General features: G+C 67.2%; 50 protein-coding genes, 1 tRNA gene and 2 riboswitches. Of the genes, 20 read left to right on the top strand and 31 right to left on the bottom strand.

Translation table 11 applies throughout. The annotated features are described in order from the left end of the window. Positions 1-84: 84 nt before the first annotated feature. Together ASF72_RS01840 and ASF72_RS01835 are read right to left on the bottom strand one after the other, a co-directional pair. Positions 85-906 (bottom strand): M23 family metallopeptidase, encoded by an 822-nt coding sequence (locus tag ASF72_RS01840; RefSeq protein WP_050686650.1) that lies wholly within the window; start codon positions 904-906, stop codon positions 85-87. Between the two features lie 10 nt (positions 907-916). Further along, a riboswitch (cyclic di-AMP (ydaO/yuaA leader) is annotated at positions 917-1,125 on the bottom strand. A gap of 146 nt (positions 1,126-1,271) precedes the next feature. Next, positions 1,272-1,967, bottom strand: a complete 696-nt coding sequence (locus ASF72_RS01835) for a metal-dependent transcriptional regulator (protein ID WP_050686625.1) — start codon at positions 1,965-1,967, stop codon at positions 1,272-1,274. Between the two features lie 277 nt (positions 1,968-2,244). On the opposite strand from ASF72_RS01835, the gene serC reads away from it, so the two are divergent. Continuing rightward, the gene (gene serC, locus ASF72_RS01830) at positions 2,245-3,375 is read left to right on the top strand and encodes a phosphoserine transaminase (RefSeq protein ID WP_050686624.1); all 1,131 of its coding nucleotides are present in this window, start codon (positions 2,245-2,247) and stop codon (positions 3,373-3,375) included. A 176-nt stretch (positions 3,376-3,551) separates the two neighbouring features. Here the strand turns inward: serC and ASF72_RS01825 are convergent, their stop codons facing one another. Further along, entirely contained in the window at positions 3,552-4,244 is a 693-nt protein-coding gene (locus ASF72_RS01825; RefSeq protein ID WP_050686623.1) for a DUF3027 domain-containing protein, read from the bottom strand. 6 nt (positions 4,245-4,250) lie between these two features. Beyond that, positions 4,251-4,634 carry a cold-shock protein gene (locus ASF72_RS01820; RefSeq protein WP_050686622.1) on the bottom strand — a complete coding sequence of 128 codons (384 nt, stop codon included), beginning with the start codon at positions 4,632-4,634 and terminating at the stop codon, positions 4,251-4,253. A 205-nt stretch (positions 4,635-4,839) separates the two neighbouring features. On the opposite strand from ASF72_RS01820, the gene ASF72_RS01815 reads away from it, so the two are divergent. Genes ASF72_RS01815 through ASF72_RS01805 form a run of 3 tightly spaced genes read left to right on the top strand, consistent with a single transcriptional unit; the run spans position 4,840 to position 9,232 of the window. Next, positions 4,840-5,073 carry a hypothetical protein gene (locus ASF72_RS01815; RefSeq protein WP_050686621.1) on the top strand — a complete coding sequence of 78 codons (234 nt, stop codon included), beginning with the start codon at positions 4,840-4,842 and terminating at the stop codon, positions 5,071-5,073. Between the two features lie 10 nt (positions 5,074-5,083). Then, a complete protein-coding gene (locus ASF72_RS01810; protein ID WP_056596067.1) occupies positions 5,084-7,576 on the top strand; it encodes a helicase-associated domain-containing protein in 2,493 nt (830 codons plus the stop codon). 9 nt (positions 7,577-7,585) lie between these two features. Next, positions 7,586-9,232, top strand: coding sequence for a DNA repair helicase XPB (locus ASF72_RS01805; protein ID WP_056596064.1), 1,647 nt, complete (start codon positions 7,586-7,588; stop codon positions 9,230-9,232). Positions 9,233-9,235: 3 nt separating this feature from the next. Here the strand turns inward: ASF72_RS01805 and ASF72_RS01800 are convergent, their stop codons facing one another. Further along, positions 9,236-10,105, bottom strand: coding sequence for a hypothetical protein (locus tag ASF72_RS01800; RefSeq protein ID WP_056596062.1), 870 nt, complete (start codon positions 10,103-10,105; stop codon positions 9,236-9,238). Positions 10,106-10,110: 5 nt separating this feature from the next. Continuing rightward, complete coding sequence (locus ASF72_RS01795) at positions 10,111-10,368, bottom strand: hypothetical protein (RefSeq protein ID WP_050686617.1); 258 nt, start codon at positions 10,366-10,368, stop codon at positions 10,111-10,113. A 334-nt stretch (positions 10,369-10,702) separates the two neighbouring features. On the opposite strand from ASF72_RS01795, the gene ASF72_RS01790 reads away from it, so the two are divergent. Then, positions 10,703-11,203 carry a DUF427 domain-containing protein gene (locus ASF72_RS01790; RefSeq protein ID WP_050686615.1) on the top strand — a complete coding sequence of 167 codons (501 nt, stop codon included), beginning with the start codon at positions 10,703-10,705 and terminating at the stop codon, positions 11,201-11,203. Between the two features lie 30 nt (positions 11,204-11,233). Here the strand turns inward: ASF72_RS01790 and ASF72_RS01785 are convergent, their stop codons facing one another. Continuing rightward, positions 11,234-12,418, bottom strand: a complete 1,185-nt coding sequence (locus ASF72_RS01785; protein ID WP_162242785.1) for a phosphotransferase — start codon at positions 12,416-12,418, stop codon at positions 11,234-11,236. A 141-nt stretch (positions 12,419-12,559) separates the two neighbouring features. Here ASF72_RS01785 and ASF72_RS01780 point away from each other — a divergent pair, with 141 nt between their 5' ends. From ASF72_RS01780 to ASF72_RS01770, 3 genes are all read left to right on the top strand, one after another. Then, positions 12,560-13,273: a response regulator transcription factor gene (locus ASF72_RS01780; protein ID WP_050686611.1), complete on the top strand. Its 714-nt coding sequence runs from the start codon at positions 12,560-12,562 to the stop codon at positions 13,271-13,273. A 2-nt stretch (positions 13,274-13,275) separates the two neighbouring features. Then, positions 13,276-14,796 carry a sensor histidine kinase gene (locus ASF72_RS01775; RefSeq protein ID WP_050686609.1) on the top strand — a complete coding sequence of 507 codons (1,521 nt, stop codon included), beginning with the start codon at positions 13,276-13,278 and terminating at the stop codon, positions 14,794-14,796. A 96-nt stretch (positions 14,797-14,892) separates the two neighbouring features. Then, positions 14,893-15,180 (top strand): WXG100 family type VII secretion target, encoded by a 288-nt coding sequence (locus ASF72_RS01770; RefSeq protein WP_050686607.1) that lies wholly within the window; start codon positions 14,893-14,895, stop codon positions 15,178-15,180. Between the two features lie 150 nt (positions 15,181-15,330). Here the strand turns inward: ASF72_RS01770 and ASF72_RS01765 are convergent, their stop codons facing one another. Further along, complete coding sequence (locus ASF72_RS01765; RefSeq protein ID WP_056596322.1) at positions 15,331-16,344, bottom strand: ribonuclease HI family protein; 1,014 nt, start codon at positions 16,342-16,344, stop codon at positions 15,331-15,333. A gap of 266 nt (positions 16,345-16,610) precedes the next feature. Here ASF72_RS01765 and ASF72_RS01760 point away from each other — a divergent pair, with 266 nt between their 5' ends. After that, on the top strand, positions 16,611-17,918 hold the full coding sequence (locus tag ASF72_RS01760; protein ID WP_056596056.1) for an ABC transporter substrate-binding protein: 1,308 nt from the start codon (positions 16,611-16,613) through the stop codon (positions 17,916-17,918). Between the two features lie 80 nt (positions 17,919-17,998). Here ASF72_RS01760 and groL read toward each other — a convergent pair whose 3' ends face one another. The 5 genes from groL to ASF72_RS01735 form a co-directional block, all read right to left on the bottom strand. After that, a complete protein-coding gene (groL, locus tag ASF72_RS01755) occupies positions 17,999-19,627 on the bottom strand; it encodes a chaperonin GroEL (RefSeq protein ID WP_050686603.1) in 1,629 nt (542 codons plus the stop codon). A 288-nt stretch (positions 19,628-19,915) separates the two neighbouring features. Further along, the gene (locus tag ASF72_RS01750; protein ID WP_056596053.1) at positions 19,916-21,196 is read right to left on the bottom strand and encodes an ABC transporter substrate-binding protein; all 1,281 of its coding nucleotides are present in this window, start codon (positions 21,194-21,196) and stop codon (positions 19,916-19,918) included. Then, positions 21,196-21,402, bottom strand: coding sequence for a cold-shock protein (locus ASF72_RS01745; protein WP_056596050.1), 207 nt, complete (start codon positions 21,400-21,402; stop codon positions 21,196-21,198). The genes ASF72_RS01750 and ASF72_RS01745 overlap by 1 nt, the downstream gene beginning before the upstream one ends. A 159-nt stretch (positions 21,403-21,561) precedes the next feature. Continuing rightward, positions 21,562-22,197, bottom strand: a complete 636-nt coding sequence (locus tag ASF72_RS01740; RefSeq protein WP_050686597.1) for a LytR C-terminal domain-containing protein — start codon at positions 22,195-22,197, stop codon at positions 21,562-21,564. A gap of 48 nt (positions 22,198-22,245) precedes the next feature. After that, positions 22,246-22,575, bottom strand: coding sequence for a DUF3263 domain-containing protein (locus ASF72_RS01735; RefSeq protein ID WP_050686595.1), 330 nt, complete (start codon positions 22,573-22,575; stop codon positions 22,246-22,248). A 147-nt stretch (positions 22,576-22,722) separates the two neighbouring features. Between ASF72_RS01735 and ASF72_RS01730 the strand changes: the two genes are divergently transcribed. Both ASF72_RS01730 and ASF72_RS01725 read left to right on the top strand, forming a co-directional pair. Further along, a complete protein-coding gene (locus ASF72_RS01730) occupies positions 22,723-23,493 on the top strand; it encodes a uracil-DNA glycosylase (protein WP_050686594.1) in 771 nt (256 codons plus the stop codon). Positions 23,494-23,507: 14 nt separating this feature from the next. Next, the gene (locus ASF72_RS01725; protein WP_056596047.1) at positions 23,508-24,347 is read left to right on the top strand and encodes a siderophore-interacting protein; all 840 of its coding nucleotides are present in this window, start codon (positions 23,508-23,510) and stop codon (positions 24,345-24,347) included. Between the two features lie 25 nt (positions 24,348-24,372). Here the strand turns inward: ASF72_RS01725 and ASF72_RS01720 are convergent, their stop codons facing one another. The 3 genes from ASF72_RS01720 to ASF72_RS01710 all read right to left on the bottom strand — a co-directional run bounded on the left by ASF72_RS01720 (position 24,373) and on the right by ASF72_RS01710 (position 28,437). Next, on the bottom strand, positions 24,373-25,860 hold the full coding sequence (locus ASF72_RS01720) for a threonine/serine ThrE exporter family protein (protein ID WP_050686590.1): 1,488 nt from the start codon (positions 25,858-25,860) through the stop codon (positions 24,373-24,375). Positions 25,861-25,907: 47 nt separating this feature from the next. Continuing rightward, positions 25,908-27,260, bottom strand: coding sequence for a peptidoglycan bridge formation glycyltransferase FemA/FemB family protein (locus tag ASF72_RS01715; RefSeq protein WP_056596043.1), 1,353 nt, complete (start codon positions 27,258-27,260; stop codon positions 25,908-25,910). 103 nt (positions 27,261-27,363) lie between these two features. Then, positions 27,364-28,437: a lipid II:glycine glycyltransferase FemX gene (locus ASF72_RS01710; protein ID WP_056596040.1), complete on the bottom strand. Its 1,074-nt coding sequence runs from the start codon at positions 28,435-28,437 to the stop codon at positions 27,364-27,366. A 167-nt stretch (positions 28,438-28,604) separates the two neighbouring features. Here ASF72_RS01710 and ASF72_RS01705 point away from each other — a divergent pair, with 167 nt between their 5' ends. Next, positions 28,605-29,150: a TspO/MBR family protein gene (locus ASF72_RS01705; protein WP_050686583.1), complete on the top strand. Its 546-nt coding sequence runs from the start codon at positions 28,605-28,607 to the stop codon at positions 29,148-29,150. A gap of 6 nt (positions 29,151-29,156) precedes the next feature. Here the strand turns inward: ASF72_RS01705 and ASF72_RS01700 are convergent, their stop codons facing one another. From ASF72_RS01700 to ASF72_RS01680, 5 genes are all read right to left on the bottom strand, one after another. Continuing rightward, entirely contained in the window at positions 29,157-30,554 is a 1,398-nt protein-coding gene (locus tag ASF72_RS01700; RefSeq protein WP_056596037.1) for an L-serine ammonia-lyase, read from the bottom strand. A 116-nt stretch (positions 30,555-30,670) separates the two neighbouring features. Continuing rightward, positions 30,671-31,081 carry a glycine cleavage system protein GcvH gene (gcvH, locus tag ASF72_RS01695; protein ID WP_050686579.1) on the bottom strand — a complete coding sequence of 137 codons (411 nt, stop codon included), beginning with the start codon at positions 31,079-31,081 and terminating at the stop codon, positions 30,671-30,673. Between the two features lie 102 nt (positions 31,082-31,183). Then, complete coding sequence (gcvT, locus tag ASF72_RS01690) at positions 31,184-32,332, bottom strand: glycine cleavage system aminomethyltransferase GcvT (RefSeq protein ID WP_056596033.1); 1,149 nt, start codon at positions 32,330-32,332, stop codon at positions 31,184-31,186. Between the two features lie 10 nt (positions 32,333-32,342). Then, positions 32,343-35,201 (bottom strand): aminomethyl-transferring glycine dehydrogenase, encoded by a 2,859-nt coding sequence (gcvP, locus tag ASF72_RS01685; RefSeq protein ID WP_442854145.1) that lies wholly within the window; start codon positions 35,199-35,201, stop codon positions 32,343-32,345. A 177-nt stretch (positions 35,202-35,378) separates the two neighbouring features. Beyond that, positions 35,379-35,478: riboswitch (glycine riboswitch) on the bottom strand. A gap of 133 nt (positions 35,479-35,611) precedes the next feature. Further along, positions 35,612-36,151, bottom strand: coding sequence for a TetR/AcrR family transcriptional regulator (locus tag ASF72_RS01680; RefSeq protein ID WP_050686573.1), 540 nt, complete (start codon positions 36,149-36,151; stop codon positions 35,612-35,614). Positions 36,152-36,236: 85 nt separating this feature from the next. Here ASF72_RS01680 and ASF72_RS01675 point away from each other — a divergent pair, with 85 nt between their 5' ends. Further along, positions 36,237-37,805, top strand: a complete 1,569-nt coding sequence (locus ASF72_RS01675) for an MFS transporter (protein ID WP_056596027.1) — start codon at positions 36,237-36,239, stop codon at positions 37,803-37,805. 174 nt (positions 37,806-37,979) lie between these two features. Here the strand turns inward: ASF72_RS01675 and ASF72_RS01670 are convergent, their stop codons facing one another. Further along, positions 37,980-38,459, bottom strand: a complete 480-nt coding sequence (locus tag ASF72_RS01670; RefSeq protein WP_050686569.1) for a Dps family protein — start codon at positions 38,457-38,459, stop codon at positions 37,980-37,982. Between the two features lie 232 nt (positions 38,460-38,691). On the opposite strand from ASF72_RS01670, the gene ASF72_RS01665 reads away from it, so the two are divergent. Then, a complete protein-coding gene (locus ASF72_RS01665) occupies positions 38,692-40,245 on the top strand; it encodes an APC family permease (protein WP_050686567.1) in 1,554 nt (517 codons plus the stop codon). Between the two features lie 241 nt (positions 40,246-40,486). Here ASF72_RS01665 and ASF72_RS01660 read toward each other — a convergent pair whose 3' ends face one another. The 7 genes from ASF72_RS01660 to ASF72_RS01630 form a co-directional block, all read right to left on the bottom strand. After that, on the bottom strand, positions 40,487-41,035 hold the full coding sequence (locus ASF72_RS01660) for an AMIN-like domain-containing (lipo)protein (protein ID WP_056596024.1): 549 nt from the start codon (positions 41,033-41,035) through the stop codon (positions 40,487-40,489). Positions 41,036-41,336: 301 nt separating this feature from the next. Then, the gene (locus tag ASF72_RS01655; RefSeq protein WP_056596022.1) at positions 41,337-41,543 is read right to left on the bottom strand and encodes a hypothetical protein; all 207 of its coding nucleotides are present in this window, start codon (positions 41,541-41,543) and stop codon (positions 41,337-41,339) included. Positions 41,544-41,644: 101 nt separating this feature from the next. After that, a complete protein-coding gene (locus ASF72_RS01650; protein WP_056596319.1) occupies positions 41,645-42,940 on the bottom strand; it encodes an MFS transporter in 1,296 nt (431 codons plus the stop codon). A 137-nt stretch (positions 42,941-43,077) separates the two neighbouring features. Next, the gene (locus ASF72_RS01645) at positions 43,078-43,500 is read right to left on the bottom strand and encodes a ChaB family protein (protein ID WP_056596019.1); all 423 of its coding nucleotides are present in this window, start codon (positions 43,498-43,500) and stop codon (positions 43,078-43,080) included. 110 nt (positions 43,501-43,610) lie between these two features. Then, entirely contained in the window at positions 43,611-44,933 is a 1,323-nt protein-coding gene (locus tag ASF72_RS01640; RefSeq protein ID WP_082483941.1) for an LssY C-terminal domain-containing protein, read from the bottom strand. A 143-nt stretch (positions 44,934-45,076) separates the two neighbouring features. Continuing rightward, a tRNA-Thr gene (locus tag ASF72_RS01635) sits at positions 45,077-45,153 on the bottom strand. A gap of 148 nt (positions 45,154-45,301) precedes the next feature. Then, the gene (locus ASF72_RS01630) at positions 45,302-46,177 is read right to left on the bottom strand and encodes a DsbA family protein (RefSeq protein ID WP_056596015.1); all 876 of its coding nucleotides are present in this window, start codon (positions 46,175-46,177) and stop codon (positions 45,302-45,304) included. A gap of 179 nt (positions 46,178-46,356) precedes the next feature. Between ASF72_RS01630 and ASF72_RS01625 the strand changes: the two genes are divergently transcribed. From ASF72_RS01625 to ASF72_RS01610, 4 genes are all read left to right on the top strand, one after another. Further along, positions 46,357-47,859 (top strand): alpha,alpha-trehalose-phosphate synthase (UDP-forming), encoded by a 1,503-nt coding sequence (locus tag ASF72_RS01625; RefSeq protein ID WP_050686557.1) that lies wholly within the window; start codon positions 46,357-46,359, stop codon positions 47,857-47,859. Next, positions 47,849-48,685, top strand: coding sequence for a trehalose-phosphatase (otsB, locus tag ASF72_RS01620; protein ID WP_056596012.1), 837 nt, complete (start codon positions 47,849-47,851; stop codon positions 48,683-48,685). The genes ASF72_RS01625 and otsB overlap by 11 nt, the downstream gene beginning before the upstream one ends. A 221-nt stretch (positions 48,686-48,906) precedes the next feature. Beyond that, the gene (locus tag ASF72_RS01615; protein ID WP_050686555.1) at positions 48,907-49,989 is read left to right on the top strand and encodes an ABC transporter ATP-binding protein; all 1,083 of its coding nucleotides are present in this window, start codon (positions 48,907-48,909) and stop codon (positions 49,987-49,989) included. 101 nt (positions 49,990-50,090) lie between these two features. Then, positions 50,091-51,500, top strand: a complete 1,410-nt coding sequence (locus tag ASF72_RS01610; RefSeq protein ID WP_050686554.1) for a DUF4032 domain-containing protein — start codon at positions 50,091-50,093, stop codon at positions 51,498-51,500. Positions 51,501-51,619: 119 nt separating this feature from the next. Here the strand turns inward: ASF72_RS01610 and ASF72_RS01605 are convergent, their stop codons facing one another. Beyond that, on the bottom strand, positions 51,620-52,990 hold the full coding sequence (locus tag ASF72_RS01605) for an FAD-binding oxidoreductase (RefSeq protein ID WP_056596009.1): 1,371 nt from the start codon (positions 52,988-52,990) through the stop codon (positions 51,620-51,622). 184 nt (positions 52,991-53,174) lie between these two features. On the opposite strand from ASF72_RS01605, the gene ASF72_RS01600 reads away from it, so the two are divergent. Both ASF72_RS01600 and ASF72_RS01595 read left to right on the top strand, forming a co-directional pair. Next, entirely contained in the window at positions 53,175-54,908 is a 1,734-nt protein-coding gene (locus ASF72_RS01600) for a glycoside hydrolase family 13 protein (protein WP_056596005.1), read from the top strand. 1 nt (position 54,909) lies between these two features. Next, positions 54,910-55,950 (top strand): LacI family DNA-binding transcriptional regulator, encoded by a 1,041-nt coding sequence (locus ASF72_RS01595; RefSeq protein ID WP_056596002.1) that lies wholly within the window; start codon positions 54,910-54,912, stop codon positions 55,948-55,950. A 10-nt stretch (positions 55,951-55,960) separates the two neighbouring features. On the opposite strand, the gene ASF72_RS01590 is transcribed toward ASF72_RS01595, so the two are convergent. Next, positions 55,961-56,473, bottom strand: coding sequence for a hypothetical protein (locus tag ASF72_RS01590; RefSeq protein WP_050686550.1), 513 nt, complete (start codon positions 56,471-56,473; stop codon positions 55,961-55,963). Positions 56,474-56,530 lie beyond the last annotated feature (57 nt).

Here is a 56,530-nt window from a genome sequence, read left to right as displayed (position 1 = left end):
AGTTAGACGGTACAGCAGTTTCGTTTCAATGTCACATTCAGGTCACGGCGGATCTCGGCGATCCGGTAGTGAACCATCATTTGACTAGAGCCAGCCGGTAGGATCGACGACTTCGCCGTTGACCTGGACCTCGAAGTGGAGGTGGCAGCCGGTGGAAGCGCCCGTGGTGCCGCTCAGGGCCACCACATCGCCGCGGGACACCGTCTGGCCTTCCTTCACAGTGAAGGAGGAGAGGTGGTTATAGGTGGTCTCCAGGCCATTGCCGTGGTCGATCACCACGCGGTTTCCACCGCCGTACTGGTGCCAGCCGACGAATGTCACGGTTCCGGTTGCAGCAGCAAGCACGGATGTGCCGCACTGGGCCACGTAGTCCTGGCCACGGTGGAAGTCGCCGTTGCCGCCGGTGATGGGGCTGACGCGGTAGCCGAAGGGAGAGGCGGTGGTGAGCGTGGCCAGCGGCGCAGCAAGGCTGCCTGCCGAGGCCGCCCGGGAGACGGCGCTGGCGGACTGGGCACTGAGCAGCTGCTTGAGCTTGCCGTCCGGATCGGCCTGGGTCACCACAGCCGAGCGGCTGAAGTCCAGCTGGGCGCCGGCTTCTGCGGAGATCCGGGGCTGCGGGGTTACTGCGGCGGCAGCCACGGGGGTGGCTCCGGGTGCGTCGGTTGCAAGCACGGGGCTGGTGGCCGGGACGGTCACGGTAAGGACCAGGCCCGTGGCAGCCAGGGCGATGCCGGCTTTCTGGCCCATGCCGCTGGCCGACGCGAAGTCGGTGATCTGCCGGAAGGGACCCCTGCGGCGGCGCGCGTCGCGGTGGAAATCGCGCGGGCGCTCCGTGCTGGTGGCTTCAGCTGCCCGTGGCGCCGAAGCGGGGACGGCCGCACGGCGGCGTCCCCTGGAGGTCTGCATGGTCAAGAACGGTTCCTCTCTGGGAAAGCCTGCGGAGTTAGCTGTCGGATTCGGGTCAGAGAGTTCGTTCGACCCGGTCCGCGCGGGCAAGCTTTGGCACAGGGGTATCCCGTAGGATCCTTCACTGGAGAGGCTTGCTGCTGACGGACTTCACCCCAAGGCAGCCCCCGCTGCCGGTTGTGGTTCCCCCGCCTCTGCCAGAAATGACTTGTGCGCCTGATCCGCTGGCAGAGCTCGGCTCCGGATCAAGTAACGCTTATGTATCAACGCTTAGGTTCAACTATATCCGTTACCCCCGCAAAGTAACAATTCCGTTATCTTTGCGTAACCCGCTCGGGATTGGGTAAGTGCGGCGTCGGGCAGCGTCAGTTGACCGCGACGAAGACGTGCGCTGCCACTTCAGGGGGCAGTTCCAGGGCACCTTCGATGCCGGCCACGCGGACGGAGATGTAGTCGCCAACGCGCTCCAGCGAAACGGCCGCGCCGGGCCGGATGCCGCCTTCGTCGAGCTGGACCAGAAGCTCCGGTTCAACCTGGATGGGCTCCGCCAGCCGGCTCACCGTCACCGAGGAGGCGGGGCCGTAGGACTTCATGGCTTCGAGCAGGCTGACGGCTCCGTCCCGGAAGCCGTTGCCGGGCTGGCCACCCAACGCCGCGAGGCCCGGGATGGGGTTGCCGTAGGGCGACTCCGTGGGGTGGTTCAGCATCTCGTAGATGCGCTTCTCCACGCGTTCGCTCATCACGTGTTCCCAGCGGCAGGCCTCGTCGTGGACGTACGCCCAGTCCAGGCCGATAACGTCCGCCAGGAGGCGCTCGGCGAGCCGGTGTTTGCGCATGACTTCGGTGGCGCGCTTACGGCCGGTCTCGGTCAGTTCCAGGTGCCGGTCCCCGGACACCACCACCAGGCCGTCACGCTCCATCCGGCCGATGGTCTGCGAAACCGTGGGCCCCGAGTGCCTCAGCCGTTCCGCGATGCGGGCCCGGAGGGCAACGATGTTTTCTTCCTCAAGCTCCAAAATGGTGCGAAGGTACATCTCCGTAGTGTCGATAAGATCCGTCATCCAGCTCAGCTCCTCGAGCGCAGTACCTTGCGTTGTCCCACCGTACCGCCCAGACGGCGGCGTAGTCCGTGGAAAAGCTTAGCCTATTTTGAGTTTGTCCGAATAGATTCGGCTCTTCTGCCGGACTGTCTCAATGACTGGACTATGACGGGTGCGGTTCCCGCCGAAACACCACTTCAGGCACAATTGGAGGGTCCGGGCCGAGGGCCGCTGACCACTGGCGGCCGGCACCCAGCCGTCCCGGCGCAACAACTTCCACGCCGAAATTGGAGCACCTGTGAGCGAAACCAGCATCACGATCCCCGCCAACCTGCTGCCCCGGGACGGACGGTTCGGCGCCGGACCCTCCAAGGTCCGGCAGGAGCAGATCGATGCTCTTTCCGCCGCGTCCAAGGCCATTCTGGGGACCTCCCACCGCCAGGCTCCGGTCAAAAACCTGGTGGGCTCCGTCCGCTCCGGCCTGAGCCAGTTCTTCCGCGCCCCCGAAGGCTACGAAGTAGTCCTCGGGGTCGGTGGCTCCACCGCATTCTGGGATGTTGCCAGCTTTGGCCTGGTTGAGGAGAAGGCGCAGCACCTGTCCTTCGGTGAGTTCGGTTCCAAGTTCGCAGCCGCCACCAACAAGGCCCCGTTCCTGGCGGCTTCCTCCATCATCAAGGCGGAGCCGGGCACCCGTCCCACGGCACAGGCAGAGGCCGGTGTGGACGTCTACGCCTGGCCCCAGAACGAAACCTCCACTGGCGTCTCCGCCCCGGTGCGCCGCGTCGCGGGGGCCGATGAAGGCTCGCTGGTCCTGGTGGATGCCACCTCGGCTGCCGGCGGGCTGGACGTGGACGTTGCCGAAAGCGATGTCTACTACTTCGCACCGCAGAAGAACTTTGCCTCGGACGGCGGGCTGTGGCTGGGCCTGTTCTCGCCGGCCGCACTGGAGCGTGCCGCGCGGATCAAGGCCGGCAACCGCTGGATCCCGGATTTCCTGGACCTGCAGACGGCCATCGACAACTCCCGGCTGAACCAGACCTACAACACCCCGGCGCTCTCCACCCTGGTGACCCTGGACGCCCAGGTGCAGTGGCTGAACAGCAACGGCGGCCTGGACTTTGCTGCCGGGCGCACCGCCGATTCGGCAGGCCGGATCTACAGCTGGGCCGAGGCTTCGGAGTACGCAACACCGTTCGTAGCCAACCCGGACGAACGGTCCAATGTCATCGCCACCATTGATTTCGATGATTCCGTGGACGCCGCCCAGGTGGCAAAGGTCCTGCGAGCCAACGGCGTGGTGGACACCGAACCCTACCGCAAGCTGGGCCGCAACCAGTTGCGCATTGCCACGTTTGTTGCCATCGATCCGGACGACGTGACCGCCCTGCTGGCCAGCATCGACTACGTGGTGGGCGAACTGCGCAAATAGCGCGCAGCGACATGTCCTGAACGCACGACGGCGCCGCCCGGCTAAACAGCCGGGCGGCGCCTTTTTGTTGTGGTGCGGAGTGCCGTGGTGCGGAGTGCTTGGTGCGGAGTACTTTGGTCAGAAAATGCCGTGCGGAGTGCTGGGGCTTCGGCGGGAAAAACCGGGCCCGCGGGGCCTTAGTCTCCCCGGCCGCCGAAACCGGCACTGTCCGGCGAGTCTTCATCCTCGTCCGTTTCGGCGTCGTCCGCGTCATCGTCGTCATTGTCGTTAGCTGCATCAGCTGACACAACTGCGTCGTGTTCCTGGCCTTCCGGCACCTGGTCCGCAACGTCGTCGTCCGTTTCTGCGGCATCCGCATCAGCAGAGCTGTGGGCCGGCGCGTCCCGGTGCCGGCGTTCCTGCTCCTGGGCAGCCTGTTCCTGCTCATCCTCAGGCCGGACGCGTTCGGCCCACGGCACCCATTCAGGGGCGAGGATGGATTCCCCGGACGGTAGCATGCCGAGCTCGTTGACGGTGACCGTCTTGGAGCGGGAGTTGCGGGTCAGCACGGCGTACCACTGCCAGCCCTGGTAGCCGGCGAGCCTGGACTCGAACAGGTGCGTCACCAGGCGGTCGCCTTCGCTTTTGGCGGCCAGGTGCCGGCCAACGGCGCCAGGTTCGGTGATGCCCTCGACGGCGGCGCGGGCCGAATCCACGGCTGCGGCCAGGAAGGCATCCGGCTTTCCAACCCGCCAGACGGGCACACCGGCGCCCCGCTTGGGCGCGGCCGGTGCGGGGGCTGCCGCAGCAGGGGTGGCCTGGTCAGCGGCCGGGGCGTCAGCGGCCTGGTCCTGCAGCACCGCTTCCGGCTGTTCAGCTTGGGGGTTCATGGTTGCCTAAACGTCCAGCTCGTCGGCGACCTTGCGGAGGGCAGCGGCGATGGCCTTGCCCTTGTTGCCTTCCGGGTACTTACCGGCCGACAGGGTGCCGGACAGGTTATCCAGCACACTCACGAGGTCCTGGACCAGGGGCGCCAGGTCCTTGGCGCTGGGCCGCTTGGCCTTGGCCAGGGACGGCGTTTTGTCCAGTACCCGCAGGCCCAGCGCCTGGGCACCCTTCCGGCCGTCAGCGACGCCGAACTCCACACGGGTGCCGGCCTTGAGTTCCGTCACACCCTCGGGCAGCGACGATTTGGGCAGGAATACTTCCTGCCCGTCCTCGCCGGCGAGGAAGCCGAACCCTTTGTCCTTGTCATACCACTTGACCTTGCCGGTAGGCACGTAATCAACCTTCTTCGTCTTAATGTCTGGGGACCCGGCCGGCCACCACCGCGTCCGCACTGTGGTGCGGGTTCAGGGTATGGCAGCTGCGGACCGTCTTGGTCTGTATCCTTCAAGGTTATCCTGCCCGGTGCCACATTCCCGCTTTACCGGGCCCCACGGGAGCCGTTCACCCCCGCCGCCGCGGGCCTGTAGCGTTACTTCCATGACACCCCCGCGCTACCGCAGGCCCCTGATGATTGCGGCCGCAGCCATTGCCCTGCTGTCCCTGGCCGCCGTTGCAGCCGTTATGGCGCTGGCCTTCGCCGGCGCCGTGGCTCCGCCCTGGGTGACCTACTCCGCCCTTTACGGGCTGCCGCTGGCATTCATCCTGATGCTCTTCCTGGTTCTGGACAGTGTTGCCGGGCGTCGCCGGGCAACAAAGCCTGACCGGCGGTAACGTTGGACTGATGTCCCTCATTCGCGCGCTCAGCAAGGACTTGGCCGCCCGCACCGATGACTCGCTGCGGGCGCTGTTTGCGGCGCGGCCGGACCTTATCTCCCCGGGCGTCCCGGATTTCGCCGCGCTGGCGGCCCGGGCCAGTGCGCGGGTCAGCGTCCAGCGGGCGCTGGAACGGCTTAACCGGCCGCAGATGCAGGTCCTGGAAACCCTCCACCTGTGCACCAACACGGACACCGGCCACAGCGCGTCCGCCGCGGGGCTCCGCAAACTCATCACCGGGTCCACCGCCGCCACCGTCGACGGCATCCTGGCCACCCTGCAGGAAATGGCGCTGGTCCACCGGGCAGCCCCACCGTCCGGAACCGCCGCCGGGCCGGCAAAACACCGGTTTTACCTGCCTGTGGGCTCCTTGAAGGACGTGGTGGGGATTTACCCGGCCGGGCTCGGCCGCAGCTACACGGAACTGGTCCGGCTCCAGCCCGCGTTTGCGCAGCGCGCCGTTCAGCTGGTTTCCGAACTGCACCGCAGCGGTGCGGACATCCACGATGCCACCACCCCCATGGAAGCAGCTCTGGCCCTGCAACATTGGACGTCATCGCCGGAGGGACTGCACCATATCCTCGCAGGGGCACCGGCAAGGACCACGGCGTTGCTCGCCAGGTTCCGGAACTGGGCCATGGGCGCCGTCCCCCAGGCGCAACGCAAGGCGTCGATCACCACCGAGGGTGCCGACGTCGGGCCCGTGGACTGGCTGCTGGCCCGCGGCCTGCTGGTGCCCCTGGACGCGGCGCATGTGGAACTGCCGCACAGCGTGGGCACGTCGCTGCGCGGCGGTGTGGTTATCGACGACTTCAGCCTTACCCCGCCCCGCCCCGAGCTTGGCCGGACCACCGCCGCGTTGCGCAGGAACGCTGCCCTCAGCGCCATCTCGGAGACCCTGCGCCTGGTGGGCGAGCTGCTGCACGCCGTTGGCGAACAGCCGTTGGCAACCCTGCGCAGCGGCGGCGTGGGCGTCCGCGAAACCCGCAGGCTGAGCGAGGTGCTGCGCCTTGACCAGACCCGGGCGGGGGTGCTGCTGGAACTGTGCGCCCTGGCGGGCCTGATCCGGCTGGACGTGGACACCAGTTCCTGGGTGCGCCCGGCGGACCTCGAATGGCTCCTTGTGCCCCGGCAGGAGCAATGGTTGTGGCTGGTCAACGCCTGGCTGGCCAGCGAGCGGGTGCCCTCCCTGGTGGGCCAGCCCGGCGCCGGGCCCGCAACGGGCCACCGCGCCCCGGGCGGCGGTGCCATCGTGGCGCTCTCCGCCGAGGCGCAGCGCCCCGACGCCCCGGTGGTGCGCAAACGGATCCTGGAAATCCTGAAGGAGCTCACCGACGAGGCAGGGGCGCCGGACGGAACGGCGCCCGTGCTGGACGCAGTCGCGGTCCTCCAGCGCGCCGAATGGTCGCAGCCCAGGATGGCCCGGCGCTTCAGCTCCCTGATCCGCGGCGTCCTCGCCGAAGCCGAGCTCCTGGGCCTGGTGGGATCCGGCGCGTTGACCCAGCTGGGCAGTGCCGTGGCGGCGGACCAGCAGGACGATGCGCTGGACATCCTGGGCGAGCACCTGCCCGCGGCACTGAACCACGTGCTGCTCCAGGCCGACCTGACCGCCGTTGCCCCCGGCTACCTGGCACCGGCCCTGACGGAGCAGCTCCTGCTGATGGCCGACGCCGAGGGCCAAGGACCTGCAGGGATCTACCGCTTTTCGGCCGGGTCCATCCGCCGGGCCCTGGACAACGGTTTTGATGCCGCCGGGCTGCTCGCCTTCCTCCGCGAGCACTCGGCCACTGCCGTGCCCCAGCCGTTGGAGTACCTCGTGGCGGACACGGCATCCCGGCATGGCAGGCTCCAAGTGGGGCCCGCCGCCAGCTTCATCCAAAGCGACGACGAGGCCGCCCTGCAGGAGCTCCTCTCCGGCCCCCGCGCGGTCGCCCTGGGCCTGGCCCGGATCGCTCCCACGGTGCTGGTGGCCTCCGTGGCTCCCCGGGAAGCCGCGCAGGCCCTCCGCAGCCTGGGCCTCTCCCCCGCGGTGGATAACGGGGACGGGCCAGCGTTGCGGCTCCGGCGGACCACCGCGCCGCAGGAGAACGGCCGCCCGGTCTATTCCGCGCCGCGGACCGCGCCCCCGGCTGAGGACGTGGAGGCGCAACTGGCCGTGCTGCGGCAGGTGGGGGCCGCCGTCGGCAACGGAACATCCGGTGCCGGCGCATCCGGCAACGGGCACTCCGGCGAGGTGGCCACCCAGCTGGGGCTTGAGGCGCTGCAGCGGGCCATCCGGCTCAAGCAGAAAATCAGCATGAACGTGGTGGACAGCCTGGGGAATGCCAACCTGGAAATTGTTGTTCCGCTATCCGTAAGCGGCGGCCGGGTCCGGGTGTTTGACCCTGCCAGGGAAACAGAACGGGTCCTGTCCGTCCACCGCATCATCGATATCGAGGCCGCAGGGGAACTGCGCCAGTAAAGGACCCCCGTGAACGACGGACCCCTGATCGTCCAGAGTGATAAAACCATCCTCCTGGAGGTGGACCACGAGCTCGCCACCGAAGCCCGGCACGCGATCGCGCCCTTCGCGGAACTGGAACGCGCCCCGGAACACGTCCACAGCTACCGGCTCACCCCGCTGGGCCTGTGGAATGCGCGGGCCGCGGGCCTGGACGCCGAACGGGTCCTGGATACGCTGCTGAAGTACTCCCGGTTCCCGGTACCGCATTCGTTGCTGGTGGATGTGGCCGAAACCATGTCCCGGTACGGCCGGTTGCGGCTGGAAAAGGACCCCCAGCACGGCCTGGTGATGCGCACCGACGACTATCCGGTCCTGGAGGAAGTGATCAGGGCCAAAAAGATCCAGCCCCTGCTGGGCCCCCGGATCGACGGCGAAACCGTTGTGGTGCACGCCTCCCAGCGGGGCCAGCTGAAGCAGCTGCTGCTGAAGATCGGCTGGCCTGCGGAAGACCTGGCCGGCTACGTGGACGGCACCCCGCACCTGATTGCGCTCAAGGAAGAGGGTTGGCAGCTGCGGCCCTACCAGCAGCAGGCCAGCGAAAACTTCTGGTCCGGCGGCAGTGGAGTGGTGGTGCTGCCTTGCGGCGCCGGGAAAACCATTGTGGGCGCAGCGGCGATGGCCACCGGCTGCACCACCACCTTGATCCTCGTGACCAACACGGTGGCTGCCCGGCAGTGGAAGGACGAACTGCTCAAACGCACCACCCTGACTGAGGATGAGATCGGCGAATATTCCGGTGCCGTCAAGGAGGTCCGGCCGGTCACCATCGCCACCTACCAGGTCCTCACGCTCAAGCGCGGCGGCCTGTACCCGCACCTTGAGCTGGTGGACGGCCACGACTGGGGCCTGATCATCTACGACGAGGTCCACCTGCTGCCCGCCCCGATCTTCCGGATGACGGCGGACCTGCAGGCCAGGCGCCGGCTGGGCCTGACCGCCACGCTGGTCCGTGAGGACGGCCGCGAGGGTGAGGTTTTCAGCCTGATCGGCCCCAAACGCTACGACGCGCCGTGGAAGGACATCGAGTCGCAGGGCTACATCGCGCCGGCGGACTGCGTGGAGGTCCGCGTGGACCTGCCCCACGACGAACGGGTGGCCTACGCCATGGCCGAGGACGCGGACAAGTACCGGCTGTGCTCCACGTCAGAGTCCAAGACCCTGGTGGTGGAGCGCCTGGTGGAAAAGCACCGCGACGAACAGCTCCTGGTAATCGGACAGTACATCGACCAGCTGGACGAGATCGGCGAGCGCCTGGCCGCCCCGGTGATCAAGGGCGACACGACCGTGAAGGAACGCCAGAAGCTGTTCGACGCGTTCCGGGCCGGGGAGGTCAGGACCCTGGTGGTGTCCAAGGTGGCCAACTTCTCCATCGACCTTCCGGAGGCCTCCGTGGCCATCCAGGTGTCCGGCTCCTTCGGCTCGCGCCAGGAGGAAGCGCAGCGGCTGGGCCGGTTGCTGCGGCCCAAGAAGGATGGCCGGGCCGCCCGCTTCTACTCCCTGGTGGCCAGGGACACCCTGGACCAGGAGTTCGCCGCCAAACGGCAGCGGTTCCTGGCCGAGCAGGGGTACGCCTACCGCATCCTCGATGCCAAGGATGCGGACCGGCCGGGCTGATCCCTAGGTGACACTTTCGTTGCTGTCCCGCTCCATGGTGCCGGTCCGCGGATCGAACTGCGGACGTTCGTAGGCCAGTTCGCCGCCGCTCCGGCCGCCGTGCGGGCGCCCATGGTCCGCGAATTCCTCCCGGAAAAACGCCAGGCACCATTGCCCCATCTGGATCCGCGCGCCGGTGCGGAGCACTGACGGGCCGGTTCCGGACACGCTGCCGCTGACGCTGCCGTGCGGCACCAGGATGTACTCGTCCCGGCCGTCATGGACCACCTCGGCGTGCAGCCCGTCGAGCCCTTCGAGCAGGAGCCCGGAACCGGGGTCGCTGCCGATGCTCAGCGATTCCTGGTCCAGGGTCACCTCGCGGGGGACCTGGCCGGTCCAGCTGGCCGCGTCCTGGACAAAGATCAGCCGGGGCCGGCCACTGCCCCGGGTGTAGTGGGTGGTGGTGATCCGGCGGGTGATGTTCCGCCGGACCGTGGGGAGCAACGGCAGCGGGGTGGCAGGTGGCAGCAGGGGCACACCCGCGGCCTTGCGCCGGCCCTGCCGGGCCAGCGGCATCAACGCGCCCAGCTTTCCCAGCTTGATGTTGGCGCTGCGGGTGACGAGCCGCTGTGTCGCGGGGCTGTTCACCGCCCCCAGGCTCAGGATGGTCCCGTCCGGACCGGCCAGCGTCACACTCACGCCTTTGCCGGCCAGCATGTCGGCGAACGGCCGGACGTCATCCAAGGACGGCAGCCCGCCGCCGCCCACCGGCGCCAGGCTGTCCAGGGATACCGTCACTTCCGTGCCGGCCGCACGGGCAGTCCCGTTGGTGACGGTGCCTGCCCCGTCCGTGTAGGAAAAGTCCACGTCGATATCCAGGCGGTACTCGGCCATAACCGTCAGCTGCGGTTCAGATCGGACCCGGCGGCGTCCTTGTCGCTGGTGGTGACTCTGAGGCTGCCGTTGAGTTTCCACGTTGCCCGGGGCGCGTCCGGTCCGATGTCGCGGGGTACCTCCACGGTCATGTCCACAAACTGGTAGTTGATCGCGGCGCCCTTGCCGGTCAGGTAGGACCACATTTCCTCGGCCAGGTCAGCCCAGTCGCGGATGCTGCGGTCAGTGGCGCCGTTGCTTTCGGTGGCACTTCCATCGGTCATGGTGTTTCGTCCCCTTCGGTTGGGCAGGAAATCTATCTGATGTTGCCTCAAAGAATGCTGGGACGTGCCGGCAGCCGGATTCACCGGCCCCTGACCGGACGGGCCCAACACCCCTCACTGTATTCCTGACCCGGGGCAGGGGGAATACGTCCGGCGGTGAACGTTCCGGGGCGGATTTGCGTTCCCGGCCGGCGCTTCAGCCCGCCTCTTTCCGGGGTTCCCGACGGCGGAACCCGCCCGGGTGCCGCAGGCCGCCTGTCCGCCCTGCCGCGCAGGCCCGGCGTGGGTCCGCCCCGCCGGCGCACCCACGGGATGGATCGTGCACACTGGAGGCATGACGACTGCAAAGACCCCACTGGTCCCCCTGCCCGGGCAGGAGTCCGTCTGGGACTACCCCCGGCCGCCACGGGTGGAACCCAGCAGCGAAAGGATCCGCATCTTCCTGGGCGGGGCCCTGATCCTGGACACGTCGGACTCCCTCCGGGTCCTGGAGACAAGCCACCCGCCCGTCTACTACTTCCCGGCGTCGGCGTTTGTGCCGGGTGCGCTGGAACCGGCCCCAGGCAGCAGCTTCTGCGAATTCAAGGGCGCTGCCCGGTACCTGACCGTCCGCGGCGGGGATGCCGCCGCGGAGGGCGCCGCCTGGTTTTATCCGGAGCCCGTGGCCGGCTACGCGGCGCTGGCCGGCCATGTGGCGCTCTACCCTGGCCGGATGGACAGCTGCGAAGTCGACGGCGAGCGCGTCAGGCCGCAGGCCGGCGGCTTCTACGGCGGCTGGATCACGGACCGGGTGGTGGGCCCGTTCAAAGGTGAGCCGGGGACCATGGGCTGGTAAATACGCCGGCCCGCGGCGCCGCAAGGCCGGCTACCAGCCGGCGTCCAGTGCGCCCAGGATAAAGCGGGCCATCTCCAACCGGCCTGCCACGAGGTCATCCAGCCCGGGCGTGGGCGGCCCGCCCAGGCGGTCAAACGGCAGCACCCCCAACCCGCTGAACAGGGCCAGCGCCGCCACCATCCCGTGCCGGACCTCCGACGGTACCGGCTCCGCACCGGCGTCGGACATTCCTTCGCAGTAGGCCTCCCCGCACAGCGGGGCGAGGCGGTGCAGCTGGTCGCCGGACAGGTCCCCGGAGTTCACACGGCCGGCCAGCAGCTGGGCGAGGTCGAAGCCTGCGGGGCCGCGGCCGAAGTTTCCCCAGTCCACCACGGCGAACCCGGTCCGGCTGCCGTTCGCTGCGGGACGGCGCAGCATCAGGTTCTGCGGGCTCGCATCACCGTGGACGGGGAGCTGCGGCAGTGCCACCAGCCCGTCCATCAGGTCCCAGCAGTCGTCCGCGAGCCGGCGCAGGCCGGTGATGACCGCTTCGTCAGCGGCCCCGGTAACCGCCGGATGCTGCCAGATGTCATTGCCCTGGATCATCGGGATCAGCAGTTGGGACCCCACGCCTTCCAGGTAGAACCGGAGGCGGAGGATCGTGGTGGCGTCCGCCACCTGCGCCACGCACGCGGCTACTTCCGGGCTGCCGGAGATCCTGCCGAGGGCGTACGCTGCGTCAGCGTACGCCGCATCGGACCAGTTGGCAGCGGCACCGGCGGCGTCCGCCATCCAGATCAAGGTCCGCTGTGGGTCGATTTCGGTGATGAGATACGCGTCGGGCATCCAGGCGACGTCCGGCAAGGCCGCTGCCAGGCCGGAGGCGTAGGCCTGCGCTTCCGTGCGCCACGGGTAGCGCAGGCCGAGCTGTTCGCGGAGGTCCGGGGGCACCACGTCGATGCCTGACCACAGCAGCGGCGACTGCGTGAGCTTGACGACGACGCTGAAGGGCTGGTCGCCGGGACGACCGTCGCCCGCGTGTGCCCGTGCCGTGCCGGTGATCCGCCACAGCCCGCCCGTGGTCATGTTGGCGCCGGGCGGGGTGATGCTTTCCGCCTGCACTTCCGCCAGGTCCGTGACGCTGCGCCGGAGGGACGTTGCGGCGACGGCGGGAAGGTCGGCTTCCAGCAATGCGGGTATCCGGTGGTCCGGGCCGGCCGGCTTTATGCCATCCATCGACGTCCCCTTGCATAGTGGGGCGCCAGTGTATCGCCGCCGGCTCCTTGGTGGAAGAGTGGAAGACCAACGGGTCCGGCTCCCACCTGCCTTCCACCGTGCATCCAGACAACTCCCAGTGTCTGGGAGCATGATGGGAACATGAACAAGACCGGCCCGGAGGCTAAGCTCCTCGTTGTGGATGACGAACCCAACATCCGTGAACTGCTGTCCACGTCCCTGCGGTTCGCCGGGTTCGAGGTGGTCTCGGCTGCCAACGGCCGCGATGCCCTGGCAGCAGCCGAAGCGCACGCGCCGGACCTCGCCGTCCTGGACGTTATGCTGCCCGACATGGACGGCTTCACCGTCACCCGGCGGCTCCGGGCCTCCGGAAAGCACTTCCCCGTGCTGTTCCTCACGGCCAAGGACGATACGGAAGACAAGGTCACGGGCCTTACGGTGGGCGGGGACGACTACGTCACCAAGCCTTTCAGCCTGGATGAAGTGGTGGCGCGGATCCGCGCTGTCCTGCGCCGGACTCAGCCCACCCTCGATGACGACGACGCCGTCATCCGCGTGGACGACCTGGAGCTCGACGACGACGCCCACGAGGTGCGGCGCGGCGGCACCGTGATCGAACTGTCCCCCACCGAATTCAAGCTCCTGCGCTACCTCATGCTGAACCCCAACCGGGTGCTGTCGAAGTCCCAGATCCTGGACCACGTCTGGGAGTACAACTTCAACGGCGACGCCTCGATTGTTGAGTCCTACATCTCCTACCTGCGCCGCAAGGTGGACCTCGACCCGGAGGCGCCGGCACTGATCCAGACCAAACGCGGCGTGGGCTACGTGCTCCGGACGGCCGAAAAGCGCTGACCTTGGTACAGCGATGGAAATCGGCGTCCCTGCGGTCCCAGCTGGTGGCCATCATCATGGGCCTGCTGGTGGTGGCGCTGACCGTCACCGGCGCCGTGACGCTGACCCTGATGCACAGCTACCTGCAGGGCCAGGTGGACGACAAACTGAATGCCGCTGTCGCCCTCGCCGGCAAGCAGCAGTCGTTCAGCCAGCTGCAGGCCCCCACCAATCCCAGCGTCCCCACTGACTATTCGCTCATCCTCTACCGGGACCAGCAGGATCCTTATCCGCTCGGCGGGGATAAGCAGAACCATCCTGACATCCAGGACATCTCCGCAGCCCAGGCCGAAGCCCGGAACCGGGTTCCGTTCCAGGTGCGCGGCACCGACGGGGAAAACTGGCGCGTGGTCGCCGTCAACGTTGTCCTGAACAACAGCGAGAAAGGCGTCGTTGTCATCGGGCTGCCGCTGCAGAGCGTCGACGATGTCCTCAGCCACGTGACCCTGGTGGTGACAGGCGTGGGCCTGCTGACCCTGCTGCTGGCATCGCTGATCGGCAGCTGGACGGTGAGCCGGTCCTTCCGGCCGCTGGCCCGGGTGGAGAAGACGGCAGCCGCCATCGCCGCCGGTGACCTGGCCCGGCGCGTGGAAGTGGACAACCCCCACACGGAGTTGGGCAGGCTGGGCAGTTCCCTGAATGCCATGCTGGCCCACATCGAGACTGCCTTCGCTGCGCGGACGGCATCGGAAGCGAAAATGCGCCGGTTCGCCGCCGACGCCTCCCACGAGCTCCGCACCCCGCTGGTGACCATCCGCGGCTTCTCCGAGCTGTACCGGCACGGCGCCCTGACCACACCCGAGGACGTCTCCACAGCCATGGGCCGGATCGAAAGTGAAGCCAAGCGGATGGGCTCCATGGTGGAGGACCTGCTGCTGCTGGCCCGGCTGGACGAGCAACGCCCGCTGCAGGAAAAGCCCGTGGATCTCCAGCTGATAGCCCACGACGCCGTGGTGGACACCCAGGCCAGCGACCGGTCGAGGGTGGTTTCGCTCACCGGGATCGACGGCGGCCCTGCGGCCCCGGCCCCGGCGCTGGGGGACGAAGCCAAACTCCGCCAGGTGGTGGGGAACCTCGTAGGCAACGCCATGCGCTACACGCCCGATGGCAGTCCTATTGAACTCGCCGTGGGCGTCCGCACCGTTGATGGCCGGCCGGCCTCCGTCATTGAGGTGCGGGACCATGGTCCGGGCATCTCCGCCGAGGACGCCGGCAAAGTTTTCCAGCGGTTCTACCGCGCGGATACCTCCCGCACCCGCGAAACCGGCGGGAGCGGCTTGGGCCTGGCCATCGTGGCAGCGATCGTGGGCTCCCACGGCGGTTCGGTGCGGGTGACGGATACCGACGGCGGCGGGGCAACCCTGGTGGTCAGCCTCCCCTTCCGCGAGGACACTCCGGCAGCGGACCCCGACGCGTCAGGCGACGGGGCAGCGGACGCCCGCGCAGCGGGCAGCGACGACGGGGTTATCCACATACAGCGCTAGTCCCGTGGCGGTGCCCCGGTGGTGTCCATAGGCTCGATTGCAGCAGCCCGGACCTTCCGGGCAGGGCACGTGCCCGCTGGAGCGAAAGGCCCCGCCATGAGCATCATCTCCGTCGATACCGAACTTCTCCAGGTGAAATCCGCTTCCGTCCAGGCCACCGTTGAACGGATCAGTGCAGACGTCCACGCCATGAAGAGCGGACTGGACGAGCTGCAGGGTTCGTGGCGGGGGGCCGCCGCCACCAGTTTCCAGGCACTGATCACCGAGTGGACCCTGACGCAGGGCCGGGTGGAAGCTTCGCTGGCGTCCATCAACAGTGCCCTGGCGTCCGCCGCCGCCACGTATGCCCAGGCCGAGCAAGGCAACACGCAGCGGTTCGGCTGAGCCCGCGGTTCGGCGGAGCTTTCGGTTGGGCGGAGCTTTCGATTCGGCTACGCTTTCGGCTCGGCGAAGCTTTCGGCTCGACTGGGCGAAGCTTTCGGTTCGGTGCAGCCCTGTGGCGCCGGGGTCCGGTGACGGAGGTGCGCTGCGCGCTCAGGCCTCAGGGGTGCCTTGGTGGAACCGCAGCCGCCAGCGGGCGCCGTCCAGCACCCAGAGTGAGCTCCGGAGGGTAGTGCCTGCGCGGCCGAAGCTCCGGTAGGTCAGCAGGACCGAGGTGTCTTCGATCCGGTCGGCTGACAGGATTTCAATGTCGGTCCGCTCCCCCGGATCCTCCTCCAGCGCCATCGTCATGGCATCCCGGGTCCACATCCGCCCCGAGCTGCCGATCTCCACAAAGTCGGGGTGCAGCAGCACAGCCGTCCGGCCTATGTCGCCGCGGACCAGCGGGCCCAGAAGCTCGCGCTCCAGTTCCTCCACGATCGCCTCAGGGGCACCGGCGCCGCCGGCGGCCTGCGCGGGCTCTGCAGTGTCAAAGGCCTCGGCGGCCAGTTCGCTGAACAGGTCCGGCGCATCGTAGCCGGGTTCCAGCCGCGGCCGGGCACCCGGTCGGGCGGACCCGGCAGCTGGTGCCGCGCTGTGTGGATCCACCGATACACGTGGTTCCACCCCGGCGCCAACCACTGCCGTTCCTGGGTAGCCCGAGTCCGGAAAACCGGGTCCGCTGCGGGGCGCCACACCTTGCTGGAACGCCGTCGCAGCTGCTCGGGCACGATCGTCGGCGGCCTCGTTGAGGTCGTGGCCGGCGTGCCCCTTGACCCATTCAAACCTGTATTTCCGGCCTGCGAGTTCCCGGTCCAGGTCCTTCAGGAGGTCCACATTCAGCACTGGCTTGCCGTCGGCCTTGCGCCAGCCTTTGCGCTTCCAGCCCGGCATCCACTTGGTGATTGAGTTGATGACGTACTGGCTGTCGCAGAGGATGTGCAGGTCCTCGCCAGGCAGGTGCGCCGTGGCGCGGAACAGGTCCAGCACCGCCATCAGTTCGCCCTGGTTGTTGGTGCCATGCGGCCAGCCACCAGCCCGCCAGCAGTCGTCATCCACGTACCAGGCCCATCCGGCGGGGCCGGGATTTCCCAAAGCCGAACCGTCAGCCGCTGCAGTAATCGTCACCGGTCCATCCTGCCAGAGAGCCAGGACATTCCCGATTCCGGGCGGCATGGTGCCGTTCCGGCACCGGGCACACCGCACCCTGCTGACCCCTGATGCACACACGTTCTTCGCAATTTTCGGAAAGCGGTTACCGAAAAAGTCTTGACGAGGCCCCTGCGGTGGGAAACAATCACTTCTACAACCTGAGAAAACGTTTTCTCATGCGGAGTGAAATGGATGTCCCACTCCCAGGGAAACGTGCAGACCATCACCAGGAAGGTTCATCAATGACGATCCCTACCAGCCTCGGCAGGCGCTTCCGGCTCGGCGCAGCCGCCGTAGCCTTCTCCATCCTTGCAACCGGCTGCGGTGCCGCCGGAAGCTCCAACAGCGACGAAGTGACCTTGCGCTTTGCCTGGTGGGGCAACGAGTACCTGAACGCCCAGACCGAAAAGGTCATCGCCGCTTTCGAAGCCGAACACCCGAACATCAACATCGAATCCGAACCCGGCGAATGGGGCGGCTACTGGGACAAGCTGGCTACCAAGACGGCCGCCAACGATGCCCCTGACGTCATCCAGATGGACCAGAAGTACATCGCAGAGTACGGCGGCCGCGGCGCCCTCCTGGACCTCGCCAAGCAGGACGGCATCGACACCGGAAAACTGGACAAGGAAGCCCTGGCCTCCGGCCAGTACGACGGGTCGCAATACGGGCTCAGCACCGGCCAGAACGCCTACGTGATCATGGCCAACACCAAGGTCTTCGAAGCCGCCAACGTCCCGATCCCCGATGACGCCACCTGGACCTGGGACGACTTTATGGACACGGCAGCGAAAATCAGCGCGTCCGGCGACGGCAAGACCTATGGCGCCGCCTACGGCAGCAACGAGGCGGACCTGATCATTTGGCTCCGGCAGCACGGCGAAGCCCTATATTCCGCTGATGGAAAGCTGGACTTCGACACCGCAACCGCCGCCTCCTTCTGGGAACGGCTGAAGGAACAGCGCGATTCGAAGGCCAGCCCACCGGCCACGGTGGCGACGGAGGACTCAGGGGCCGGCCTGGAGGAAAGCCTCTTCGGCACCAACCGCGTAGGCATGGCCTGGTGGTGGACCAACCAGCTGGGTTCCCTTGAAGCCACTACCGGGGGCAGCATCAAGATGCTCCGGGCCCCCAGCACGGACGGCTCCTCGGCGGACAATGGCATGTACTACAAGCCCACCATGTTCTGGTCCGCGTCGTCCCGATCCAAGCACCCGGCCGAGGCCGCGACGTTCATCAATTACCTGACCAACAACCCTGAAGCCGGCAAGATCCTGATGACGGACCGCGGCGTGCCCACCAACACGGACATCGTCCAGGCCATCACCCCGGACCTGAAGCCGGCCGATACCACGGTGGTGTCCTTCCTGAAGGACATCTCCCCGGACATCAAAGCCGCGCCCGCCGTTCCGCCCGTCGGCGCCGGCAGCGTCCAGAACGTCATCAAGCGCTTCACTGACGAGGTGCTGTATGACCGGCTTAGCCCGTCAGCTGCAGCCGAAGGCTTCCGGAAGGAAGTTGACGAAATGCTTTCCAGCGCACGTAAGTAAAAGTCCACACACCAAAGCGGCCCCCTCCGAGGAGGGGGCCGCTTTGGTGTACGGCGGGACTGGTCCCGGCGAAGGGGTGGCTAGAAGCCGCCCATGCCGCCCATGTCGTCGCCGCCGCCTGCGGGGGCGGGGTTCTTCTCGGGCTTGTCAGCAACAACTGCCTCGGTGGTGAGGAAGAGACCGGCAATGGAGGCCGCGTTCTGCAGGGCAGAGCGGGTCACCTTGACGGGGTCGTTGATGCCGGCTGCCAGCAGGTCGACGTATTCGCCGGTGGCTGCGTTCAGGCCGTGGCCTGCGGGCAGGCCACGGACCTTGTCAACCACAACGCCCGGCTCCAGGCCGGCGTTGTAGGCGATCTGCTTCAGCGGAGCGTCGATGGCAACGCGGACGATGTTGGCGCCCGTTGCTTCGTCGCCGGAGAGCTGCAGGTTGGCGAACGCCTTGGCGCCGGCCTGGATGAGGGCGACGCCGCCACCGGCGACGATGCCTTCTTCAACGGCTGCCTTGGCGTTACGCACGGCATCTTCGATGCGGTGCTTGCGCTCCTTGAGCTCAACTTCGGTAGCGGCACCGGCCTTGATGACTGCAACGCCGCCGGCCAGCTTGGCCAGGCGTTCCTGCAGCTTCTCGCGGTCGTAGTCCGAATCGGAGTTTTCGATCTCGGAACGGATCTGGGCAACGCGGCCGGCAATCTGGTCGGCGTCGCCTGCACCCTCAACGATGGTGGTCTCGTCCTTGGTGACAACAACCTTGCGTGCCTGGCCCAGGAGTTCAAGGCCTGCAGTTTCGAGCTTCAGGCCAACCTCTTCGGAGATGACCTGGCCGCCGGTGAGGACGGCGATGTCGGCCAGCTGGGCCTTGCGGCGGTCGCCGAAGCCCGGAGCCTTGACGGCGACTGACTTGAAGGTGCCGCGGATCTTGTTCACGATCAGCGTGGCCAGGGCCTCGCCTTCGATGTCCTCGGCGATGATCAGCAGCGACTTGTTGGACTGCATGACCTTTTCGAGGACAGCAACCAGTTCCTTGACGTTGGAGATCTTGGAGTTGACGATCAGGATGTACGGGTCCTCGAGGACCGTTTCCTGGCGCTCTGCGTCAGTGACGAAGTACGCGGAAATGTAGCCCTTGTCGAAGCGCATGCCTTCGGTGAGCTCGAGTTCCAGGCCGAAGGTGTTGGATTCCTCGACCGTGATGACGCCTTCCTTGCCCACCTTGTCCAGGGCTTCGGCAATCAGCGCACCGATTTCGTCGTCACCGGCAGAGATCGATGCCGTGGCAGCGATTTCTTCCTTGGTTTCGATTTCCTTGGCGGAGTTCAGCAGCTCGGCAGTAACTGCCTCGACTGCCTTCTCGATGCCGCGCTTGAGGGAGAGCGGGTCGGCGCCGGCGGCAACGTTGCGCAGGCCTTCCTTGACCAGTGCCTGTGCCAGCACGGTGGCGGTGGTGGTACCGTCGCCAGCGACGTCGTCCGTCTTCTTGGCAACTTCCTTGACCAGCTCTGCGCCGATCTTCTCGTAAGGATCGTCCAGCTCGATCTCCTTGGCGATGGAAACACCATCGTTGGTGATCGTGGGGGCGCCCCACTTCTTTTCGAGGACGACGTTGCGTCCACGCGGGCCGAGGGTGACCTTAACGGCGTCGGCGAGGATGTTCAGGCCCCGCTCAAGGCCGCGGCGTGCCTCTTCATCAAATGCAATGATCTTGGCCATAACGGCAGTAGTCCTTTCGGGGACAGACGTTAAGAATGAACCTTCGCTGCGGTGCCCGCGACGGACGACCTTTCGCCGGTGGCCTCTGTATGCCCCCGGGTCCGGGTCTCACTTCAGGAAGGTGTTTCTCTCGCTCCGAATCCGGCGCCAGGCGCTGCCGGCCGGAACCGGACATCGCTTAGCAGTCGATACGTCAGAGTGCTAACTCAATAATTAGCACTCTCCACGTGTGAGTGCAAGCGAATGAAGCCCTGTTCCGCTCTGCGCAAAGAGGCGTGGGACGGTGCCTTAGCTCCCGGCCCGGCCCGCCGTCTCGGTGCCTGAGGCTGCCGGCACGTTGTCGTCGCCGTACCTGAACACGCTGTAGGTGGCAGCGGTGATGTCCCCGTTGGCGTCGAAGGCAACCGGCCCTGACTCGCCGTCGTAATTGATCCCCGGGCCCGAACCCGCTGCCGGAAGGCAATCCGCGTAGGAAAGGCAAGGCGTCACCGCCGGAGCCGTCGCGGTTGCCTCGGTTGTTCCGCCGGAGACGGCGATCAGGTTGGCGGCGATGGATGCGCCGGAGTCGTCGTCCGCCTTGGCTGCAGCCAGCACGGCCAGGGTGACGGCGTCGAAGGTTTCGGCGGCGAAGGAGACGTCTTTGAGGTCCGGCGCCACTGCCAGCAGCCTGGCCTGGAAGGCGGGCGTGGGCAGCTTGCCGGGGACCAGGGCGCGGGCCCCGGTCAGTGCTTTGGGGGCCAGCGCGGAACCGTACCTGGCGAAGGCGCCGTCGCTGAGGATGAGGCGCGTGCCGGGAACCCCCGCCTTGGCCAGTTCCTGCAGGGCCCCTTCCGCGCCGTCACGTGCGATGAGGATTACGGCTCCCGGGGCCGCGGCACCGGCTGCTGCCGCCGCACTGCGTGCCTCTCCGGGTTTGAACGCGGTGTTGGCCACCACGTCCAGGCCGGCCTGGCGGGCCGCTTCCGCAGCGGCAGTGGCCACGTCCTTGCCGTAGGCGCTGTCCTGGTACAGCACCGAAACTGTGGTGGCGCCGCCGTCCCCGGCGAGTTTGGCGAGCAGCGGGCCCTGGGCAACGTCCGCGGCCGCGGTGCGGAAGTAATAACCGCCGCTGTCGATTGCGGTGAGGCCTGCAGCCGTGTTGGCGGGCGAGATGAGTGGCGTGCGTGCACGGGAGAGCACATCGATGGCTTCGGCGGCATGGCTCGAATCGGTAGGCCCGATGACCACGTCCGCTTCGGATTCCACCAGCCGGTGGGCCTGGGCTGCCGTGTCCTGCCCCGCCGTGGCAGGCAGGAGTTCCACCTGCCTGCCCTTGAGCCCGCCGTCGGCGTTGATTTCCTTGACTGCCAGCCTGGCCGCGGCCTGCTGGGAATCGTTGAGGTGGCTTCCGTCGCCGGTGTTGTCCAGGATAAGGCCCACCCGCAGGACGCCGTCACCGGAAGCAGCGGCCGTGGCGGCCCCATCGGTGCGGGCGTTGCCGGTCATCCCGGAGCATGATGCCAACGCCATGGAGGCGCCCAGCATCAGCGCCAGGGTCAGCGGAAAACGGCGGGTCGCGGGAATGCCCATCACCCTGCGGGCCGGACGTTATCGGCCTGCGGGCCCTTTTCGCCTTCGCCCACGTCGAGTTCCACGCGCTGGCCTTCGTCCAGGGCCCGGTAGCCTTCCCCCTGGATGGCGGACCAGTGGACAAAGACATCATCGCCGGACCCGTCCACGGTGATGAAGCCGTAGCCCTTCTCCGCGTTGAACCACTTGACGGTTCCCTGTGCCATGCTGACCCACCCATTTTTCCATTGGGCCCGTCAGCGGCGCCGCGTAGGGCACAGGATCCGGACCAAGCCTGAAATGTCACTCTAGCCAATGTCCGGCCGCTGCCGCTGGCGCCGGCCGGGGCTGCCGGGAATAGTTATTCGGGCGTGACCGGACGGGCGTTACTGGAAACCGGGGCCCACCACAACCACCAGCGGCACCTGGAATTCGGTGCTGCTCACCACTGTGGGGATGTCCAGGAGGACTGCGAGCGCCTGCGCGTTGGCCTGCTGCTCGGCTCCTGCATAGAAGATGACGGAGCCCTGCTGCGGGGCACCGGCCCAGTTGCCAACCTGGCCCAGCTGCCAGCCATCGGACTGCACGGTGGCGCCAACACTGGTGGCCAGCCCTGCGATACCGGCGGCGTTATAGACGGCCACGGGCTGGGTCTTGTCAGCGGCCGCTGCGGTGGTTGCCGGGGCGCTGGGCTCCTGCGATGCACCGGCGGCGGGTCCCCCGGTGCTGGCCGGAGCGGGTTCCGCGGACGGCGAGGTGGTGTCCCCGGGTGCTACGGCCGACGGAGCGTCAGTCCCTGCAAGCGGCGCTTCCTGGCTGGTGCCTGCCTGGCTGCCGGGACCGGTGAAACCGAGTTTGGGGAGGACCAGGAAGGACACCAGTCCGATGGCCAACGCGGCGATTCCCACGGCCAGGATGGGCCACAACCGCGTCCGGGACGGGGCCGTTGCCGTTCGGTGGACACCTTGGCGGGACGCGGTCTGGGGAACCTTGTCGAATTCGTCGCGGGCGTATTTGGTCATGGGAAATGACATCCTTGCTGGTCGCTGCTGGCGTCCTGGCGGGGGCGACTATGCGTCGGACCCCAGGCGCCGCGCGGTACGGGCGCGGTGACGGGACGTACGTAGTCTACGCAATCTCTTCACCAGCATGGGATCGTGCGCCAGCGCATCCTCGCTGTCGATCAGGGCGTTGAGCAGCTGGTAGTAGTGGGTGGCGGAGAGGTCAAACAGTTCCCGGATGGCCTGTTCCTTGGCCCCGGCGTACTTCCACCACTGCCGTTCCAGGGCCAGCATCCGCTGTTCACGCTCGCCCAGGGGCGAGTCCCGGAGCGTGAAATCCGCCAGTGGAGAGGTCCGCGGCTCCTGCGCAGGCACGTGTTCGTGTGCTGGTTCCGCCACGGCGCACTCCTTCGCTGGTTGCAGTCAATGTCCACCCCCATGGTACGGACGAATAACAGGCTTGTCATTTGCTCCGGTGGATGGTCCGGAGCCGTGAAGGGCCCGCCCGGGCCACAACATAGGGGGCGGTCCTGCCACAATGGGACGGTGGCTGAAACCGACGCACTTTTCGACCTGGACCCGGAGCCCGCGGATGCCGGCGGCTTTGCCGCCCTGGTGGATCGCCCCCTGCCCGGGCTGATGGCACCGGACTGGGCGGCGGCACTGGCCGGGGTGGAGGACGAACTCCGGAGCGTCCTGCGCTTCCTTGCCGCCGAAGCCGGGGCCGGGCACCCGGTCCTGCCGGCGCCGTCGAACATCCTGCGCGCCTTCCGCCAACCGTTGGCGGACGTCAGGGTCCTCATCATGGGCCAGGACCCGTATCCAACGCCCGGGCACGCTGTGGGGTTGTCCTTCGCGGTGGACCGCCGCACCCGTCCCATCCCCCGAAGCCTGGCCAACATCTACCGTGAGCTGGAGGCCGACCTGGGCCTTCCGCCGCGGGTCCACGGCGACCTGGCAGCCTGGGCGGGCCAGGGCGTCCTGCTCCTGAACCGGGTCCTGTCCGTGCGGGCCGGGACTGCAGGGTCGCACCGGGGCAAAGGCTGGGAGGCGGTCACGACGGCGGCCGTCACCGCAGTGGCGGGGCGCACCGCAGCGGACGGGACGCCGACGCCGTTGGTCGCGGTGCTGTGGGGCAAGGACGCGGAGGGGATCCGGCCGCTCCTGGGCGGCACACCCGTGGTCGCCAGCGTTCACCCCAGCCCGCTCTCCGCGTCCCGCGGGTTTTTCGGTTCCCGGCCGTTCAGTGCCGTGAACCGGCTGCTGCAGGAGCAGGGCGCTCCGGGCGTAACCTGGGAGCTCCCGCCGGCGCCCTAGCTTAGGCTTGCCTTATGAGCACCGTTCCCGCTGCCACCAGCGCCACCAAAAAAAGCCGTCCGCAGATCACCCTGGAGGTGGTGCGACGTGAGCAACTGTCCCCGCACATGGTGCGGATCGTCGCCGGCGGGGACGGGTTCGCGGATTTTGTGAACAACGGGTTTGTGGACCGCTACGTCAAGATCGCGTTCCCCCAGCCGGGCGTTGCCTACCCCGCGCCCTTGGACCTGTGGACCATCCGGGAAACCATGCCGCGCGAACAGTGGCCCTTCACGCGGACGTACACCCTCCGCTGGGTGGACCCGGCGGCACGTGAACTGGCTATCGACTTCGTGGTGCACGGGGACGAGGGCCTGGCCGGGCCCTGGGCCGCTACGGCCGAACCAGGGGACACCCTCACGTTCACGGGCCCGGGCGGCGCGTACAACCCGGACCCGGAGGCCGACTGGTACCTGTTTGCCGGCGATGAGGCGGCCCTGCCGGCCATTGCCGCGAGCATTGAGTCCCTGCCGGCTGACGCCGTGGGCCTGGCCTTCCTTGAGGTGGAGTCCGACGCCGGAATCCAGTCCATCGCCGCGCCGGCCGGCGTTACGGTGGCCTGGCTGGCCCGCAACGGCGCAGCCGCCGGCGACCAGGGCCTCCTGGTCGCGGCGGTTGCCGGGGCGCAGTGGCCTGCCGGCACCGTTGACGTCTTCGCCCACGGCGAGCGGGGTGCCATGAAGGCCCTGCGGGACATCTTTTTTGTCCAGCGTGGCCTGGAACGCCGGCAGGTGTCGCTGTCCGGCTACTGGGCCCGGGGCCGGGTGGAAGACGAATTCCAGGCGGAAAAGAAACTGCCCGTCGGCCAGATCTGACCTGCAGCGCCGCCGGGCGGTCCTGTCAGCGCCGCCGGGCGCGGCGCCGTTCGTTGCTGGCCAGGCTGCGGGTCAGCGGCCGGGCCAGCGTGTCGCCCAGGACGATGCCCCCGGCGGTCCCCAGCACGATCGCACCGGCGCTGAGCATGCCGCCGGCGCCCAGCAGGACCTGGGTTTCCTCCACGGTGAGGACGTACATGGACCGGAAGATGGTCAGCCCTGGCAGCAGGATCAGGGCCGCGGGTACGGCCACCACCAGCTGGGGCGCCCCCAGCCGCAGGGCCACCACCCGGGCCAGCAGTCCGATGACCACCGCGGCGAGCGCGGGTGAGAACCTGTCGCCGATACCCAGCTGGTCGCTGCCCAGCAGCACCAGGTACCCGGCCACACCCACCGCGGCGGTGGGCAGCAGCAATTGCCAGCTGGTCTGCTCCGTAATGCCGATGGCGATGACGGCCACGGCCACAAAAAGGACCAGGACCCACAGGTCGTAGGCCGGGGGGAAGGTCTGCGTGACGTCGATCCGCTGCATCCCGGTCAGCTCCCCCACCACAAAGGCCACGGCTATGCCGGCCACAATGGCACTGAAGGTCAGGAGGGTGGACAGGAACCGCCCGGCGGCTGTGACCGGGAAGCCGTTGATGGCATCCTGCACCGACGAAACCAGCCTGCCTGTAGGCAGGAGCAGCAGGATCCCGCCCACCACCACGATGGCCGGTGAGGTGGTCAGGCCGAATTGCCACAGGGTCAGGGCCAGCATTGTCACCACAAACGAGCTGCTGGCGGTGATGAAGAAGTCCGGGACGCGCCACCGCCCCAGCTGGCGGGCGAGCAGGCTGATGGCGATGTTGGCCACAAACGCGATGGCGGACGAGACCGGTCCCCCGCCCAGCACACCAACGAAGACGGCGGCAAACACGCCGAATGCCGTGGTGACCATCCAGCGCGGGAACGGTTTGGGGTTGGTGATGATCCCGTTCAGCCGCCGGATGGCCTCGTCGCGGCCCACTCCCCCGGCCACGATGTCCGTTACCAGCTGGTGGACCCTGGCCAGGCCGGCGTAGTTGTTGGTCCAGGACCGCACCACGCGCAGCAGTGCGATGGGGGTCTGGTCCTTGGGCGCGTAGTTGATGCCCACCGACTGGTTGGTGATGTCCACTTCAATGTTTTTCAGGCCCAGCGCCGCCGTGACGGCGATGATGCTGGTTTCCACTTCGAGGGCTCCTGCGCCGTACCGGAACATGGTTTCGGCCAGGTGCAGGGCGAAGTCCAGTGTTTTGCGGGCGGAGGTGTCAACACCACCCACCTGGATGGTGGGGTTGGCGTAGGGGCTGCCCGCCAGCCTGTCCACGATGCTCAGCGGCGCGGTGGGCGGGTTCTCGCCCTGCACCAGGCGCCGCAGCATCCGTTTGGCGGCGGCGTCCTGCCGCAGCTGGGCAGCGGTCAACGCTTGAGTCTTGGGCAGGCCGTCAGTGTGCGGCCGTGCGCCGGGGTGTCCTGGCCGGTCGGTCATGGTCCCCTCCTCCCGGTTGCGGTGTTCGGTGTTCGGTATCTGGTGTGTCAGGAGCGGCGCAGCGGTAGGCGGGCCACAAGCGTGCGGGCGGTGGCCGCGGCTTTTCGGGCGGCGGCTGCTGCCGTACGCCCGGTGGTCGCGGCCTGCCGGGCCAGCCTGTTGGCATGGAACACCGCCGGCCGGACCGGAAGGACAAAGTCGCCTACCAGCTGGACCACTTCGCCGCCGAAGCCCTTCTTGAATTCATAACCGCCGTGGCCTTCCTGGTCTTCCCCGGAAATGCCGAACGTGCCATAGAAGTTGTACCGCGGATACCCCTTCTCCAAAGCGTGCAGCATCATGCCCCAGTACAGGGACGTGGCGCCGTTGAAGTAGATGTAGTCCTGGACGGTGCCGCCGATCACGCACACCACCTCGTCCGCGTAGCAGATGAAGTGGATCGCGGCCACGGTGGCAACGCCCACGGAGTCCGGGAAGCGTTCAATGTCCTTGAGGCTGCGTTCGTAGCTGTCCACAAGGTCCTGGACCACTTTGAGCCGGTTGGCCTTCTTTTTGCTGCCGGTCTCCTCCACTTCACGACGGAGGCCATCGGCGGTGGCCGATTCGGCGGCGAGGCGTTCCGTGATGGATTTGCGGTACGCCGGGATGTCGATTTTGGCCATCATGAGTTTGGTGAACTCAGGGTTCGTGGTGCGGAGCAGGTTTTCGTAATACGCGCGTTCGCGGTAAACGAAGCCCTTGCCATCGCCCGCGGTGCTCAGCGCGCCGTAGAAGTCGTCCAGGGTCTCCAGCGTGGCCTGCTCCAGGAAGACGCCGTTCTTTTCCGCCTTGCGGATGGCTTTCCGGGTCCGGTAACTGGTGCCCATGATCAGTTCCTCGGCGTCGGCCGCGGCGGTAAGGTCCTTGACGAACATCCAGTTCACGTTGACGAAGTTCATCTCCAGTCCCTGGTGCGCGAAGCCGAGCCTGCCCAGGCGGGCCAGCAGCGGCCGGTTGTCCAGGACCTCAGGATGCTCCGCGCCGTCCTCGTCGCGGGCCACGTATTTCAGGTTCGGTGAGATGCGCAGTTCCGCTGCCTTGCGTTCGGTGGCGCGTTGGCGGAGGAGCCCGACGACGGCGGGCAGCAAGTCGGGGTCGGTGTAGTCAAACAGGGGTCCCTTGGCGCATTCCAGGACGGTGTAGCCCAACCGGGTGGTGGTGGTGTTGAGCTTTCCGGCAGCGACGAGTTCGCCGTTCCGGCGGGCGCCGAACAGTTCCACCTGCTGGCCGCGGGCGCGCTGGAAGCGGGCGAAGTCCACGGACTGGAGGAAGCTGTTCTGGGGGTGGGCCAGCGCGAAGGCCTCGAACTCGTCGTCGCTGAGGAGGGCGAACTCAAGGTCGGTGGTGTGCTGTGCGTTCACGGGATTACCTTCTTCGGTGCGTTTCGCTGTCCTGGCGTGCGGGACGTGCAGGACGGTGTCCCGGGACCTGGCAGGTGCCGGGGCTGGTCAGTAGGACTGCTCGTCAGTAGAACTGTTGGCCGGTGCGGGCGGTCTCGAGGCGGCGGAACACTTTTTCGCCACCGCGCACCCATAGCCGGTGCTTCAGCGGAGACAGGATGTAGTCGTGGCAGCCCACAAAATCGGTGACCGATTTGGTGAAGCTGGTTTTGAACATTCCCATGCCGTGGAGGTTGTGGGTCTTGTCCTTGATGCGCGCTGCGGGCGGGGTACCGCAGAAGTCGTACTCCGTGCAGCCCAGGTCCTGCATGTGGCGGATGGCCGTCCACTGGACCAGGTGCGAGTCGCCGTACTGCTTGCGGTCCTGCAGGGATCCGCCGTCCTTGTACGTGGCCTTGGCGCCGTAGTTGATGACAAAGGCCCCCACACTGGGTTTGCCGCCCTCGTAGGCGAAGAAGAAACTGCCCTGCCCGCGGCTGCAGAACTCGTCCCAGAACCGGGCGTAGTAGTCGTAGCTGCGCAGCGGCATGGACCCCTTGGCCTTCACGGTGTCGGCCATGAGGTCGTAGAGGGCGCGGTATGTCTCCGGACCGGCTTCGCGGCGCAGTACTTCGCAGCCTTCCCGCTCCGCCCGGCGGACAGCATTGCGGGCCCGGGAGGTGATGGCCTTGAGGACCGTCTCGCTGTCCGCGGAGATGTCCAGCAGGGCGGTGGAGTCATTCGATTGGATGTTGGGCGCCTTGACCAGTCCGGCGGCGCCCAGGTGCGCCTGGGCGTCATCGGTGGCAAGGATGTCCGGCTCCACCTTGATGGTGAAGACGTTGAGCTTTTGGGTACGCACCAGCGCCGCACAGGCTTTCAGCGCTGCGGGAAGCTCGGCGGCCCCGCCAAGTCCGGGGCCTTTGATCAGATACCAGAGGCCACCCAGCAGGGGGAAGCGCTTTTCCAGCACCAGGTTGTAACTGGCGGTCCCGGCCGATTCCAGCACCAGGAACAGGACCTTCCAGCCGCTGCCGTTCTTAACCGAAGCGTAGGCCGCCGACTGCAGCATGTTGCCGCCGTCAGGGTTGGCCGTGACGTACTTGTCCCAGTTTTCAATTTCCTCGGCGGTGGCGAATCGTGCGGTGAATTCTCGCAAGGGGGCCGTGTCCAATCTCAGGGTCTGTGCGCGGTTCTGTCTCGTGGCGTGCGTGCGGACATGCAGCATCAAGTCTAAAGCCTGCGGGGGCACCGGCATTGCCCGCCACCTGCCACCAACTGGCTGCCGCCTTGACGGGGCCGCCCCGGTTCGGAAGGGTGGAACGTATGCAGACCAATGGGGAACGGACCGAGTCACTGCCGGCTGACAGGCCGGCGCAGCGTAGCGCAGGCGTCCAGGCCGCGGTCCTGGCCGGGTTGCTGGCGGCGTCGTTCGTGGTGGCTTTCCTGGGCGGCCTGGCGTCCACCAGCAACGTGGACGGCTGGTACAGCACGGCCAGCAAAGCCCCGTGGACCCCGCCCAACTGGGTGTTCGGGCCGGTCTGGACCGTGCTTTACATCCTGATGGCGGTGGCCGCCTGGCTGGTGTGGCGCAAGGGCGGCCCGGCCAGCAGGAATTTCCTGAAGCTGTACTGGGTCCAGCTGGTACTCAACCTTTGCTGGACGCCCCTGTTCTTCGCCCTGTACCCGGCCTTCGGTGCCCCGGCACTCTGGTTGGGGTTCGTGGACATCGCAGCCCTCGCCGTCGTCCTGGTCCTCCTGATCCGGAAGGCCTTCCCGGTGAGCCGGCTGGCTGGCGTGCTGCTGCTCCCCTACCTCGCCTGGGTTGGCTACGCGTCAACCCTGAATCTGTGGGCCGCGCTCAACAACTAGGGCCGTTCAGCACTCCACCACGTTGACGGCGAGCCCGCCCATGGCGGTCTCCTTGTACTTTGAGCTCATGTCCTTGCCGGTCTCACGCATGGTGATGATGACTTCGTCCAGGGACACCCGGTGCGAGCCGTCACCCCACAGCGCCATTTTGGCGGCGTTTATGGCCTTCGCCGCAGCGATGGCGTTCCGTTCAATGCAGGGCACCTGCACCAGCCCGCCGATGGGATCGCAAGTCAGGCCCAAGTTGTGTTCCATGGCGATTTCGGCGGCGTTTTCCACCTGCGCGGGGGTTCCGCCCATCACCTCGGCCAGGCCTGCGGCGGCCATGGACGACGCCGATCCGACCTCGCCCTGGCACCCCACCTCGGCGCCGGAAATGGAGGCCTGCTCCTTGTACAGCACCCCGATGGCCCCGGCCGTGAGCAGGAACTTGACCACAACGTCGTCGCGGTCCTCCTGCGTCGCCTTGTCCATCCCGGGCGCGAAGTGCAGGGCGTAGTGCAGCACGGCCGGGATGATTCCGGCGGCACCGTTGGTGGGCGCCGTCACCACCCGGCCGCCAGAGGCATTTTCCTCGTTGACCGCCAGGGCCACCAGGTTCACCCATTCCTGCCAGTACTTGGGGTCCCGGTCCTTGTCTTCCTTCATCAGCCGCGCGTGCCAGCCGGGAGCGCGTCGCCTGACCTTCAACCCGCCGGGCAGCAGCCCTTCGCGCTTGAGGCTGGTCTCCACGCAGGTTTCCATCACGGCGTGGATGTGCAGCAGCCCGTCGCGGATTTCCTGTTCCGTCCGGGACGCTTCCTCGTTCACCAGCATGATCTCGCCGATGGACAGCCCCTTGGCCTGGCACCACGCCAGCAGTTCGGCAGCGGTGCGGAAAGGCAGCGGCAGTTCCTCCTTCGAGGCGTCCAGCTCCTGCTGCGCCGCAGTTTCCTCGCCCTCCCTGACAATAAAGCCGCCGCCTACGGAGAAGAAGGTGGCCTGGTGCAGGACGTTCCCGCCGGCGTCGGAAACGGTGAACGTGAGGCCGTTGGTGTGCCGGGGCAAAATGGTGAGCGGCCGGAGCACCATGTCCGCAACACCGTACGGCAGCGGCACGGTTCCGGCCAGCTGCAGCGTCCCCGTCGCGGCAATGCCGGCCAGGCGTTCCTCCACCTCTTCGGGCAGGATCTGCTCGGGGTGGTAGCCCTCAAGGCCCAGCAGGATCGCGGTCATGGTGCCGTGCCCGTGGCCCGTGGCGGCCAGGGAGCCGTACAGGTCCACGCGCAGCGAGGCCACCTGTCCCAGGTCCCCGGAGGCTTTCAGTTCCTCGGCGAATACGGCCGCGGCCCGCATGGGACCCACGGTGTGCGAGCTTGACGGCCCGATCCCCACGGAAAAGAGATCAAAAACTCCAACGGCCATGAGGTGGGTCCTTACTGGGTGACGGGGATGGGGCGGGGGCCGGTTCCGGATGTCCGGCCGGCCCCCGCAGGCAGCCCGGGTGTCCGGGCTGCAGGTGCTTCGGTTGCTGCGGTTGGCTAGGAACCGGCGGCCACGGCAGGGCCACCCAGGTCTCCCCCGTTTTTGGAGGCGTATTCCTGGGCGGACAGCAGCGGACCGTCGTGGTCCGCTGCGACCTTAAAAAGCCAGCCGGCGCCGTAGGGATCGCTGTTGATCAGGGCGGGGTCATCCACCACGGCGGGGTTGGTTTCGGTGACCTCACCGGTGACGGGCGCGTACAGGTCGGAGACGGACTTGGTGGATTCCACCTCGCCACAGGTTTCGCCGGCCGTGACCGTGGAGCCCACCTCGGGCAGGTCCACGTACACGATGTCGCCCAGGGCGTCCGTGGCGACGGCGGAAATGCCAACGGAGACCAGGTTTCCGGCCTCGCGGGCCACCCACTCGTGCTCGTCGGAGTACTGAAGTTCAGGGGCAACGATTGCCATGCAGGGTTCCTTAGGGTTGGTGCGGAAAGTGGAAGGGCCTCGGGAAAAGCCGGCCCGGGAGTGGGTGGGTGTCCGGGCGGCCGCGTTCGCCCGGACCGCGGCTTACTTGCCGCGCTTGTAGAACGGCAGGGCCACAACTTCGAACGGTTCGGCCTTGCCGCGCAGGTCGATGTCCAGGGCGGTTCCGGGGGCGGCGTGCGCCACGTCCACGTAGGCCATCGCCACGGGGAAGCCCAGGGTGGGTGAGGGCTGGCCGGAGGTGACCTCGCCAACAACCACGCTGTCCTTGAGGACCGGGTAGTGGGCGCGGCCGGCGCGGCGGCCCAGGCCCTTCAGGCCCACCAGGCGGCGGCCGGAGGTGCTGCCGGCGCCGGCTTCCTTGCGGGCGGCCAGCGCAGCCTTCCCCACGAAGTCGCCTTCCTTGGACAGCGCGACGACGGGTCCCAGGCCGGCGGCGAAAGGATCCGCCTGCCGCGAGAGTTCGTTGCCGTACAGCGGCATCCCGGCTTCGAGTCGGAGCGAGTCCCGGCAGGCCAGCCCGGCCGGCGTCAATTCGCCGGGTTCGGCAACCGCCATCAAAGCCTGCCACAGGCCGGCGGCGTCGCTGTTGGCCACAAAGATCTCGAAGCCGTCCTCGCCGGTGTAACCGGTGCGTGCCAGCAGCAGGTCCAGTCCGGCGCCGCCCACCAGGAACGTCACGTCCACGCCGGCGTAGTACTTCAGGCCCGTAACGGCCTCGTGCTGAGCCGCCGGGACCAGGCGCAGCAGGATGTCCTGCGCCTTGGGGCCCTGCACGGCGATCAGGGAGGTTTCGGCGGAGGCGTCCTTGACGATCGCATCGAAGCCTTCGGCCCGTTCGGCCAGGGCTGCGGCCACCACGTCGGCGTTGCCGGCGTTGGGAACCACCAGGAAAACGTCGGTACCGTCCGCTGCCTGGGGCCGGCGGTAGATGATGAGGTCATCGATGATGCCACCGTCTTCGGCGCAGATCAGCGAGTATTTCGCCTTGCCCACGGGCATTGCGGAAATCTTTCCCACCACGGCGTAGTCCAGGAACTGGGCTGCCTCCGGGCCGGTGATCTCCACTTCGCCCATGTGGGACAGGTCGAACAGGCCGGCGCCGTTCCGGACCGCGTGGTGCTCGGCCAGTTCGGAGCTGTACTTGAGCGGCATCTGCCAGCCGCCGAAGTCCGTGAAGGAAGCGCCGAGCGCTTTGTGGGCGTCGTACAGTGCTGTGTATTTCTCGGTCACGGTGCTGTCCTTAGTTTTCGAACGCTTCGAGCGGCGGGCAGGAGCAGATCAGGTTGCGGTCACCGGCGGCGCCGTCCACCCGTCCCACGGGCGGGAAGTACTTGTCCTGCCGGAGGTGCGGGACGGGGAACGCGGCCTGCTCGCGGGGGTAGGGCCGGTCCCAGTCGGAGGTGATGACGGCAGCTGCCGTGTGGGGTGCACGCCGCAGCGGCGAGTCGGCCACGGCGAAATCGCCGTGGGCCACCTGGTCGATTTCGTGCCGGATGGTGACCATGGCCTCGATGAACCGGTCAATCTCGGCCAGGTCCTCGGACTCGGTGGGCTCCACCATCAGGGTTCCGGCCACCGGGAAGGACAGCGTGGGCGCGTGGAAGCCGAAGTCGATGAGGCGCTTGGCCACATCCTCGGCCGTGACGCCGGTCTTGGCCGTGAGGTCGCGGAGGTCCAGGATGCACTCATGGGCCACCAGGCCACCCTCGCCGGTGTACAGGACGGGGAAGTGCTCGTTGAGCCGCTTGGCGATGTAGTTGGCGGCGAGCAGCGCGGATTTGGTGGCGTCGGTGAGTCCCTGGCCGCCCATCAGCCGGACGTAGGCCCAGGAGATGGGCAGCACGCCGGCGGAGCCGTACTTCGAGGCGGAAATGGGAACGTCGTTGCCTTCCGTCCAGGTGGCAGCGTTGCCCGGCATAAACGGTGCCAGGTGGGCCTTGGCAGCAACCGGGCCCACACCGGGTCCGCCGCCGCCGTGCGGGATGCAGAAGGTCTTGTGCAGGTTCAGGTGCGAGACGTCGCCGCCGAAGTGGCCGGGCTGTGCCAGCCCCACCAGGGCGTTGAGGTTGGCGCCGTCGATGTAGACCTGGCCGCCGGCCGCGTGGACGGCGTCGCAGACCTCGCGGACGTCGGCGTCGTACACCCCGTGCGTGGACGGGTAGGTGATCATGATGGCGGAGAGGGCGTCCTTGTGGGCCTCGATTTTGGCGTAAAGGTCCGCGTGGTCGATCGTGCCGTCGGCGGCGGTGGCCACCACCACCACCTTCATGCCGGCCAGGACGGCGGAGGCGGCGTTGGTGCCGTGCGCCGACGCCGGGATCAGGCAGATGGTGCGCTGGTCATCGCCGCGGGACAGGTGGTAGCCGCGGATGGCCAGCAGCCCGGCAAGTTCACCCTGCGAACCGGCATTCGGCTGGATGGAGACCTGGTCGTAGCCGGTGATCTCCGTCAGCTGGCCTTCGAGGTCGGCGATGAGTTCCCGCCAGCCTTCGGTCTGGGAGTCGGGCGCGAACGGGTGGATCGAGGCGAATTCGGGCCAGGAGATGGCTTCCATTTCCGCCGTGGCGTTCAGCTTCATGGTGCAGGAACCCAGCGGAATCATGGTGCGGTCCAGGGCCAGGTCCCGGTCGGAGAGCTTGCGGATGTAGCGCAGCAGCTGCGTCTCGGAGCGGTGGGTGCTGAACACCGGGTGCTGCAGGAACGCGCTGGAGCGGATCACGGCGGCGGGCAGCGAGAAGCCGTCCACGGACCGGGAGATGCCGGCCCCGAAGATGCCCGCCACGTCGGCAATGACCGCGGCACTGGTGGTCTCGTCCGCGGAGATACCCACGGTATCGGCATCGATGGAGCGCAGGTTGATGCCCTTGCCCTCGGCCGCTGCCACCAGTTCGGCGGCCTTGCCGGGGACCCGGACGGTGACGGTGTCGAAGAAGGAGCCGTGCAGCACCTCGAGGCCGGCGCCCTGCAGGGATGCCGCCAGGGTGCGCGCGTGTCCGTGGACGGTTTCCGCGATGGCTTTAAGGCCTTCGGGGCCGTGGTAGACGGCGTACATGGACGCCACAATGGCCAGCAGCGCCTGCGCGGTGCAGATATTGGACGTGGCCTTCTCACGGCGGATGTGCTGTTCGCGGGTCTGCAGCGCCAGGCGGTAGGCGGGGACACCGGCGTCGTCCTTGGAAACGCCCACCAGGCGGCCGGGCATGGAACGCTCGAGGCCCTTCTGGACGGCCATGTAGGCGGCGTGCGGTCCGCCGTAGAAGAGCGGGACGCCGAAGCGCTGCGCGGTTCCCACGGCGATGTCGGCACCCTGCTCGCCCGGCGGCGTGATCAGCGTCAGGGCCAGCAGGTCCGCGGCCACCGTGACCAGGGCGCCCCGCTCCTTGGCTGCTGCGATGACGGCGGAGTGGTCAAAAACGCGGCCGGAAACACCGGGCTGCTGGAGGACCACGCCGTTGATGGCGCCGTCGGGCAGGCCGTGGGTGAGGTCGGCGACGCGGACTTCGAAGCCCAGCGCCTCGGCGCGGCCCTTCACCACGGCGATGGTCTGCGGCAGGCAGTCGGCATCCAGCACTGTGATGCCGTCCTTGGCGCCCTTGTCCTTGTTGGCGCGGCGCATCATCAGAACGGCTTCGGCGACGGCAGTGGCTTCGTCCAGCAGCGAGGCGTTGGCGATGGGCAGGCCCACCAGGTCCTGGACCATGGTCTGGAAGTTCAGCAGGGCTTCGAGCCGGCCCTGGGAAATTTCGGGCTGGTAGGGCGTGTACGCGGTGTACCAGGCGGGGCCTTCAAGGATGTTGCGGCGGATCACGGGCGGAGTCACGGTGTCGTAATACCCCTGGCCGATCATCTGCACGGCGGTCTTGTTTTTGGCGGCGATCCGGCGCAGCTCGGCCAGGACCTCCACCTCGCTCACCGCCGGGGCCAGCTCCAGCGGCGTTTCCTGCCGGATGCCTTTGGGGACGGCGGTATCAACGAGTGAATCCACGCTCTCATGGCCAACTGCCTTGAGCATGGCCTGTACTTCGGCAGCGCGGCGGACGCCGATATGCCGGTCAACAAAAGTGGCGGGTGCCGGGGCGACAGTCACAAGGAACTCCATAAACTTAGGCGGCGCAGGGTGCGCCGCATCGATTCGGGTTCCTCCCCGCTCTGTATTGGACCTGAGAGTTTCCGCGCCGCCTGCCGAAGCTGGCCCCGCTTGCACCGTCGGTGAGCCTGGCAGTCCTGCATCCCGGAACGGGGCACAGATGGACTGCCTGCTGCTTTCCAGAGGCGCCTCGCCGCGGCGGTACATGGGCCTGTGAGATTCCTGGGGAGGATTTGCTCCTACGGCGCCTGCTTGTACCTTGACAGCAGGACTCTCCCGCCGCAGATCAAAGGCAATTCATTTAGTTTTTCAGCATCCGTGCGGGCCGGGTGACAGCCCTCACAGACCTTTATTGTCCTATGCCCGGGCCGCAGCCGCAAACCAGCCCGCCGGTCACAGCGGAAGGGTGCGCGTCCGGGGAGTCAGGCCCGGAGTTTCCGCACGGCGAGGATAAGGCTTTCGACGTCGGCCAGCTGGCGCTCACTGACGCCTTCGGTGCCGCTTTCCCACATGGCGTTGAAGTAGAGTCCGTCACCCATGTACAGGACGGCTTTCGCAACGCCGGGCCCGACGTCGGCGGCCAGCAGGTCCAGCCACTGGCCCTGGATCCCCGCGAACCGGCGCCGCGCTTCGGCATGTGCCACTTCCGCGAGACGGGTAGCGGCCACAAAGGCCCGGTCCATGGCGGTGTCGGAGAAGAGGGATGTCCGGATGAAGTATTCGGCTGCCCCTTCGGGGGCGGCCGCCATGCGGGCGAGATCCGCGTCGGCGAGCGCGTCGAGGCGCTCCAGCAGGGCGCTGATCAGCGCTTCCTTGTTCGGAAAGTGATACAAGAGCCCGCCTTTGGAAACCCCCGCCTGCCGGGCCACGGCGTCGAGGGTGGCGGCGCGTTCGCCCACGTCGATCAGCAGGGCTTCGAAGGCGTCCAGGACAGCATCACGGGCGACTGGTTTTCGGGGCATGGTTCCCATCATGCACAAAGCTGCGGCGAAACCCTCAACTGGCAGAAATTTTGTAACTGTACCGTCTGGACGGTACAGTCGGCGGATGACAACAACAGCCTCCACGCGGAAGGACCAGGCGGCGGAAGCCGCAACGCCCACCTCAGCCGGTTCGTGGCGCGACTGGTTGGCGCTGGGACTGCTGATGTTTCCGGTCCTGCTGGTGGCGGTTGACAACACCGCGCTGACGTTTGCGCTCCCTGAAATCGCGCGGAGCCTGCAGACCACCGGCGTCCAGCTCCTGTGGATCGTGGACGCCTACCCACTGGTCCTCGCGGCACTGCTGGTGGCGATGGGCAGCCTGGGCGACCGGATCGGGCGCCGGCGCCTGCTGCTGACGGGCAGCCTCGGCTTTGCGGCCGTCTCGGCCGCAACGGCCTTTGCGCCCACCGCGGAGTGGCTCATCGCGGGCCGCGCCGGCCTGGGGTTCTTCGGCGCCATGCTGATGCCCTCCACCCTGTCCCTGATCCGGAACATCTTCCCGGACCCGAACAGGCGCCGGCTTGCCGTAGCCATCTGGGCGGCAGGCTTCTCGGGCGGCGCCGCACTTGGCCCGATTTTCGGCGGCTGGCTGGTGGAACACTTCTGGTGGGGTGCCGTGCTGCTGGTGGCAGTTCCCATCATGCTGCCACTCCTGGCCCTTGGCCCGTTCTTCATCCCGGAGTCCAGGGATCCCCGGCCGGGACGGGTGGATATCATCAGCATCGTCCTCTCCATGCTGGTGATGGTCCCCGTGGTTTACGGCATCAAGGAAATCGCCACCGCCGGCTTCAGCCTCAAGGCCGTGGCCATCATCGCCCTGGGCCTGGCCATGGGCTGGGTTTTTGTCCGGCGCCAGCGCACCCTCGCCGCCCCGCTGCTGGATATGGGCCTGTTTTCCAACCGCGTCTTCAGCACGGCCATCACCGCCAACGTGCTGGCCCTGTTTTCCTTCAACGGCTTCATCTTTTTCCTGGCCCAGCACCTGCAACTGCTTGAAGGCATGTCACCCTCGGCGTCCGGCGTGGCCATGATCCCGGCACTCCTGGCCACCGTGGCGGCCGGCCTGCTGGTGGTCCCGCTGGTCCGCAAGGTCCGGCCCGGGTTTGTGGTGGCCGGCGGGTTGAGCCTGAGCGCCGCCGGTTATGCACTGGTGGCGTTCGGCGACCACAGCGCGGGACCGGCACTGCTGCTGGCGGCGTTGCTGGTCCTGGCCCTGGGCGTGGGGGCCGCGGAAACCATTTCCAATGACCTCATCCTGGGCTCCGTGCCGGCCGCAAAATCAGGGGCGGCGGCGGCGATCTCCGAAACGGGCTACGAGGTGGGCTCGCTGCTGGGCACCGCCGTGCTGGGTTCCATCCTGACGGCTTCCTACCAGCGGAACCTGGTGCTGCCCGAGGGCGTGGCCAGTTCCCTGCCCCAGGGCGCCACCCACCAGGCCGGCGAGACGCTGGCCGGCGCCGTGGAGCTGGCAGCGACCCTGCAGGCGCCGGCCGCCGGGGAACTGCTTGCCACGGCACGCGCCGCCTTCGACTCCGGCGTGCACATCACAGCCACCATCGCCTTGGTGCTGATGGCATTGACGGCGGTTCTGGCCGGCACCGTGCTGCGGAAGGTTCCGCGGGCCGGCAAGTAGCGGCGGGACTGCGGGCGCCGTCACGGCGGCCCGACCGGGGAAACCACGCGGGGATGACACCGGCTTGACATAACCCGCCAGGACAAATGACGCCAGGACAAAAGACGCCCGGCGCCGGAGCATAGGCTCCGACGCCGGGCGTCTCTGTAGTTGGCAGCCCACAGGCTGCAGAAACTACTTGGCGTCGGCGGTGGTGACGCTGGCGGTGGGCTTCATGTTTTCCGCCTGCACCATCCAGGCGAACTGCTCGAGCCTGGCGATGAACTCGTGCAGGAGGTCCGCGCTGGTGGGATCCTCCTCGTCCACCTCGTCATGGACCTTGCGCATGGTGCCTACGGCAGCTTCCATCGCAGCCACGATGCGTTCGATTGCATCCTTGGTACTGATCAGGCCTTCCGGGAACTGCGCCAGGCTGGTGGATCCGGACACCGTTGCGCTGCGTCCGTCCGGCAGGGCGTGCAGGGCCCGCATACGTTCGGCCGTGTCGTCGGCGAACTGGCGGGCAGCGTCGACGATTTCGTCCAGCTGCAGGTGCAGGTCGCGGAAGTTCGTTCCCACGATGTTCCAGTGGGCCTGCTTGCCCTGGATGTGCAGTTCAATCAGGTCCGCCAGGACGGCCTGGAGGTTGTTGGTCAGTGTCGGTGAAGCTTTCATGCGTCCTCCTCGAGTGGTCCAGTAATCCCGACGCTACCAGCCTGCCGCCGCTTCAGCGCGGGCCCGGACGGGATTTCTCAGTGAGCTTACTAATTTTCCCTGAAGCGTGGCAAGCAGGGTGCCGGGGACCACTTTTTGCTGCGCCCTTGCATCCTGGCCGGTCCGACCCCATACTAAATGAACGCCATTCATATAGTGACTGCCGTCTCAATTTCTTCCAGAAAGTGGTGCCATGACAGAGACCACCCGCACCAGCGCCAAGTCCCCCGGCAACGCGCCCGCCTCCGGAGACGCCGGCGTCTCCGCCAAAGGCCTCAAGGGCGGCCAGCTGGGACTCCTGGCCGTGGTTGTCCTGGGCATTTCGACCATCGCCCCGGCCTACACCCTGACCAGCGCCCTGGGCCCTACCGTGAATGAGGCCGGCCTGCAGCTGCCCGTCATCTTCCTCATCGGATTCATCCCCATGATCCTGGTGTCCCTGGCCTACCGGGAGCTCAACGCCGACTCGCCGGACAGCGGCACCACCTTCACCTGGGTGACCAAGGCGTTTGGCCCCTGGGTGGGCTGGATGGGCGGCTGGGGCCTCCTGGCGGCCAACATCATTGTGCTCTCCAACCTGGCCGGCGTCGCCGTCGACTTCTTCTACCTCTTCCTTTCCCAGGTGACGGGCTCCCCCGACCTCGCCGACCTCGCGGGGAACAAGGCTGTCAACGTAATGACCTGCTTCGTCTTTGTGGCTCTTGCGGTCTGGGTCAGCTACCGCGGCATGCACACCACGAAAGTGGTGCAGTACAGCCTGGTGGGCTTCCAACTGGTGGTCCTGGGCTTGTTTGTGGGGATGGCCTTCGCCAACTGGTCCACCTCCGAAACCGCCATCCCCTTCAGCTGGGAATGGTTCGACGTCACCAAAATCGAGACGTTCGGCCAGATCGCCGCCGGCATCTCGCTGTCCATCTTTGTGTACTGGGGCTGGGACGTCTGCCTGACGGTCAATGAGGAAACCGCCAACGGCAAGCGGACCTCGGGACTGGCCGGCACCCTTACGGCCGTCATCGTCCTGGGCATCTACCTGGTGGTGAGCATCGCCACCATGATGTTTGCCGGCGTCGGGGACACCGGCAACGGCCTGAACAACGCCGACATCCACGAGAACATCTTCACGGCCCTGGCCTCACCCATCATGGGCCCCTTTGCCATCCTGATGTCGCTGGCCGTGCTGTCCAGCTCGGCTGCATCCCTGCAGTCCACGTTTATGTCCCCTTCGCGCAGCCTGCTGGCAATGGGCCATTACGGCGCCATGCCGCAGCCGTTCAGCCGCATCAGCCGCAAATTTGCGACGCCGGGCTACGCCACCATCGCCGCCGGCATCGTCTCGGCGGGCTTCTACGCCGTGATGCACGTGGTCAGCGAAAATGTCCTCAATGACACCATCCTGGCCCTGGGGCTGATGATCTGCTTCTACTACGGCCTGACCGCCCTGGCCTGCGCCTGGTACTTCCGGCACAGCGTTTTCAGCAGCGTCCGCCACTTCGTCCTTCGGCTGCTCTGCCCGGTCCTGGGCGGCGTGGGCCTGTTTGTGGTGTTCCTCCAGACCGCTGCCGACAGCTGGGCGCCCGAATTCGGCAGCGGCTCCGAGGTGTTCGGGGTGGGCCTGGTGTTTATCCTCGGCATCGGCATCCTGGCGCTGGGCGCCGTGTTTATGCTGGTCATGGCTAAGGTGCGGCCCGGGTTCTTCCGCGGCGAGACGCTCCGGCGTGACACGCCGGCCCTGGTGGTCCCGGAGTAGGAACTGCGGCACCATCGCGGTAGGGCCCCGCAAGCCAGCCCGACCTGGACCCGGACGCCCTGCCAGCCCGCGCCTGCCTGTTCCAGCTGGCTCCCGTTGATCCACCGCCGGACCAAAACCGCGTCGCATCATGTTTCCAATCCATCGGCAGTACGCAACGAAAGGTGCCGCGGTCCCTGGTTCGGGGCTGCGGCACCTTTTCTGTGGTCATACCGGGGAATTTACGCCGGGCGGGACAGGCTCACCAGAAGTGTGCCACGTCGATCACCAGGCGGGACCCGCCGCCCGGACCGACCAGGGTGAAGGCCCGGAACGGAAGCCTGGCACGAACGCCCAGGCCCAGAGTTGTCTGGCCCTCGTAGCTTCCGGCCCAGACCACCTGGCGGAAGGTCTGGTAACCGGCCACGTTGACTACTTCCTTCGGGTTGGCCGGCAGATAGGTGGCGGACCCGGAGTCGTTGTAGGCAGGAGCCAGGGCAACGATCCGCAGCCGGGCACCGCCCCTGACGGGTATTACCTCTCCCTTGCCGTCGCTGGTGATGACACTAACGTACTCAACCCTGTAGCCGTCCGTCCGGCCATTGAGGTCGATCACCAGCCGGTCGTAGCAGGCCTGACGGCCGGAGCGGACGTTGGTGACGGACCCTGCGCCGGTGTCAGGAGCTGCCTTGGCCAATGACCCCCAAGTGAGGCCGCAATACGATGTAGCTGCCGAGGCTGGCCCCGGGATGATGATGCCCAGCCCTGCCGCGATGAGAAGCGCGGTGAGCCAGATTGATAGTTTTTTCATTGTCGTTTTCCTGGGTGAGGAGCGGGTGGATAGCTCAAGGCTAGGAGCCTCCAGACCCGGAAAACAGGCTTGTTTCCGCTTCGGCGCGCAACCGTTAGCGAAGCTTCCCCAGCATCACGCCACCATGCATCAAGACCGGAAATTTGCCCCGCCGTCATCCGTTTGATGTCGTTTCGGCACCCGCGCCGTTATGGCAGGTAACGACGCCGGCCGGCAGCAAAAACCACACGTTCCGCCGGCACGGGACAGGTGTTAAAGCAGTGGCGCAAGTATCACCTGGGGCCGTTCCGATGCCACGTCGTCAGGCCAATCCACGACTGTTTTCGGGCTCCAGGCCGCCGTGATGGCTTGCCCTCGCGTGGTGCGCACCGGCGGCCACACCGCTGAGCGCCGGCAACCAGCCCCAGCGGGTCGCGTCGGCCATGGCGTCGGCGGCGCGGTCCGGGGATTCGTAGGTAAAGACGTCCCGAAGCCAGTCAAGGAGCCGGCCTGCGTTGTGAGCTGTCATGCGCCCAACCTACGCAGCGATTGTTGTGGCCGCGTTTCGTCCCCGTCTCCCGGCGATTAACTCTGCCGCGGCTGCCCCTGCCCGGCACCCGCCGGAAACGGTCAAGGCGCAGGTGCCGTTCCGGCGTCGGTCCCTGCCGTTGCGTCCGTGTCCGGTGCCGGCTCGGTCCGGACATCAGCAGCAGCGCGTTGCCGGCGGCTGAGGAAAATGAAGGGGGCGGCCAGCAGCTGGACGGCACCGCCCACGGCGAGGGACGCCGGGTAACCGTACAGGTCGGCCGTGCGGCCCAGGGCAGGCTGTACCGCCACGCCCCCGACGGACCCCATCAGCGAATCGAAGCTGAGGACTGTGGCGCGCTGCCTGGATTCGATCATGTCGTTGAGGTAGGCCTGCCGGACGGGGGTGCCTGCGGACCCCACCACGGCCCAGAGCGCCAGGAGGGCCAGCGCCACCCAGAAGTTGGCGGTGACCATCAGCACCACCAGGATCACGGAGCTGATGACGTTGCTGGCGATCAGGATGGTGGTGCGCCGCCGGACCAGGCGCCGGACCCGCGGGGCCATCCACCCGCCCACCACATCCGCTCCAGCCACGATGGCCGCGGCCAGCCCGGCCACCGCGTAGGCACGGGGGTCACCGAACAGCTGCAGCAGGTAGGGCTGCAGCGCGTAAAAAACGTAGAAGCCGACACCTTCGGTGAAGGGTGCGGCAAGCATCATGTAGCGGACCGGCGGATTCTTCAGCCCGCCGTCCACGGATGCCTTCAGCACAGCCCGCGTGGCCCGGATCGGGTGCGGAGAGCGCTCGGGTGTGAAGCCGACGTCGTGCATCAGCCGCAGGGCCACGGCAAACAGGGCCAGCAGCACCGCCACGCGGACCAGGAAGGGGACGCCCAGGTTGGTGGCCTGCGCCAGGACGCCGCCGGCCACGGATCCGGCCAGCATGGCGATGCCCGAGACCATCTGTCCGCGGCCCAGCACTGCCTCCAGGTCACCGTCGTATCCGGAGAAGCGCAGCGCGTCCACCAGCCAGGCCTCAACGGCCCCGGAAAAGAACGTGAACCCGAGGCCAAGCAGGACGGACACGGCGGCCCACCACCAGAACGGCGCGGACCACTGCCACAGCAGGTAGTACAGGAAGGTCGATACGGCCAGCGTCAACGTCCCGAGCAGGAATGAGGTGCGCCGGCCCCAGCCGTCGGCGATGACGCCGGTGGGCACCTCGAAGAGGACCATCCCGGCCGTGAAGAACGCATTGGCGGCGAAGGCCTCCAGGTTGCTGAGGCCGGCATCCAGCAGGAAGAGGGTGTTGATGCCCCAGATGAACGAGGCCGCAAGGGTGTTGCCCAGGGTCAGCGTGAGGTAGATGCGCTGGATCTTTTGGGCGGCCGGGTTCATTGCAGTGCCGTGCAGGAAATGGCGGACAATGTTCCTCCTGGCGTCCAAGCCGGCCCACATGTGTCTTCTGATTCGACACCCTGGCGGGCGGAACGGCAAGGGCCAGTTGGCGGGGCGCCCTGGTCAGCTGGGAACCGCTAGCCGCCGCTGGCCCTGCGCGTGGCGGCGTCGTTGGCTTTCCGTAGGGCCTGGACCAGTTGGTCCTTGCCCATGGTGGAGCGGCCGGCGACGTCGAGTTCCTTCGCGAGCTTATAGAGGTGGGCCTTGGAGGCGTTGGCGTCCACACCGCCGGCTGTGGGTTTATCCGACAAACCGCCCTGCTCCGCCCGTTCGTCCGACGGGCCGTTCTCCGCTTTGGGCTCCCAATGGTCGGCCATCTTTTCGTGGCTGTGCTTGAGGGCGGCGAACGCCGTCCGCGCGGCGCGGCCTTCGTCGTTGTAGGACTCCATGGCCGAGTCGTAGGTTTTGGCGAAAGTGTCCTGGGCTTCCTGGCCGGAGCGCTGCAGGGTGGACGGCAGCTCCTTCTTCAGGGCGTGGTGGTTCTTGCCGGTCTTGGGCATTGGCACTCCTGTCCGGTCGTGGTGCTGGCGGGTCCCAGAGTACCGCCGGAAGGTGCGTCCCGGGAAGGGAAAGCGCGGCGCAGGGCTGGCCCCGGGCAAGGCCTGCGCAGCTAGAACGGGGCCGTTCCGCCGGGCAGCCCCGAGATCCGTTTGGGCGCCTTGCGCCGGCGGTTCACGTAGGTGGTTGCCCTGTCGCTGGAGAGCGCCAGGAGCACCAGCACCGTCAGCGCCACGCTCCACAGGTTCTGCCGCACGTCATCCGGGTTGCCGGACTCAGACGCGGTGACGAGGGCTGCGATGGAGAGCACGCTGAGCAGCATCACGGTGGACCTGGCCCGGGCACTGCCCAGGAAGACCCGCCAGGCGAGCAGCGCCATCACCACTCCCACGGCGATCACGGCGGACGCCGCGACCTGTACCACCACGGTGGCGAGCGGACCCAGTCCAGGGTCGGTGTCGGCGGCGGTGATGGGCGCGTCCAGCAGCTGCACGATGCCGGTGAGGATCGAGGCGAGCGCGCTGACGGCGGTCATGACCGCGCCCACCACCACCGGCGCGGGGCGCCGGTCGCGGCTGTCCGTGCCCTGGTCAGGCTCCGCGGTGCCGGCAGCCAGCTGGCGCAGGTCAAGGATGGGCAGGTCGCCGTCGGTAACTATGGCATCGCCGCCGCCGTTGCGCGCGTGGTATCCGGTGGAAAAATCGCGGATGACGCTCACCGTCGCGTCCCCCTGCGCGGCAAGGACAGTAGCCACGATATGGTCCCGTTCCACATCGGTGTCCGGCGCGATCTTGTGGGTGACCTGCAGCGTAAAAAGCGAAAAGCCCACGCTCCGGTCATAGGTGCCGGCGGCGAGCCAATCGGCGCTGATGCCGCCGGGCAGCAACCACCCCGCGGGGGCGCGCCAGAACCGGACATGGTGTCGTTTGCCGGGGCTGCCGTCCACTTCCTGCTGGTACGCGAAGTCCTGCCTGCGGCTAAACAGAAGGAGCGGGCTGACGGGCGCGGCCAGGTAGCTGCGCCGCAGGACGGTGGACTTCACAATGCGGAACCCGGTCCGGAACGACAGGTCGTCGGCACGGATCCACGCGGCGCCCTGCATGGCGGTGTGGAGCTGGGCTTCGGAGCCGAGGAGGGCGAGGTTGACCGGGTCGCCCAGCAACCCGTCGCTGGTCCGGGCCCGGCCGATGAAGTAGTCGGGGACGTAGATCCGGGTCAGGATGCTGTGCAGCCGGGGCAGCACCAGGTAGGCAAGCGCCACCCAGAACCCCACGAGGAAGAGCAACTGCCACCAGCCGAAGAGGAAGCTCTCCCGGACCAGGACGGCGGCAAGCCAGACGGCTGACACGCCGCCGAGCACAAAAAAGGCCCAGTCAGCGAAACTTTGCCGGGCTGCGGGTACCGGCGGCACCCTTCGCCCGGTGCGCACGGACATCCGGTGGCGACCCTTCACGAAGGTTTGTTGCACTGACCCTAGCCCACATTGCCGGACAGGATCGGGCACCAGCGGGACCGGCTGCTTCCGGGAAAAGGAAAAGCCCTCCGTTCCGGCAGAATCGCCGGAACGGAGGGCTCCGTTGGAGCCTCCTGTCGGATTCGAACCGACGACCCCCGCTTTACAAGAGCGGTGCTCTGGCCAACTGAGCTAAGGAGGCACACCCCCAATGGGGCAACGCCTGAACGGCACTGGATAAGGGTAGCCCAAAGTCCCACCGGTGGTAAAAACGCTTGCGTCCGGCAGGCCCTGCGCAAAAACCCGCCCCCGGAGAAAACCGGGAGCGGGCCTTGGGTACTTCGGGCGGATCAGGCCTTGGCGTCGATCGCAGCCTGGATGTCGGCATTCAGGTCGGTGGTACCGTCCCACTGCTTGCCGTCCACAAAGATGGTGGGCGTGCCGCTGATGCCGGTGTTGGCGGCCAGGCCGGTGGCGTACTTGACGTACGGGCGGAACGTTTTGTCGTCCACGCAGCTGCCGATGTCCGCGCCGATGTCGCTGGCCAGGGACTTCAGCTTGTCATCGGAAAGGCCGGCGCCACCTTCAGCGGGCTGGTTAGTGAAAAGGGTGTCCACGTATTCGCCGTACTTGTCCGGAGCCTTGTCCGCGACGCAAGCGGCGGCGTTGGCGGCACGTGAGGAGTAGTTGGTGCTGGACTGGCGGTCCAGGAAGCCCAGCGGGCGGTATTCGAGGGAGATTTTGCCTTCGTTGCGGAGCCCGGTGAGGGCCTCGTTGTAGGTGTCCTCGAACCGCTTGCAGACGGGGCAGATGAAGTCAACGTACGCAACAACCTTGACGGGCTGGCCGGTCTCGGCTTCGGCGCCGGGGGCGACCAGCGGGCTGGGCAGGGTCTCGGGCTTGGCCGGCAGGTTGGCCATGTCCACGGAGCCGCCGTCGGCGGCCTTGACCCCGGTGTTCGCCAGCAGGGTCACGCCGCCGTTGGTGTTGGCGCTGGTGGGGACCGGTCCCTGGTCCGCGATCGGCGTGTTCTGCTTGAGCGAGGTGGTGACCACCAGCCCCACGATGACCAGGATGGCCACCACGGCCGCGACGATGCCCCAGCCGATCAGCAGCTTGTTCCGCCGCTCCTTCTTCAGCTGGGCTTCGCGGATCATCCGGGCCTTCTCGCGCGCCTCCGCGGTGCGCTCAGCCTTGGACTTCCGTACTTCATTTGCGGGGCTCATGTGTTCCTTGGGTCGATCGACGTGGGGGGACCACTCAGTGGCAACTCCACCATTTTAGGGGAGAAAGCTGGGAGCTTGCGCTTTCAACCATTCCGCCGGGTTGCCCAACGGATGAATAGCACGGATGACCCCGCCCCGTTAGGGTTGCCTGAGAGCACAAGCAACCCCAGGGGGCCGCAATGCAATCACCCGTCCAGGACAAATCCGCCGCCAAATCCCGGCCAGGAACCACCGGTTCCGCGCACGGCGACGCCACGAAATACGACTTTATGGTGGTGTCCAACAGGCTGCCGGTGGACCGTTGCGCTCCGGGCGACAACGGCGACGACGGCTCGGGGTGGCGTCGCTCCCCCGGTGGACTGGTGACGGCCCTGGCACCCATGATGGGTAAAACAGACGGCGCCTGGGTGGGCTGGCACGGTGCCCCCGACGAAACGCTGGAACCGTTCAGCCACGGCGGCATGGACCTTGTCCCCGTCCAGCTCAGCGACGACGAGGTGGAGCTCTACTATGAGGGCTTCTCCAACGCGACCCTCTGGCCGCTCTACCACGACGTCATCGCACCCCCGGAGTTCCACCGGACCTGGTGGGACGCCTACCGCAAGGTCAACCAAAGGTTCGCCGACGCCGTCGTCCGCCATGCTGACACAAACGCCACCGTTTGGGTCCAGGACTACCAGCTGCAGCTGGTGCCACGGATGCTGCGGAAGGTCCGCCCGGACCTGCGGATCGGATTCTTTAACCACATCCCCTTCCCGCCCCCGGAGATCTTCGCCCAGCTCCCTTGGCGGCAGGCCATCATCGACGGGCTGCTCGGCGCGGACCTGGTGGGCTTCCAGCGCGCCAGCGACGCCGGAAACTTCATGCGCTCGGCCCGCCGCTTCCTTGGCGCCAGCGTCAAGCAGCAGCAGGTCCACGTCAAGGACGGCGACGGCGAAATCACGCACATCGCCCGCGCCCAGGCGTTCCCCATTTCCATCGACGTCCAGCAGATCAGCGAACTGGCCGGCCGGCCGGACATCATTGAACGGGCGCGCCAGATCCGGCAGGACCTGGGCAACCCCAAAACCATCCTGCTGGGTGTTGACCGGCTGGACTACACCAAGGGGATCAGGCACCGGCTCAAGGCCTTTGAGGAGCTCCTGGCGGACGGCAAGCTTTCCGTCGCCGACGCCACCCTGATCCAGGTTGCCTCGCCGAGCCGGGAGCGCGTGGAGCAGTACCGCCTGCTCCGCGAAGAGGTGGAGGGTACCGTGGGCCACATCAACGGCACCTACGACACCCTGGAAAACACCGCCGTCCGCTACCTGCACCACAGCTACCCGGTGGAGGAAATGGTGGCCCTGTACCTGGCCGCGGACGTTATGCTGGTCACCGCGCTGCGGGACGGGATGAACCTGGTGGCCAAGGAATACGTCACGGCCCGGAACAATAACGACGGCGCGCTGGTCCTCAGCGAGTTCGCCGGGGCGGCGGACCAGCTCAAGCAGGCGCTGCTGATGAACCCGCACGATATTGACGGCCTCAAGAGCGCCATCATGACCGCCGTGGACATGCCGGCCCGGGAAGCCTCCCGCCGGATGAAGTCCATGCGCAAGCAGATTTTGGAGCACGACGTCGACCACTGGTCAGCGGATTTCCTGCAGGCCCTGAACGAGAAGGTCATCCGCGATGACACCTGAGGCCCGCCCCGGCCAGGGCCCCCTGGCCCTGTCCCCTGAACTCCGTGCAGCCCTCCGCGAAATTGCCCGCACGGAACACCTGCTGGTGGCCCTGGACTTCGACGGCACTATGGCGCCGATAGTGGGCCACGCGGACGACGCCCGGCCGCTGCCACGGTCGGCTGCGGCGTTCGCAGGACTCGCCGTCCTGCCGCGCACGACGACGGCACTCATCTCCGGGCGCGCACTCGCCAGCCTGAGGGTGGTCGCCTCGCCACCTGTGGACTCCCTGCTGATCGGCAGCCACGGCGCCGAGGCCTGGCTGGGCCCCGGTTCCGCCGGCCTCACGCTGGACGCGGCGCAGGCGGAACTGCTGGCCGAGGTCCGCAGCGCGCTCGCCGAAATCGTCGCCGTGGCACCGGGCACCATGCTCGAGGACAAACCGGCGGGCGTGGTGCTCCACACCCGGCTCGCGGCCGATGACGTCGCCGAGGATGCTGTGGCCGCTGCCCGGTCCCTGCTGCAGGACCGCAAGGGGGTGTTCCTCAAGGATGGGAAACGCGTCCTGGAAACGTCAGTCGTCAACGCCTCCAAGGGTGAGGGGGTAACCTTCCTGCGCCAGATCACCGGAGCCACTGCGGTGCTGTTTGCCGGGGATGACACCACCGACGAGGATGCGCTGGCCCGGCTCGAACCCGGGGACGTTGGCATCAAGGTGGGTTTCGACTTCACCGGGGCACAGTTCCGTGTGGAGGCCCCCATCCATGTGGCGGAACTCCTCGAAACACTCCTGCAGGAACGCAGCCTGGCCGTTGCCGAAGAGGATCCCGGACACACCGGCAGCTGACGCCGTGCCGAACTTCACGTGTGACGTTCGTAACAAAGACAACAAAACGGGCAGCGTCTGGCATACTCTTGCTTGTGATGTGGCGCACAAACACCGTGCGGCATTACCCACTGCCTCCTGGCGCTAGCCGGAACGCAGTGGTGCAAAACAAAACTGAACAAACATGAACCATTCACAACGGATCGTCCGGCACGTACCTGCCGGTGAAGGGATTGATAACTGTGGCTACAGTTACTTTTGATAACGCTACGCGTCTGTACCCGGGCACAGAAAAGCCCGCCGTCGATAAGCTCAACATCGACATCGCCGATGGCGAATTCCTCGTCCTCGTTGGACCCTCCGGTTGCGGTAAGTCCACCTCCCTGCGCATGCTCGCAGGCCTTGAGGATGTCAACGCAGGCCGTATCCTCATTGGCGACCGCGACGTCACCGACGTTCCGCCGAAGGACCGCGACATCGCGATGGTTTTCCAGAACTACGCGCTGTACCCGCACATGACGGTTGCCGACAACATGGGCTTCGCCCTGAAGATCGCCGGCGTTTCCAAGGAAGAGCGCGCCGAGCGTGTCCGTGAAGCAGCAAAGCTTCTTGACCTTGAGCCGTACCTGGACCGCAAGCCGAAGGCACTTTCCGGTGGCCAGCGCCAGCGTGTTGCCATGGGCCGCGCCATTGTGCGTAACCCGCAGGTCTTCCTCATGGATGAGCCGCTCTCCAACCTGGACGCCAAGCTCCGTGTCCAGACCCGTACGCAGATCGCGTCCCTGACCCGCCGCCTGGGCGTCACCACGGTCTACGTGACCCACGACCAGGTCGAGGCAATGACCATGGGTGACCGCGTGGCTGTGCTGAAGGACGGCCTGCTGATGCAGGTCGACACCCCGCGCAACCTGTACGACCGCCCGAAGAACGTGTTTGTCGCCGGCTTCATCGGCTCCCCCGCCATGAACCTGCTCGAACTGCCCGTCGTCGACGGCGGCGTCCAGTTCGGTGGAACGGTTTACCCCGTGCCGCGCAACATCCTCGAAGAAGCCCACGGCAGCACGGTCACCGTTGGTTCCCGTCCGGAAGACCTCGAGACCGCACCGCAGGGTGAGGGCCTCAAGGTCGAGGTCGACGTCGTTGAAGAACTCGGCGCCGACGCCTACGTCTACGGCCACACCACGCTCGACGGCAAGGACCACGACATCGTGGCACGCGTCGACGGTCGCCGTCCTCCGCTGAAGGGCGAGACCCTCTACGTCCGTCCGCAGTCGGGCCACGTGCACCTGTTCGACACCAAGACCGGTCTGCGCCTCGGCGACTGATTCGTTCTGTAACCGGCGGCGGCCCCTTCACTGGAGGGGCCGCCGTCGGCCGTTTAACCCGATGTTTAGCCCAACACCGCAAAGTACGGAAGAATTGAGCCATGACCGAGGAAAACAGCGCCCAGTGGCACGATGAACCCACCGACTACGCGCAGATCGGAAAACTGCCGCGGTTTGTGGCGGCCAGCGCGGACGATGACAAAGCGGCCTCGGTCTCCAGTTCCCTGAACATCACGGCCGCCGCCGCGGACCCCGAGTTGCTGGACCTTCCGTGGCACATCGCCCTGGAGGACTGGCCGGCGGAAAACCTCGCGGCGCTGCCCCGCGGCATCTCCCGGCACATTGTGCGCTTCGCCCATCTGGGCGGTTCCGTGATTGCCATCAAGGAAACGTCCGAGCACGTGGCCCGGCACGAATACCACATGCTCCGCAAACTGGCGCGGCTGGATGTCCCCTGCGTGGAACCCGTCGCCGTCATCACCGGCCGGACCACCATGGACGGCCGCCCCCTCAACCCGGTGCTGGTGACCCGGCACCTGAAGTTCTCCATGCCGTACCGCGCATTGTTCTCGCAGATGCTGCGCAAGGACACCCTGACGCGGCTGATCGACGCCCAGGCGCTCCTGATGGTCCGGCTGCACCTGATCGGCTTCTACTGGGGCGACGTATCCCTGTCCAACACGCTGTTCCGCCGCGACGCCGGCGCTTTCGCGGCCTACCTGGTCGACGCCGAAACCGGCGAGCTCTACCCGGACCTGTCCACCGGCCAGCGTGAGTACGACCTCGAAATCGCCCGGGTGAACATCGCCGGTGAACTGATGGACCTGCTCGACGGCGGCCTGATCGAGGAAAAAGTGGACCCCGTGGCCACCAGCGAACTCATCATGGACAGCTACCGGCGGCTCTGGACTGAGCTGACGGAAAAGGAATCCTTTGAACTTGGCGAGCGGTGGCGGGTGGGTGCCCGGATCCGGCGGCTCAACGAACTGGGATTCGACGTTGAAGAATATGCCATCAAGACCACCCAGAACGGGACCACCATCCAGCTGCAGCCCAAGGTGGTGGACGCCGGCCACCACATGCGGCGGCTGCTGCGCCTCACCGGGCTGGATGCCCAGGAAAACCAGGCACGACGGCTGCTGAACGACATGGACTCGTTCCGGGCCGACAACAACCCGGACATGGACGAGGAATACAGCGCCCACCTCTGGGTCAGCCAGATCTTCGAACCCATTGTCCGGTCCATACCCCGGGACCTGTCCGGCAAACTGGAACCGGCGGAAGCCGTGCACGAGGTCCTGGAACACCGCTGGTACATGTCGGAGAAGCAGGAACGCCACATCCCGCTGGCCGAAGCCGTGCAGTCCTACATCGACTCCATCCTGCGGCACCGCCGCGACGAGGCAGCGATCATGCTCAACCCGGACACCGGGATGCTCAAGATCCTCGAAGTGGAGACCGAGGAGTCCCGCTACGGAGCGGACAGCGAATACCCCGACGCCGACGACTGAGCCTTCCCGCACTGAGCCCTCCCGCAGGGCCGGGGGTCAGCCCCCAACTAGGTCGCAGTTGTTGTCGTTTTGGGCCCTCAAAACGACAACAACTGCGACCCAGTTGGGATGACGGAAGGCTAGATTGCCTTGCCGGGGTTCAGTATCCCGGCGGGGTCGAACAGCGCCTTGATCCTGTGCTGGAGCTCCCGCACGGGTTCAGCCTGCTCCTGGCCCAGCCAGCGCAGCTTGTACTGGCCCACGCCATGCTCACCCGTGATGGTGCCGCCCATGGCCAGCGCGGCCGTCACCGATTCGTCCAGCACCCGTTCCAGGCGGGCCAGGGCTCCGGCATCAACACCCGTCTCCTCCCGGTCCACCCAGAACGTGGGGTGCAGGTTGCCGTCGCCGGCGTGCGCAACAACCTTCAGGTGCACCCTGTGCTCCCCGGCCATGGCTTCCAGGGCCGCCACATAGTCCACCAGCCGTGAGCGCGGGACGGCGACATCCTCGCCCACCTGGTACTGGTCGTCCACCTCGGCGCCCCGGCTGTGCCGTCGCAGTTCCACCAGACGCTGCGCTTCGGCGCTCTCCTCGGTGGTCACCACCGCGCCGCTGTCCTGCAGAACCTGCCGGATCCTGGCTGCTTCAGCTGCAGCGCCGAAGCCGTCCGTCTGGACGAGGAGGAGGGAGCTGCCGCGTGCGCTGAGGTCCGAGCCGTGGATTTCGTCCAGCTGCGCCAGCGTCCCGCCGTCGAGCAGTTCCATGATGGCCGGCTGGACGCGGGCCCGGCCCACGGCGAGGACACCCGCTGCGGCGCGCTTGAAGTCGGGGTAGAAGGCGGCCACGGTGTGCACCTCCTGCGGCAGGTACTTCAGCCGGACGGTGATGCCCACCACAATCCCGAGCGTTCCCTCGGAGCCAACAAAAAGCCCGGTCAGGTCATAGCCCGCCACGCCCTTGAAGGTCTGGTGGCCGGTGTGGATCAGCGAGCCGTCGGCCAGGACAACGTCCAGGGCCAGCACCGAGTCCCGGGTGACGCCGTACTTGGCACAGCGGAGACCGCCGGCGTTGGTAGCCACGTTCCCGCCGATGGTGGAACTGCGGTAGCTTGCAGGGTCCGGCGCGTACATCAGCCCGTGGGTGGCCGCGGCCTCATTAAGCACGGCGTTGATGACCCCCGGTTCCACTGTTGCCGTTTCATCGTCGGGGCTCAGGTCCAGGATCCGGTCCAGCCGTTCCAGGGAGAGGACCACGCAGCCGCGCGTGGCATGGGCACCGCCGGACACACCCGTCCCCGCTCCGCGGGGCACCAGCGCCACATTCGCGGCGGCGCAGGCACGCACCACCGCCTGGACCTCAGGTACCGACGCCGGGAACACCACGGCCACGGGAAGGTGGAAGTCGATGATGGGCGCCTGGTCCACCGCGTACCGCCGCAGGGTCCCTTCGGCGGTGTCCACCTTAGCTGCCCCGACGGCAGCCACCAATTCCTCAACCACGCTTTCCACAAAGCCTCCATCCGCCGTCGCACGTCTCCACCCAGTCTAGGTTGAGCGCCAGTGGTGGACGCAGGCTCGGATGCAAGCGCTTCCAGCCCCTGACCTGCGCGGACGGCTTCAACTATCAATAGGCCCTGCAAACCAGACTGGAAGCGCTTTCATTTAATCCGGATTCTGCTCTAAGGTAACTCTCATGACTGTCGAAACTGTGACACCGGACACCACCCTGGCGGCGGGCCCGCTCACGCTGATCCACTCTGCCGATACCATCCCCGGATGGTGGCGCTCCGCCGTGATCTACCAGGTGTACCCACGGTCATTCCGCGACCTCAATGGTGACGGCGTAGGCGACCTCGCAGGCATCACCGAGGAGCTGCCGCAGCTCGCGGACCTGGGGGTGGACGCCGTCTGGCTGTCCCCGTTCTACCGCTCGCCCCAGCGCGACGCCGGGTACGACGTCAGCGACTACTGCGACGTGGACCCCATCTTCGGCACCCTCACCGACTTCGACGTGATGATGGCCGAATCCCACCGGCTGGGGCTCCGCGTGATTGTGGACCTTGTGCCCAACCACTGCTCGGACCAGCACGTCGCCTTCCAGGCAGCCGTGCAGGCGTCCGCAGGCAGCCCCGAACGGGACATGTTCATTTTCCGTGACGGCAGCGGCCCTGACGGCAACGAGCCGCCCAACAACTGGGAGTCGCACTTCGGCGGCCCGGCCTGGACCCGCATCATTGGCACCGACGGCCGCCCGGAACAGTGGTACCTGCACCTCTTCGATTCCTCCCAGCCGGATTTCAACTGGGACAACCCCGCCGTCCATGCCGAGTTCGAGCGGGTCCTCCGCTTCTGGCTGGACCGCGGCGTGTCCGGGTTCAGGGTGGACGTGGCCCACGCGCTGGTCAAGGCGGCAGGTTTGCCCGCCTGGGGCGGCCGCGCGGACGGCAGCAGCAGCGAAGGCTTCCCGGGTTCTGCAGCGCCCATGTTCGGGCAGCCCGCCCTGCATGACATCTACCGCCGCTGGCGGGCAATCCTCAACGAATACGGCCACGACCGCATCCTTTGTGCCGAAGCCAACGTGGACCCGCTGCCCAGGCTGGCCGACTGGGTGCGGCCGGATGAAATGCAGCAGGCATTCAACTTCCCCTACCTGCATGCAGGCCTGGACATCCACCGCCTCCGCGGTGTCATCACCGATTCGCTGGTGGCGCTGGACGCTGTTGGCGCGCCCAGCACCTGGGTCCTGTCCAACCATGACGTGGTCCGCCACGCGAGCCGGTTCGGCTACAACGGGCACGGACCGCGCGGCGGGGACGGCATCGGCCCCGCAGACCCGCAGCCGGACGTTGCCCTGGGCAGGCGCCGTGCTGCGGCTGCGTCCGTGTTTATGCTGGGCCTGCCGGGCGCCGCGTACCTCTATCAGGGTGAAGAACTGGGACTGCCTGACGGTATCGACATTCCCGAGCAGCTCCGCCAGGATCCCACTTTTGCCCGGACCGGCGGCGAACGCCTGGGCCGGGACGGCTGCCGGATCCCACTGCCATGGCGTGCGGCAGAACCCCACCTCGGCTTTGGACCAGGGGCTGACCCGTGGCTCCCCTTCCCCGACTCGTTTGCCGCCCTGGCGCGTGACCTGCAGACCGGATCACCGGCGTCGCACCTTGCCCTCTACAAGGAAACCCTGGCACTCCGCCGCAACCTGGACCTGGGCCGCGGCTCGCTGCTCTGGGCAGAAGACTGGTGCAGCGGATCCGCGCTGGGCTACGTCAACGGGACTACGCTGGTGCTGATGAACCTTAACCACGAACCGCTGGAGCTGCCTGCAGGCCAGGTCCTGGTCCGCAGCGCCGCCGACGGAGCCGACGGCTGGCTCGCTTCCGGCGAAACGGCCTGGATTGCGCTGGGGCAGGGCGGCGCAACGAACTAGCATGCCGGGGATCAAAGAGGTTGCGGACCGGGCCGGCCTGTCGGTGGCCACGGTTTCGCGGGCGCTCGGCGGCAAGGCCAATGTTTCGCCCAAGAGCCGGGAGCGGGCCCGCAGGGCAGCGCAGGAGCTGGGCTTCGTCCCGTCGTACCACGCCGCCAGCCTGGCGTCCGGGCGGAACTACAACATCGGCCTGGTGGTGCCCTATGTGCAGCGCTGGTACTTCGCCTCCGTGCTGGAGGGCGTCTCCGAGACCCTGCTGGATGCCGGCTACGACCTCACCCTCTACAACGTGGGCGAACAGACGGAGCGCAGGAACAGCGTCCTGAACGACTTCCTGCTGCGGAAGCGCCTGGATGCCGTGATCGCCGTTGCCCTGGTGCTCAGCGAGGCGGAGATCATGCAGCTCCTGGCCGTCCGCAGGCCCCTCGTGGCGATCGGCGGCGCCCTGCCCGGTGCGGCCTCCATCAGGATCGACGATGCCCGCCTTGCGCGGCTCGTCACCGAACACCTCATCCGGCTGGGGCACACGCGGATTGCGCATATGACCGGGGACACTGAATTGAACCGGGACTTCAAGCTTCCGGGCATCCGCCTCAGCGGATACCAGGCTGCGATGGCGGCGGCGGGCCTGCCGGTCCATCCGGACTGGCAGGTCGCGGCGGACTTCACCATCCAGGGGGCATATAGGGCCGCCAAGCGGCTTCTGGGGACGGCTTCCGAACGGCCAACAGCGGTTTTCGCGGCGTCGGATGAGATGGCGGTGGGCACCATCCTCGCGGCCAGGGACTTCGGCCTCCAGGTCCCCCGGGACATCTCCGTGGTAGGCCTGGACGGGCATGAACTTGGCGAGGCCTTCGGGCTGACCACCATCGACCAGAATCCCCGCGGCCAGGGCAAGCTCGCCGCTACAACGGCGCTTGAGCTGCTGGATACGGCCTGGAACTCCGACGCCGATGCAGCACCCATCCCTGCGCCCGACTACGAATACCCCACGGACTTCGTCATCCGCACCAGCACGGCCATCCCGCCAACGAAACCCTAGCTGTGGTGTCCTAGCCGGCCGACCCCATAAAGCGGGAGTAGCGGGCCAGGATCAGCGGCCACGCCGCAACGTACCCTGCCCGGGTGGCAGCGGGATCCTCGGCGCCCTCCCAGCCCTCATGGAGCACCTTGACCTCTGCGCCGCCCTCGACGGCCCTGAAGACCACGCGGAGCTCAGTGGACCACAGCGCCGTTGAGCCGGGGTGCCAGGTGGCGTGGAAGGACAGCGGCGGCTGCCAGTCGTCAAGGGTTCCCCAGATGCTGGTCCTGCCATCGTCGGCGGTCTCCAGGATGAGGTTCTCCTCGAACTCCACGTAGGACCCTGCCCCGTAAGCCCCGTGCTCTTCAAGGGGCCACCAGAGGTGTGTGTGGTCCGTGAAGCCGGCGAAGGCGTGGGCTACGGTTCCGGGCACCACAACGGTTTCGATGACCGGGACGAGCTCAGGAGGACCGGGCTGCGCCGGACTGCCGGGCTGTACAGGGCTTCCATGCTGGTCCTGGCCGTGGCTGAAGAGGCTGTTCATGAGCCCCGATTCTACCGGACCTGCATTGTCCGTCCCGTCTGTCCCTCCCCGTTACGC

The organism is Arthrobacter sp. Leaf141 (genome assembly GCF_001424565.1).
In the GTDB taxonomy this organism is placed as follows: Bacteria; Actinomycetota; Actinomycetes; order Actinomycetales; family Micrococcaceae; genus Arthrobacter.
This window is presented reverse-complemented; position numbering and strand designations above follow the sequence as displayed.

What these genes read in the sequence shown, in the direction of transcription:
- ASF72_RS01840 (WP_050686650.1), bottom strand. Translation starts at nt 906, where the DNA reads ATGCAGACCTCCAGGGGACGCCGCCGTGCGGCCGTCCCCGCTTCGGCG.
- ASF72_RS01835 (WP_050686625.1), bottom strand. Translation starts at nt 1,967, where the DNA reads ATGACGGATCTTATCGACACTACGGAGATGTACCTTCGCACCATTTTG.
- ASF72_RS01825 (WP_050686623.1), bottom strand. Translation starts at nt 4,244, where the DNA reads ATGAACCCCCAAGCTGAACAGCCGGAAGCGGTGCTGCAGGACCAGGCC.
- ASF72_RS01815 (WP_050686621.1), top strand. Translation starts at nt 4,840, where the DNA reads ATGACACCCCCGCGCTACCGCAGGCCCCTGATGATTGCGGCCGCAGCC.
- ASF72_RS01810 (WP_056596067.1), top strand. Translation starts at nt 5,084, where the DNA reads ATGTCCCTCATTCGCGCGCTCAGCAAGGACTTGGCCGCCCGCACCGAT.
- ASF72_RS01800 (WP_056596062.1), bottom strand. Translation starts at nt 10,105, where the DNA reads ATGGCCGAGTACCGCCTGGATATCGACGTGGACTTTTCCTACACGGAC.
- ASF72_RS01795 (WP_050686617.1), bottom strand. Translation starts at nt 10,368, where the DNA reads ATGACCGATGGAAGTGCCACCGAAAGCAACGGCGCCACTGACCGCAGC.
- ASF72_RS01790 (WP_050686615.1), top strand. Translation starts at nt 10,703, where the DNA reads ATGACGACTGCAAAGACCCCACTGGTCCCCCTGCCCGGGCAGGAGTCC.
- ASF72_RS01785 (WP_162242785.1), bottom strand. Translation starts at nt 12,418, where the DNA reads ATGGATGGCATAAAGCCGGCCGGCCCGGACCACCGGATACCCGCATTG.
- ASF72_RS01780 (WP_050686611.1), top strand. Translation starts at nt 12,560, where the DNA reads ATGAACAAGACCGGCCCGGAGGCTAAGCTCCTCGTTGTGGATGACGAA.
- ASF72_RS01770 (WP_050686607.1), top strand. Translation starts at nt 14,893, where the DNA reads ATGAGCATCATCTCCGTCGATACCGAACTTCTCCAGGTGAAATCCGCT.
- ASF72_RS01760 (WP_056596056.1), top strand. Translation starts at nt 16,611, where the DNA reads ATGACGATCCCTACCAGCCTCGGCAGGCGCTTCCGGCTCGGCGCAGCC.
- groL (WP_050686603.1), bottom strand. Translation starts at nt 19,627, where the DNA reads ATGGCCAAGATCATTGCATTTGATGAAGAGGCACGCCGCGGCCTTGAG.
- ASF72_RS01750 (WP_056596053.1), bottom strand. Translation starts at nt 21,196, where the DNA reads ATGGGCATTCCCGCGACCCGCCGTTTTCCGCTGACCCTGGCGCTGATG.
- ASF72_RS01745 (WP_056596050.1), bottom strand. Translation starts at nt 21,402, where the DNA reads ATGGCACAGGGAACCGTCAAGTGGTTCAACGCGGAGAAGGGCTACGGC.
- ASF72_RS01740 (WP_050686597.1), bottom strand. Translation starts at nt 22,197, where the DNA reads ATGACCAAATACGCCCGCGACGAATTCGACAAGGTTCCCCAGACCGCG.
- ASF72_RS01725 (WP_056596047.1), top strand. Translation starts at nt 23,508, where the DNA reads ATGAGCACCGTTCCCGCTGCCACCAGCGCCACCAAAAAAAGCCGTCCG.
- ASF72_RS01720 (WP_050686590.1), bottom strand. Translation starts at nt 25,860, where the DNA reads ATGACCGACCGGCCAGGACACCCCGGCGCACGGCCGCACACTGACGGC.
- ASF72_RS01705 (WP_050686583.1), top strand. Translation starts at nt 28,605, where the DNA reads ATGCAGACCAATGGGGAACGGACCGAGTCACTGCCGGCTGACAGGCCG.
- ASF72_RS01700 (WP_056596037.1), bottom strand. Translation starts at nt 30,554, where the DNA reads ATGGCCGTTGGAGTTTTTGATCTCTTTTCCGTGGGGATCGGGCCGTCA.
- gcvH (WP_050686579.1), bottom strand. Translation starts at nt 31,081, where the DNA reads ATGGCAATCGTTGCCCCTGAACTTCAGTACTCCGACGAGCACGAGTGG.
- gcvP (WP_442854145.1), bottom strand. Translation starts at nt 35,201, where the DNA reads ATGGAGTTCCTTGTGACTGTCGCCCCGGCACCCGCCACTTTTGTTGAC.
- ASF72_RS01680 (WP_050686573.1), bottom strand. Translation starts at nt 36,151, where the DNA reads ATGCCCCGAAAACCAGTCGCCCGTGATGCTGTCCTGGACGCCTTCGAA.
- ASF72_RS01675 (WP_056596027.1), top strand. Translation starts at nt 36,237, where the DNA reads ATGACAACAACAGCCTCCACGCGGAAGGACCAGGCGGCGGAAGCCGCA.
- ASF72_RS01670 (WP_050686569.1), bottom strand. Translation starts at nt 38,459, where the DNA reads ATGAAAGCTTCACCGACACTGACCAACAACCTCCAGGCCGTCCTGGCG.
- ASF72_RS01665 (WP_050686567.1), top strand. Translation starts at nt 38,692, where the DNA reads ATGACAGAGACCACCCGCACCAGCGCCAAGTCCCCCGGCAACGCGCCC.
- ASF72_RS01660 (WP_056596024.1), bottom strand. Translation starts at nt 41,035, where the DNA reads ATGAAAAAACTATCAATCTGGCTCACCGCGCTTCTCATCGCGGCAGGG.
- ASF72_RS01655 (WP_056596022.1), bottom strand. Translation starts at nt 41,543, where the DNA reads ATGACAGCTCACAACGCAGGCCGGCTCCTTGACTGGCTTCGGGACGTC.
- ASF72_RS01650 (WP_056596319.1), bottom strand. Translation starts at nt 42,940, where the DNA reads ATGAACCCGGCCGCCCAAAAGATCCAGCGCATCTACCTCACGCTGACC.
- ASF72_RS01645 (WP_056596019.1), bottom strand. Translation starts at nt 43,500, where the DNA reads ATGCCCAAGACCGGCAAGAACCACCACGCCCTGAAGAAGGAGCTGCCG.
- ASF72_RS01640 (WP_082483941.1), bottom strand. Translation starts at nt 44,933, where the DNA reads ATGTCCGTGCGCACCGGGCGAAGGGTGCCGCCGGTACCCGCAGCCCGG.
- ASF72_RS01630 (WP_056596015.1), bottom strand. Translation starts at nt 46,177, where the DNA reads ATGAGCCCCGCAAATGAAGTACGGAAGTCCAAGGCTGAGCGCACCGCG.
- ASF72_RS01625 (WP_050686557.1), top strand. Translation starts at nt 46,357, where the DNA reads ATGCAATCACCCGTCCAGGACAAATCCGCCGCCAAATCCCGGCCAGGA.
- otsB (WP_056596012.1), top strand. Translation starts at nt 47,849, where the DNA reads ATGACACCTGAGGCCCGCCCCGGCCAGGGCCCCCTGGCCCTGTCCCCT.
- ASF72_RS01610 (WP_050686554.1), top strand. Translation starts at nt 50,091, where the DNA reads ATGACCGAGGAAAACAGCGCCCAGTGGCACGATGAACCCACCGACTAC.
- ASF72_RS01600 (WP_056596005.1), top strand. Translation starts at nt 53,175, where the DNA reads ATGACTGTCGAAACTGTGACACCGGACACCACCCTGGCGGCGGGCCCG.
- ASF72_RS01595 (WP_056596002.1), top strand. Translation starts at nt 54,910, where the DNA reads ATGCCGGGGATCAAAGAGGTTGCGGACCGGGCCGGCCTGTCGGTGGCC.
- ASF72_RS01590 (WP_050686550.1), bottom strand. Translation starts at nt 56,473, where the DNA reads ATGAACAGCCTCTTCAGCCACGGCCAGGACCAGCATGGAAGCCCTGTA.